This window comes from Streptomyces sp. NPDC006872, from assembly GCF_040635845.1.
Classification (GTDB): Bacteria; Actinomycetota; Actinomycetes; order Streptomycetales; family Streptomycetaceae; genus Streptomyces.
In genome coordinates, this window is record NZ_JBEYIL010000013.1 from 67,577 (window position 1) to 123,175 (window position 55,599).

General features: G+C 72.0%; 53 protein-coding genes and 1 pseudogene (1 of these 54 running past the window's edge). 28 read left to right on the forward strand and 26 right to left on the reverse strand.

Annotation, left to right across the window (positions count from 1 at the left end):
- Window positions 1-260, reverse strand: a pseudogene (locus ABZ725_RS33655) (hypothetical protein); the annotation flags it as partial.
- 92 nt (window positions 261-352) lie between these two features.
- On the opposite strand from ABZ725_RS33655, the gene ABZ725_RS33660 reads away from it, so the two are divergent.
- A complete protein-coding gene (locus ABZ725_RS33660) occupies window positions 353-1,396 on the forward strand; it encodes a hypothetical protein (protein ID WP_358806271.1) in 1,044 nt (347 codons plus the stop codon).
- A gap of 40 nt (window positions 1,397-1,436) precedes the next feature.
- Here the strand turns inward: ABZ725_RS33660 and ABZ725_RS33665 are convergent, their stop codons facing one another.
- Complete coding sequence (locus ABZ725_RS33665; protein WP_358806272.1) at window positions 1,437-1,811, reverse strand: cupin domain-containing protein; 375 nt, start codon at window positions 1,809-1,811, stop codon at window positions 1,437-1,439.
- A 123-nt stretch (window positions 1,812-1,934) separates the two neighbouring features.
- Between ABZ725_RS33665 and ABZ725_RS33670 the strand changes: the two genes are divergently transcribed.
- The 3 genes from ABZ725_RS33670 (at window position 1,935) to ABZ725_RS33680 (ending at window position 4,105) form a co-directional block, all read left to right on the forward strand.
- Complete coding sequence (locus ABZ725_RS33670; RefSeq protein ID WP_358806273.1) at window positions 1,935-2,381, forward strand: MarR family winged helix-turn-helix transcriptional regulator; 447 nt, start codon at window positions 1,935-1,937, stop codon at window positions 2,379-2,381.
- A gap of 200 nt (window positions 2,382-2,581) precedes the next feature.
- Window positions 2,582-3,469 (forward strand): alpha/beta fold hydrolase, encoded by an 888-nt coding sequence (locus ABZ725_RS33675; RefSeq protein ID WP_358806274.1) that lies wholly within the window; start codon window positions 2,582-2,584, stop codon window positions 3,467-3,469.
- A gap of 186 nt (window positions 3,470-3,655) precedes the next feature.
- Window positions 3,656-4,105 (forward strand): GNAT family N-acetyltransferase, encoded by a 450-nt coding sequence (locus ABZ725_RS33680; RefSeq protein WP_358806275.1) that lies wholly within the window; start codon window positions 3,656-3,658, stop codon window positions 4,103-4,105.
- Window positions 4,106-4,132: 27 nt separating this feature from the next.
- Here ABZ725_RS33680 and ABZ725_RS33685 read toward each other — a convergent pair whose 3' ends face one another.
- Window positions 4,133-4,267 carry a hypothetical protein gene (locus ABZ725_RS33685; protein WP_133913577.1) on the reverse strand — a complete coding sequence of 45 codons (135 nt, stop codon included), beginning with the start codon at window positions 4,265-4,267 and terminating at the stop codon, window positions 4,133-4,135.
- A 140-nt stretch (window positions 4,268-4,407) separates the two neighbouring features.
- Here ABZ725_RS33685 and ABZ725_RS33690 point away from each other — a divergent pair, with 140 nt between their 5' ends.
- Window positions 4,408-5,022: a class I SAM-dependent methyltransferase gene (locus ABZ725_RS33690; protein WP_358806276.1), complete on the forward strand. Its 615-nt coding sequence runs from the start codon at window positions 4,408-4,410 to the stop codon at window positions 5,020-5,022.
- Window positions 5,023-5,042: 20 nt separating this feature from the next.
- On the opposite strand, the gene ABZ725_RS33695 is transcribed toward ABZ725_RS33690, so the two are convergent.
- The gene (locus ABZ725_RS33695) at window positions 5,043-5,561 is read right to left on the reverse strand and encodes a DUF402 domain-containing protein (RefSeq protein WP_358806277.1); all 519 of its coding nucleotides are present in this window, start codon (window positions 5,559-5,561) and stop codon (window positions 5,043-5,045) included.
- Complete coding sequence (locus tag ABZ725_RS33700) at window positions 5,542-6,471, reverse strand: GNAT family N-acetyltransferase (protein WP_358806278.1); 930 nt, start codon at window positions 6,469-6,471, stop codon at window positions 5,542-5,544. The genes ABZ725_RS33695 and ABZ725_RS33700 overlap by 20 nt, the downstream gene beginning before the upstream one ends.
- 87 nt (window positions 6,472-6,558) lie before the next feature.
- On the opposite strand from ABZ725_RS33700, the gene ABZ725_RS33705 reads away from it, so the two are divergent.
- The gene (locus tag ABZ725_RS33705) at window positions 6,559-6,933 is read left to right on the forward strand and encodes a GntR family transcriptional regulator (protein ID WP_351914297.1); all 375 of its coding nucleotides are present in this window, start codon (window positions 6,559-6,561) and stop codon (window positions 6,931-6,933) included.
- 56 nt (window positions 6,934-6,989) lie between these two features.
- Here ABZ725_RS33705 and ABZ725_RS33710 read toward each other — a convergent pair whose 3' ends face one another.
- From ABZ725_RS33710 to ABZ725_RS33735, 6 genes are all read right to left on the reverse strand, one after another.
- Window positions 6,990-7,763, reverse strand: coding sequence for a DUF72 domain-containing protein (locus tag ABZ725_RS33710; protein ID WP_358806279.1), 774 nt, complete (start codon window positions 7,761-7,763; stop codon window positions 6,990-6,992).
- A gap of 37 nt (window positions 7,764-7,800) precedes the next feature.
- Complete coding sequence (locus ABZ725_RS33715) at window positions 7,801-8,895, reverse strand: DUF5925 domain-containing protein (protein WP_351914293.1); 1,095 nt, start codon at window positions 8,893-8,895, stop codon at window positions 7,801-7,803.
- 144 nt (window positions 8,896-9,039) lie between these two features.
- Entirely contained in the window at window positions 9,040-9,825 is a 786-nt protein-coding gene (locus ABZ725_RS33720; RefSeq protein ID WP_358806280.1) for a polysaccharide deacetylase family protein, read from the reverse strand.
- A complete protein-coding gene (locus ABZ725_RS33725; protein ID WP_358806281.1) occupies window positions 9,822-10,820 on the reverse strand; it encodes a glycosyltransferase family 2 protein in 999 nt (332 codons plus the stop codon). Before ABZ725_RS33725 ends, ABZ725_RS33720 begins: the two co-directional genes overlap by 4 nt.
- Window positions 10,817-11,647 carry a glycosyltransferase family 2 protein gene (locus ABZ725_RS33730; RefSeq protein WP_358806282.1) on the reverse strand — a complete coding sequence of 277 codons (831 nt, stop codon included), beginning with the start codon at window positions 11,645-11,647 and terminating at the stop codon, window positions 10,817-10,819. The genes ABZ725_RS33725 and ABZ725_RS33730 overlap by 4 nt, the downstream gene beginning before the upstream one ends.
- A gap of 519 nt (window positions 11,648-12,166) precedes the next feature.
- Window positions 12,167-13,375, reverse strand: a complete 1,209-nt coding sequence (locus tag ABZ725_RS33735; protein ID WP_358806283.1) for a S8 family peptidase — start codon at window positions 13,373-13,375, stop codon at window positions 12,167-12,169.
- 312 nt (window positions 13,376-13,687) lie between these two features.
- Here ABZ725_RS33735 and ABZ725_RS33740 point away from each other — a divergent pair, with 312 nt between their 5' ends.
- Window positions 13,688-14,494, forward strand: a complete 807-nt coding sequence (locus ABZ725_RS33740; protein ID WP_358806284.1) for an SGNH/GDSL hydrolase family protein — start codon at window positions 13,688-13,690, stop codon at window positions 14,492-14,494.
- Window positions 14,495-14,498: 4 nt separating this feature from the next.
- On the opposite strand, the gene ABZ725_RS33745 is transcribed toward ABZ725_RS33740, so the two are convergent.
- From ABZ725_RS33745 to ABZ725_RS33760, 4 genes are all read right to left on the reverse strand, one after another.
- Complete coding sequence (locus tag ABZ725_RS33745; protein ID WP_358806285.1) at window positions 14,499-16,136, reverse strand: serine/threonine-protein kinase; 1,638 nt, start codon at window positions 16,134-16,136, stop codon at window positions 14,499-14,501.
- Window positions 16,137-16,196: 60 nt separating this feature from the next.
- A complete protein-coding gene (locus ABZ725_RS33750) occupies window positions 16,197-17,882 on the reverse strand; it encodes a nickel transporter (protein WP_358806286.1) in 1,686 nt (561 codons plus the stop codon).
- Window positions 17,879-19,579, reverse strand: a complete 1,701-nt coding sequence (locus ABZ725_RS33755) for a tetratricopeptide repeat protein (RefSeq protein WP_358806287.1) — start codon at window positions 19,577-19,579, stop codon at window positions 17,879-17,881. The genes ABZ725_RS33750 and ABZ725_RS33755 overlap by 4 nt, the downstream gene beginning before the upstream one ends.
- Before the next feature lie 148 nt (window positions 19,580-19,727).
- Window positions 19,728-21,233 carry a DUF4331 domain-containing protein gene (locus ABZ725_RS33760; protein ID WP_351914278.1) on the reverse strand — a complete coding sequence of 502 codons (1,506 nt, stop codon included), beginning with the start codon at window positions 21,231-21,233 and terminating at the stop codon, window positions 19,728-19,730.
- Between the two features lie 210 nt (window positions 21,234-21,443).
- Here ABZ725_RS33760 and ABZ725_RS33765 point away from each other — a divergent pair, with 210 nt between their 5' ends.
- The 3 genes from ABZ725_RS33765 (at window position 21,444) to ABZ725_RS33775 (ending at window position 23,200) form a co-directional block, all read left to right on the forward strand.
- Complete coding sequence (locus tag ABZ725_RS33765) at window positions 21,444-21,986, forward strand: sigma-70 family RNA polymerase sigma factor (protein ID WP_351914277.1); 543 nt, start codon at window positions 21,444-21,446, stop codon at window positions 21,984-21,986.
- Window positions 21,983-22,801 carry an anti-sigma factor gene (locus ABZ725_RS33770; protein WP_358806288.1) on the forward strand — a complete coding sequence of 273 codons (819 nt, stop codon included), beginning with the start codon at window positions 21,983-21,985 and terminating at the stop codon, window positions 22,799-22,801. The genes ABZ725_RS33765 and ABZ725_RS33770 overlap by 4 nt, the downstream gene beginning before the upstream one ends.
- Before the next feature lie 126 nt (window positions 22,802-22,927).
- Entirely contained in the window at window positions 22,928-23,200 is a 273-nt protein-coding gene (locus ABZ725_RS33775; protein ID WP_351914273.1) for a hypothetical protein, read from the forward strand.
- Window positions 23,201-23,474: 274 nt separating this feature from the next.
- Here the strand turns inward: ABZ725_RS33775 and ABZ725_RS33780 are convergent, their stop codons facing one another.
- Genes ABZ725_RS33780 through hmgA form a run of 3 tightly spaced genes read right to left on the reverse strand, consistent with a single transcriptional unit; the run spans window position 23,475 to window position 26,784 of the window.
- Window positions 23,475-24,635: a type ISP restriction/modification enzyme gene (locus ABZ725_RS33780; RefSeq protein ID WP_358806289.1), complete on the reverse strand. Its 1,161-nt coding sequence runs from the start codon at window positions 24,633-24,635 to the stop codon at window positions 23,475-23,477.
- A 25-nt stretch (window positions 24,636-24,660) separates the two neighbouring features.
- Complete coding sequence (locus ABZ725_RS33785; RefSeq protein ID WP_358806290.1) at window positions 24,661-25,410, reverse strand: GntR family transcriptional regulator; 750 nt, start codon at window positions 25,408-25,410, stop codon at window positions 24,661-24,663.
- Between the two features lie 27 nt (window positions 25,411-25,437).
- Window positions 25,438-26,784 carry a homogentisate 1,2-dioxygenase gene (gene hmgA / locus ABZ725_RS33790; protein ID WP_358806291.1) on the reverse strand — a complete coding sequence of 449 codons (1,347 nt, stop codon included), beginning with the start codon at window positions 26,782-26,784 and terminating at the stop codon, window positions 25,438-25,440.
- Window positions 26,785-26,988: 204 nt separating this feature from the next.
- Between hmgA and ABZ725_RS33795 the strand changes: the two genes are divergently transcribed.
- From ABZ725_RS33795 to ABZ725_RS33840, 10 genes are all read left to right on the forward strand, one after another.
- Complete coding sequence (locus ABZ725_RS33795; protein ID WP_358806292.1) at window positions 26,989-27,513, forward strand: hypothetical protein; 525 nt, start codon at window positions 26,989-26,991, stop codon at window positions 27,511-27,513.
- A gap of 94 nt (window positions 27,514-27,607) precedes the next feature.
- Window positions 27,608-28,225 (forward strand): TetR/AcrR family transcriptional regulator, encoded by a 618-nt coding sequence (locus ABZ725_RS33800; protein WP_358806293.1) that lies wholly within the window; start codon window positions 27,608-27,610, stop codon window positions 28,223-28,225.
- Window positions 28,226-28,319: 94 nt separating this feature from the next.
- Entirely contained in the window at window positions 28,320-30,557 is a 2,238-nt protein-coding gene (locus ABZ725_RS33805) for a molybdopterin oxidoreductase family protein (protein WP_358806294.1), read from the forward strand.
- Between the two features lie 141 nt (window positions 30,558-30,698).
- Window positions 30,699-32,138 carry a citrate:proton symporter gene (locus tag ABZ725_RS33810; protein ID WP_358806295.1) on the forward strand — a complete coding sequence of 480 codons (1,440 nt, stop codon included), beginning with the start codon at window positions 30,699-30,701 and terminating at the stop codon, window positions 32,136-32,138.
- Between the two features lie 19 nt (window positions 32,139-32,157).
- Window positions 32,158-33,405, forward strand: a complete 1,248-nt coding sequence (locus tag ABZ725_RS33815) for an MFS transporter (protein ID WP_358806296.1) — start codon at window positions 32,158-32,160, stop codon at window positions 33,403-33,405.
- A 103-nt stretch (window positions 33,406-33,508) separates the two neighbouring features.
- Window positions 33,509-34,474, forward strand: a complete 966-nt coding sequence (locus ABZ725_RS33820; protein WP_358806297.1) for a hypothetical protein — start codon at window positions 33,509-33,511, stop codon at window positions 34,472-34,474.
- Complete coding sequence (locus tag ABZ725_RS33825) at window positions 34,464-35,162, forward strand: class F sortase (RefSeq protein ID WP_358806298.1); 699 nt, start codon at window positions 34,464-34,466, stop codon at window positions 35,160-35,162. Before ABZ725_RS33820 ends, ABZ725_RS33825 begins: the two co-directional genes overlap by 11 nt.
- A gap of 177 nt (window positions 35,163-35,339) precedes the next feature.
- A complete protein-coding gene (locus tag ABZ725_RS33830; RefSeq protein WP_358806299.1) occupies window positions 35,340-36,728 on the forward strand; it encodes an ABC transporter ATP-binding protein in 1,389 nt (462 codons plus the stop codon).
- A 98-nt stretch (window positions 36,729-36,826) separates the two neighbouring features.
- Window positions 36,827-38,215, forward strand: a complete 1,389-nt coding sequence (locus tag ABZ725_RS33835) for an aldehyde dehydrogenase family protein (protein ID WP_358806300.1) — start codon at window positions 36,827-36,829, stop codon at window positions 38,213-38,215.
- A gap of 15 nt (window positions 38,216-38,230) precedes the next feature.
- Window positions 38,231-39,337, forward strand: a complete 1,107-nt coding sequence (locus ABZ725_RS33840) for a Zn-dependent alcohol dehydrogenase (protein WP_358806301.1) — start codon at window positions 38,231-38,233, stop codon at window positions 39,335-39,337.
- 27 nt (window positions 39,338-39,364) lie between these two features.
- Here ABZ725_RS33840 and ABZ725_RS33845 read toward each other — a convergent pair whose 3' ends face one another.
- From ABZ725_RS33845 to ABZ725_RS33855, 3 genes are all read right to left on the reverse strand, one after another.
- Window positions 39,365-40,318 (reverse strand): DMT family transporter, encoded by a 954-nt coding sequence (locus ABZ725_RS33845; protein ID WP_358806420.1) that lies wholly within the window; start codon window positions 40,316-40,318, stop codon window positions 39,365-39,367.
- 104 nt (window positions 40,319-40,422) lie between these two features.
- On the reverse strand, window positions 40,423-41,163 hold the full coding sequence (locus ABZ725_RS33850) for a winged helix-turn-helix domain-containing protein (RefSeq protein WP_358806302.1): 741 nt from the start codon (window positions 41,161-41,163) through the stop codon (window positions 40,423-40,425).
- Between the two features lie 48 nt (window positions 41,164-41,211).
- Entirely contained in the window at window positions 41,212-41,844 is a 633-nt protein-coding gene (locus tag ABZ725_RS33855; RefSeq protein WP_358806303.1) for a TetR/AcrR family transcriptional regulator, read from the reverse strand.
- Between the two features lie 93 nt (window positions 41,845-41,937).
- Between ABZ725_RS33855 and ABZ725_RS33860 the strand changes: the two genes are divergently transcribed.
- The 3 genes from ABZ725_RS33860 (at window position 41,938) to ABZ725_RS33870 (ending at window position 44,143) form a co-directional block, all read left to right on the forward strand.
- Window positions 41,938-43,089, forward strand: a complete 1,152-nt coding sequence (locus ABZ725_RS33860) for an acyl-CoA dehydrogenase family protein (protein WP_358806304.1) — start codon at window positions 41,938-41,940, stop codon at window positions 43,087-43,089.
- 59 nt (window positions 43,090-43,148) lie between these two features.
- Window positions 43,149-43,391, forward strand: a complete 243-nt coding sequence (locus ABZ725_RS33865) for a YiaA/YiaB family inner membrane protein (RefSeq protein WP_351914245.1) — start codon at window positions 43,149-43,151, stop codon at window positions 43,389-43,391.
- Window positions 43,392-43,516: 125 nt separating this feature from the next.
- Window positions 43,517-44,143: a TetR/AcrR family transcriptional regulator gene (locus tag ABZ725_RS33870; protein ID WP_358806305.1), complete on the forward strand. Its 627-nt coding sequence runs from the start codon at window positions 43,517-43,519 to the stop codon at window positions 44,141-44,143.
- 31 nt (window positions 44,144-44,174) lie between these two features.
- Here the strand turns inward: ABZ725_RS33870 and ABZ725_RS33875 are convergent, their stop codons facing one another.
- Window positions 44,175-44,636: a MaoC family dehydratase gene (locus ABZ725_RS33875; RefSeq protein ID WP_351914242.1), complete on the reverse strand. Its 462-nt coding sequence runs from the start codon at window positions 44,634-44,636 to the stop codon at window positions 44,175-44,177.
- Between the two features lie 132 nt (window positions 44,637-44,768).
- On the opposite strand from ABZ725_RS33875, the gene soxR reads away from it, so the two are divergent.
- On the forward strand, window positions 44,769-45,236 hold the full coding sequence (gene soxR, locus ABZ725_RS33880) for a redox-sensitive transcriptional activator SoxR (RefSeq protein ID WP_358806306.1): 468 nt from the start codon (window positions 44,769-44,771) through the stop codon (window positions 45,234-45,236).
- A 66-nt stretch (window positions 45,237-45,302) separates the two neighbouring features.
- Here soxR and ABZ725_RS33885 read toward each other — a convergent pair whose 3' ends face one another.
- The gene (locus ABZ725_RS33885) at window positions 45,303-46,370 is read right to left on the reverse strand and encodes an RNA ligase (ATP) (RefSeq protein WP_358806307.1); all 1,068 of its coding nucleotides are present in this window, start codon (window positions 46,368-46,370) and stop codon (window positions 45,303-45,305) included.
- Window positions 46,371-46,724: 354 nt separating this feature from the next.
- Window positions 46,725-47,327 (reverse strand): hypothetical protein, encoded by a 603-nt coding sequence (locus tag ABZ725_RS33890; protein WP_351914237.1) that lies wholly within the window; start codon window positions 47,325-47,327, stop codon window positions 46,725-46,727.
- Between the two features lie 211 nt (window positions 47,328-47,538).
- On the opposite strand from ABZ725_RS33890, the gene ABZ725_RS33895 reads away from it, so the two are divergent.
- Window positions 47,539-50,325, forward strand: a complete 2,787-nt coding sequence (locus tag ABZ725_RS33895; protein WP_358806308.1) for a penicillin acylase family protein — start codon at window positions 47,539-47,541, stop codon at window positions 50,323-50,325.
- 30 nt (window positions 50,326-50,355) lie between these two features.
- Here ABZ725_RS33895 and ABZ725_RS33900 read toward each other — a convergent pair whose 3' ends face one another.
- A complete protein-coding gene (locus ABZ725_RS33900; RefSeq protein ID WP_358806309.1) occupies window positions 50,356-51,675 on the reverse strand; it encodes a serine-threonine protein kinase in 1,320 nt (439 codons plus the stop codon).
- Between the two features lie 255 nt (window positions 51,676-51,930).
- Here ABZ725_RS33900 and ABZ725_RS33905 point away from each other — a divergent pair, with 255 nt between their 5' ends.
- The 3 genes from ABZ725_RS33905 to ABZ725_RS33915 are packed head-to-tail and all read left to right on the forward strand — an operon-like array spanning window position 51,931 to window position 55,006.
- On the forward strand, window positions 51,931-52,695 hold the full coding sequence (locus ABZ725_RS33905; RefSeq protein ID WP_351914232.1) for an SDR family oxidoreductase: 765 nt from the start codon (window positions 51,931-51,933) through the stop codon (window positions 52,693-52,695).
- Complete coding sequence (locus ABZ725_RS33910; protein WP_358806310.1) at window positions 52,692-54,389, forward strand: AMP-binding protein; 1,698 nt, start codon at window positions 52,692-52,694, stop codon at window positions 54,387-54,389. Before ABZ725_RS33905 ends, ABZ725_RS33910 begins: the two co-directional genes overlap by 4 nt.
- 23 nt (window positions 54,390-54,412) lie before the next feature.
- Complete coding sequence (locus ABZ725_RS33915; protein ID WP_351914229.1) at window positions 54,413-55,006, forward strand: TetR/AcrR family transcriptional regulator; 594 nt, start codon at window positions 54,413-54,415, stop codon at window positions 55,004-55,006.
- Window positions 55,007-55,074: 68 nt separating this feature from the next.
- On the opposite strand, the gene ABZ725_RS33920 is transcribed toward ABZ725_RS33915, so the two are convergent.
- On the reverse strand, window positions 55,075-55,599 hold the final stretch of the coding sequence (locus ABZ725_RS33920) for an acyl-CoA dehydrogenase family protein (RefSeq protein ID WP_358806311.1). Its footprint extends 690 nt past the window's final position; the window shows 525 of its 1,215 coding nt (coding positions 691-1,215); its start codon lies beyond the right edge, outside the window; the stop codon is at window positions 55,075-55,077.

The window sequence follows — 55,599 nt, forward strand, 5'->3', positions numbered from 1 at the left end:
GCGGCGAGCCGTCGGAGAGCGGTGATCGGGTGGGCGACGGTGAGCGGGCGGGGAACGGTGAGCAGCGGGTCGGGGACCGTGGTCGGGCCGGGGGCGGCGAGCCGTCGGAGAGCGGTGATCGGGTGGGCGACGGTGAGCGGGCGGGGAACGGTGAGCAGCGGGTCGGGGACCGTGGTCGGGCCGGGGGCGGTGAGCGGGCAGGGGGCGGTGATTCGGTCGGGGGCAGGCGGATTCGGTTGCCCACCGGATATGAGCTGCATCCATGGGCCGATCTGCGGCCCGCGGGGCAGGACGCCTCACAAGGCCCTTCGAACGTACGGAAGTTGTGGCACCAGAGTCCGGGGAGTGCGGGATGACCATCCTCTGTGTACGTTTCCAGTTGCCTCCGATGTCCGGGACGGCAGAGACCGGGGCCGGGATCGAGGCCGGGACCGAGGCCGCCCTGCCGGCGCTGCTCGGGTTGCTGGAGGAGTTCACACCGGTCGTCGAGGCGTTGCCGCCGGACGGGGCGCTGGCCGATCTCCGGGGCGCCGAACGGTACTTCGGGCGCAGTGCGGTGGAGCTGGCGTCGGTGATCCGGGTGCGGGCGCTCGCGCTGCACGGCGTCGACTGTGTGATCGGCGCCGGCGCCGGCCCGCTGTCGGCCCGTATGGCGCTGCGGGCCGCCCGGCCCGGGGTGACCTGCGCGGTCCCCGAGGGCGAGGTGCGGGAGTTCCTCGCCGGGCAGCCCGTCGCCGCGCTGCCCGGCGTCGGGACGGCGACCGCCCGCACCCTGGGCGAGTACGGACTCGACACCCTCGGCCGGGTCGCCGCCGCGCCCCTGTCCACGCTCCAGCGCCTGATCGGCGTCAAGGCGGGCCGGGAACTGCACGAGAAGGCGAACGGCGTCGACCGCGGCCGGGTCGTGCCGAACGCCGTGTCACGGTCGTTGGCCACCGAACGCCCCTTCGGACGCGACGAGGTGGACCCGGACCGGCATCGCCGCGCTCTGCTCTCGGCCGCCGAGGAACTGGGCGCTCGGCTGCGCGCCCTGGAGAAGGTCTGCGGCGCCCTGACCCTCACCGTGCGCTACGCCGGCCTCCCCCACTCCCGAACAGGCTCGAGCGGGGGAACCTCCACGGCCACCACCCGCAGCCGCACCCTCAAGGAGCCGACCGCGCATTCGGCGGCCCTGACGAGGACGGCGTACGGCCTGTACGAGGCGCTCGGTCTGCAGCGCGCCCGGGTCCGCGCGATCGCGCTGCGCGCGGAGGCCCTCGGCCCCGCCGAACAGGCCTCGTACCAGCTCACCTTCGACCCCGTCGACGAGAAGGTCCGGCGTGTGGAGGAGGTCGCCGACCGGGTGCGGGCGAAGTTCGGGCCGGGGGCGGTGAAGCCGGGAACGCTGGCGGCGTGAGTGGGACCTGCCGGTCGGACGGGTCCTGGGTGCACCAGGGTCAGTTGGCCCACGGGGGAGCGATCCGGGTTCCGTCGGCCAGTTCCGCCTCCAGGCCGATGGACGTGGTGACCCAGGAGAGCGCGGTGTGATCGGTCGGGTTCTCGACGGCCAGGGTCGTGCCCGGATTGACGATCACCGTGTCGCCGGCGGTGATCCGCTCGGCGATGCCGTCGAGCGTGAGGATCAGCTCGCCGACGAGCAGATGGAAGATCTCCTCCCGGTTGACGGTGTGCGCGGGACCCTTCGTCCCCGCGGGAATCTCGCCCCGCCAGGCGCACAGCTCCTTGCTGCCGGTGCGGGGGTTGGCGTACAGGACGAAGCGGGCGCCGTGGATCTCATGGGTGACGGCCTCCGACGAGCGGACGACGGGCATGGGGCCTCCTGTTGGACGGTTGCGACCGGTGGACGGACGGTTCCGGGAATGGTCAAGCAGCTTGACTATATGGCTCTATGGTCAAGCCGCTTGACCGTTCCGTCAAGGTGTTTCAATGCGGACGTGCAGAACTCCGAGGCCCTGGCCCTGTCCGCCGCCCTGCTCGCCGCCGCGGGTGAGCTCACCCGGCGCATCCACGACGGGGTCGTCGCCCGTGGGTTCGTCGAGCTGCGGCCCGCCCATGGCTTCGCCTTCGCCCGGCTCGCCCCGGGCGGTGCGACGGTCGGCGAGCTCGGCGTCCATCTCGGGGTGACCAAGCAGGCGGCGAGTCAGCTCGTCGAGGAGCTCGTGCGCAAGGGGTACGTCGAGCGCCGTCCGCATCCCGAGGATGCGCGGGCCCGGCTGATCGTGCTCACCGAGCGGGGCTGGGAGTGCACGCGGGCGGCGGAGGAGGCGGCCGCCGAGGCGGTGCAGGCGTGGGCCGATGTGCTGGGCGAGGGTGAAGTGCGCGTGTTGTGCAACCAATTGGTGCGCATTGCGCCCTACGGTCCCATCAGGCCCACCTGGTGACGGAATGTCAGTGACCTCGATCGCCGTCCACTATCACTGACACCACTGATGTCGCTGACTATCACCGGAAGTTTTTACTGACGCGTAACTTCACACTTCACCTACTCATCCGTAACTTGACGAGTGAACAGCATCCTCGTGATCCGGATCACAGGGCGTAAGGCCATCGCACCTCCCTTGAGCCGCAAGGAGATCACACGATGCTGCCCTGGAAGCGCGTGCTCGGACCACTCGCCGCACTGCTGCTGGCCGCCACGGCCGCCACCGTCCCCGCCACCGCCGCCCACGCCGAATCCACCGCCACGGCCGCCGCTACCGCCACCGCCTCGTCGAGCGGCTGGAACGACTACAACTGCAAGCCCTCCGCCGCCCGCCCCCGCCCCGTCGTGCTCGTGCACGGCACCTTCGGGAACTCGATCGACAACTGGCTGGCCTTCGCCCCCTACCTGACGGTCCGCGGATACTGCGTCTTCTCCGTCGACTACGGCCAGCTGCCGGGCGTCCCGCTCTTCAACGGCCTCGGCCCCATCGACAAGTCGGCCGAGCAGCTCTCCGCCTTCGTCGACAAGGTGCTCGCCGCGACCGGCGCCGCCGAGGCCGACCTCGTCGGCCACTCGCAGGGCGGCATGATGCCGCGCTACTACCTGAAGTTCCTCGGCGGAGCCGCCAAGGTCAACGCGCTGGTCGGCATCGCCCCCGACAACCACGGCACCACGCTCAACGGCCTCGCCAACCTGCTGCCGTACTTCCCCGGCGCCGAGGACCTGCTCTCGACGGCCACCCCCGGCCTCGCCGACCAGATCGCCGGGTCTGCCTTCCTCGCCAAGCTCAACGCGGGCGGCGACACCGTCCCCGGCGTCCGCTACACGGTCATCGCCACCAAGTACGACGAGGTGGTCACCCCCTGGCGCAGCCAGTACCTCAGCGGCTCCGACGTGCACAACGTCCTGCTCCAGGACCTGTGCCCGCTGGACCTCTCCGAACACGTGGCGATCGGGCTGTTCGACCGGATCGCCTTCCACGAGGCGGCCAACGCGCTCGACCCGGCCCACGCCTCCGCCACCACCTGCGCCTCCGCCCTCAGCTGACCCGCCGCGGTCGTCCCGCCGGGGCCTGTCCGACCTGAGCCGCCGGTCAGGCCCCGGAGTCCTGCCACGCGGAGGTGTGCCGGAACCAAGAAACCGCGGAATCGCCTGCTGGGGGAGGTCGTCGGCGATCTTTAGGGTCGCCTTAAGGAAGCGCTGAGCCTGGCATGAGGTAGCTAACCTCCAGGCATGACCAGCGAGAAGATCCGGCCCGCCACCGCGGCCGACGTGCCGGCCGTGAAGGCCGTCACGGATGCGGCCTACACGCCCTACATCGAGCGCATCGGGCTCGTGCCGCAGCCCATGGAGGCGGACCACGCGGCGAACGTGGCCGCGGGGAAGGTGTTCGTGACCGGTGACCCGGTCGACGGGCTGGTCGTCGTCGGGGAGTACGCCGACCACCTGTTCCTCGACAGCATCGCCGTCCACCCCGACGCCCACGGCAGGGGCGTCGGGCGGCGGCTGCTGCACTTCGTGGACGCACACGCGCGTGCGCTCGGCCTGACCGAGGTCAGGCTCCACACGCACGCGATGATGTGGGAGAACCAGAAGATCTACCCGAGGTACGGCTACGAGCTCGTGGAGCGTCGCATGGACGGGCCCTACGACCGGATCCACTACCGCAAGCGGCTGGGCTGAGCGGGGCGGGGCCGGGCGGGGCCGTCCTCAGCCGTCCGGCCACCAGGTGCGGGCGATGTCCTTGCGCACCTCGGGGCGCCCGGCGGGCCGTTCGTCGGCCTCCTCGCGGATGCGGCGGGAGTCCGTCTTCTTCAGGGGCTTCTGCACGGTCGTGCGGCGCATGGCTGCCTCCTTCAGGAACTACCTGGTTCCGCGATCTCACGGAGGTAGACCCTTTGGGGGAGAGTTCCTCATCGCCCCCCTGTCTGTCAGTGGCGGCTGTCACGATTCGAGTGTCAGTGGTGGGTGTCACTCTTGGGCACATGACGAAAAAGGGTGACGAACCGACTTCGCCGAGTGTCGACTGGGACGCGGCGGCGGCCGCCTTCGACGAGGAGCCGGACCACGGCCTGCGCGACCCCGAAGTGCGCGCGGCCTGGGCCGGGCGGCTACGGACCTGGCTCCCGGAGCGCGGCTGTGACGTCCTCGACCTGGGCTGCGGCACCGGCAGCCTGTCGCTCCTCGCGGCCGAACAGGGACACCGGGTGACGGGCGTCGATCTGTCCCCGGCCATGATCGACCTGGCCCGCGCCAAACTCGCCGGACGCGACGCGGTCTTCCTCCTCGGTGACGCGGCGGCGCCCCCGGTGGGGGAGGAGCGCTTCGACGCCCTGCTCGTACGGCATGTGCTGTGGACCCTGCCCGACCCCGCCCGCGTCCTGCGGCACTGGCGGGGCCTGCTGCGCCCGGGAGGGCGGCTCGTGCTGGTCGAGGGCGTGTGGGGGACCGTCGCCCCGGTCGGCATACCGGCGGACCGGCTCACCGCCCTGCTGGCCCCGGTGACCGTGCACACGCGCGTGGAGCCGCTGTCACAGGACGCCGGGCTGTGGGGCGGGGCGGTGGACGACGAGCGGTACGCCGTGGTGGCCACGGTGTGAGCGCCCCTCACCCGGGCCCCTCACGCCAGCAGCGACTCCAGGCCGCCCTCGGCGGTGGCGAGCGCCTCCAGCTCGTCGAGGGCGGTCAGCGCGGCGGCCGCGGCCGCCGGGTCCCGCCGCGCCAGCCCGCTCTCCTCGAACTCGTCCTCGTCCAGCCGCCGTACGTCCGTCCCGTCGGCGGAGCGCCACAGGTCCAGGTCGAGATCCTCGACGACCAGCTCGGCGCCGGACAGCGTGGCCGGGCGGGTGACGTCGCAGTACCAGCCCTTCAGCGCGCCCGTCGCGTCGCGGACCTCCTTCACGGCGTACCAGCGGTCCCGCCAGTAGTACTCGGTGAAGACGTCGCCGGCCTCGAACCGCACAAAGCCGAAGTCGCGCACGTCGTCACCGGCCCAGGGGGCGCGCACCGCGATCCGGTTGCCGTCGTCGGACAGCAGCTCGGCCGCGTAACGGATCTTCGTCCGGCCGCCCTTGACCAGGACGACCTCCACCGAACGCGCCTCCACCGAACGGGCCGACTCAGCCGATTTCGCGGACATGCCGTACCTCCGTCGCACAGATCTCGTATCCGAACCAGCGATTGATCGCGAGCATCGGCCCGTTGTCCGCGTCGTTGCCCGTGTACGCCTGCGTGTACCCCGCGGCGCGGGCGCGGTGCAGGGAGTCGTTCTTGACCAGCTTGGCCAGACCCCGGCCGCGGTGGGTCCGGGCGGTGCCGGTCATGCCCGTGGCGTACCGGCCGGCGTCGCCGGTGTGGGCCACGCTGAAGGCGACGGGGCGGCCGTCGGCCATGGCGACCGAGGTCAGTTCCAGGTCCAGGTGGGGGTACTTCCAGTACTCGTCGACCCAGGCCTCGTAGTCCGTGAACTCGGTGTCGATGTCGCCCGGTTCGTCCGAGCCCGCCTCCGCGTCCAGGGCGAACAGCGGGCGTGGGTCGTCGGCGAAGTCGGCGGCCGTCCGCAGCTCGACGCCGGGCGGCGGGTCCTGGAGCGGCGGCAGCGAGGTCCGGGCCAGGTCCAGGCGGAGGAAGTGCGCGGAGCGGCTCGGCCGGTAGCCGTGGCGCTCGGCGAAGGCGCGGTTGCCCGGCTCGTCCAGCACCCAGGAGAACAGCTTCGTCGCCCCGTGCGCCGCCAGATGCTCCTCGCCGGCGCGGACCAGCGCGGCGCCCGCGCCGCGTCCGGTGCGCGCCGGGTCCACGTACACGTTCAGGGAGCCCTGGCCGGGCTCCGGGCTGTCATGGGCGAGGCTCACCTGGGCCGTGCCGACGATCTCGCCGTCCTCGACGGCCACCAGCTTGCGGGCGTGGGCGTCGGGGTGGGACAGGGAGAGGCTGTGCAGCACGGACGCCGGGCTGAAGAAGACATAGGGCAGGGCGAGGTGCCGGACCCGGATGAAGCCCTCGACGTCGGCAGGCGCACCGGGGCGCAGATCGCGCACGATGACGGTCATGTGAGCGCACGCTACGGGCGGGCGACCCCCGGCTGCCTCCCATTTTCCGGTGCCGCCGTTTTCCGGTGGGTGCGGGAGAATCGGGCCGTGACCTTGAAGATCCACATCGATATCGATGAGAGCGCCGCGCCGTACGAACAGGTGCGGGCGCAGATCGCCGGGCAGGCGCGGTCGGGCGCGCTGCCGGTCGGGTACCGGCTGCCGACGGTGCGGGGGCTGGCCGAGTCGCTCGGCCTCGCCGCGAACACCGTCGCCAAGGCGTACCGGGCGCTGGAGGCGGACGGGGTGATCGAGACCCGGGGGCGCAACGGCACGTTCGTCGCCGCGGCGGGCTCGGCGGCCGAGCGGGAGGCCGCGGCCGCCGCGCAGGCCTACGCCGAGCGGGTGCGGCGGCTGGGGCTCACCGAGGAGCAGGCGTCGGCCGCCGCGCGGGACGCACTGCGGGCGGCCTACGAGGAGTGATCAGCCGCGGGCGGAGAGCGCGCGAGGGGTGCGTGCCACCGTCAGCCCGCGAGTGATCAGCCGCGGGCGGCGAGCGAGTGCGGGGTGCGTGTCACCGCCAGCCCTGCCCGTTCGGCCGTTCTGCCGAACAGCGCCGCGTCGCCCACCGCTGCGCCGCCCGGGTCGTTGTTGAAGTACGCGTACACGTCACCGCCGTCGGCCCAGGTCGTGGCGATGCGGTCGATCCAGGTCCTCAGGGAGCGGTGGCCGTAGCGCGGCCAGGGCTCGGCGCGGCCCTCGTGGAAGCGGAGGTATCCCCAGTCGGCGGTCCGCCACAGCGGCGTGAGCGGGCGGGCCTGTGCGTCGGCCCAGCACAGGGCCGCGTCCCGGGAGCGGAGGACCTGCCGCACCTCGGGGATCCACCACGAGTCGTGCCGTGGCTCCACCGCGACGCGGGTACCCGCCGGGAAGCAGGACAGACAGGCGTCCAGGAGTCCGGGATCGGCGTGCAGGGTCGGCGGCAGCTGGAGGAGGACCGGGCCGAGACGGCTCCCGAGGCCGGCGGCGTGGGTCATCAGCCGGTGCACCGGCTCCTCGGGGTCGTGCAGCCGCTTGACGTGGGTCAGATAGCGGCTCGCCTTCACGGCGACCACGAAGTCCGGCGGGACGCGCTCGGCCCAGGACGCGAAGTTCTCCCGCGACGGCAGCCGGTAGAAGGCGTTGTTGACCTCGACGGTGGCGAACTGCGCCGCGTACTCCTCCAGCCACCGCCGCACGGGCACGTCGGCCGGGTACAGGACGCCCTTCCAGTCCTTGTACTGCCAGCCGGACGTACCGACGTACAGCGTCATGCCTCCATCAAAACACCCGGAATGCCCGGGAGCCGACTCAGAGGTACAGCCCCGCGTCCGACCCGCCCCGCGGCTCCGGCAGCGAGGTGGGGGAGACGCCCCGGCGCAGCGCGTACAGCTCGGCCAGGGTGGCGCCCTCGCGGCCGACGCCCTCCTCGGTGCCCAGCCAGTCCACCGCCTCCCGCCGGGTCAGCGGGCCGACCTCGATACGCGCCAGACAGCGGCCGGGGCGCACGACGGCGGGGTGGAGGCGCTCCAGGTCCTCGTTGGTGGTGACCCCGACCAGCACGTTGCGGCCCTGGCCGAGGAGACCGTCGGTGAGGTTCAGCAGCCGGGACAGGGCCTGGCCCGCGGTGTGCTTGGCCTCGCCGCGGATCAGTTCGTCGCAGTCCTCCAGGAGCAGCAGCCGCCAGCGGCCCTTGCCCGTGCCGTCCTCCTCGCCGATCGCGATGTCCATCAGATAGCCGACGTCGGAGAAGAGCCGCTCGGGGTCCAGGACGCAGTCCACCTGGCACCACTCCCGCCAGGAACGGGCCAGCGTGCGCAGTGCGGAGGTCTTGCCGGTGCCGGGCGGGCCGTGCAGCAGGAGCAGCCGGCCCGCGATGTCCTCCGGGGTCGTCCCCATCAGATGGTCCATCGCGTCGGCGACGGGGGCGGTGTAGTTGGTGCGCACCTCGTCCCAGGTGCCCGCGGAGATCTGGCGGGTGGTGCGGTGCGGGCCGCGCCGCGGGGAGACGTACCAGAAGCCCATGGTCACGTTCTCCGGCTGGGGTTCGGGCTCGTCCGCCGCGCCGTCCGTGGCCTCGTCTAGCACCTGTGCGGCCAGTTCGGCGGTGGTCGCCGTGACCGTGACGTCGGCGCCGCGGTTCCAGCGGGAGATCAGCAGCGTCCAGCCGTCGCCCTCGGCCAGGGTGGCGCTGCGGTCCTCGTCGCGGGCGACGCGCAGGACGCGGGCGTGCGCCGGCAGCAGGGTCGCGCCGGAGCGCACGCGGTCGATGTTCGCCGCGTGCGAGTACGGCTGCTCGCCCGTCGCGAAGCGGCCGAGGAACAGCGCGTCGACGACATCGGACGGGGAGTCGGAGTCGTCCACGGTGAGCCGGATCGGCAGAGCGTCGTGTGGCTGTACGGACATGCCGCCATGATCCGGCACGAGGACGCCCTCTGCACCCGGTTTCCGTAGTGCGCGTGGTGTGTCGGGAGTGTCGCGTGTGTCGGGTGTATCTGGTCGGTCCGGCCTGGCGTGAGTGGCCCCGACGGGCTCCGCCGGGGCCACCCCTCAGACCAGCCGCGGGAGTTGCCGGGTCCTGCGCACCATCGCGTACCCCTTGGTGAGAGCCCGGTCCCGGGCGAACGCGCGGGCGATCGCCCGACCGTCGAGCAGCCGTTCGAACTCCGCGGCGTCCGTGGTCCGCCGTACCGTCACCCGGCGCAGGGCGAACGGTCCCTGGGCGCGGCGGGCGAGGGAGTTGCCCACGGCGAGTGCCTGGGCGAACCCGTGTTCGCGCACCGCGGTCCGCACCCGGCGGCTGGAGTAGCCGTACGGGTAGGCGAACGACAGGGGCAGGGCCCCCAGCTCGTCGGCGACGATGTCCCGGCAGCGGGTCAGCTCGGCGCACAGCCGGGCGTCGTCGAGCCGGTCGAGCTGCGGGTGGCTGTGGCTGTGGCCGCCGATCTCCACGCCCACGTCCGCCAGTTCGCGCACCTGCCGCCAGTCCAGCATGGTGTCCAGGCCGCCGCCGGTGTCATGGGCGCCCCGGAGCCAGCCGGTGGAGACGAACAGGGTGGCCGGGAAGCCGTGTCCCGCCAGCGCCGGGAGGGCGTGCCGGTGCACGCCCTCGTAGCCGTCGTCGAAGGTGATCAGGACCGGGCGGCCCGGCAGCGGCCGGCCGGCCCGCCAGCGCGCCGCCAGGTCGGCGGTGGTCAGCGGGGTCAGGCCCCGCTCCGCGATCGCCGCCAGCTGTTCGGCGAACGCCTCGGGCGTGACCGAGAGCGTGCGGGTGGCGTCGTTCGGTTCGGCGGCCACCGAGTGGTACATGAGGATCGGCACGCGCGCCTCGCTCATGCGGCCCGCTCCACTTCGTCCAGGGTGATCGGCACCACGGCGAACGTCGTCCCCGCCCGCCGCGCCCGCATGCTGCCGACCACGTATCCGCCGGCCGCCGTCAGCACCCCGGCGACGATCGCGCCCGCCCGCCGGGCCCCGCCGCGTCGGGCGAGCAGTTGGTCGCGCAGTCCGCGCAGGACTCCGGCCGGCAACACCCGGGTGGCGTACCGGCGTTCGGACTCCAGGCCCTTGTCGACGCCGACGCTGCGGGCGACGAGTGCCTTGGACAGGCCTTCCGCGTAGGTGCGCGTGCGGAAGTACCCGAAGTGCTCGCGTGCCTCGGGGACCTTGTGGTGGATCACCGCGCGGTCGTCCATCAGCAGGATGGCCTCGGGTCTCGCGTGCGTGAGCCGGATGCACAGATCCGTCTCCTCGCCGCCCATCGGGCGTTTGTTGCCGTCGCGTCCGATGCCGGTGGCGAAGCCGCCCACGGAGTCGAACGCGGTGCGCCGGAACGAGGCGTTGCCGCCGAGGATGTTGCGCACCCGGACCCGGCCGGGCGGCAGCCCCCGGTAGGAGCAGCCCACCACCCAGTCGAACTCCTCGGGGAACCAGTCGGGCCGCCGTCCGGAGGACCAGACGGGCACGGCACGGCCGCCCACGGCGAGGACGCGGGGGTCGGAGTACGGGTCGGCGAACCGGCGCAGCCAGTCCCGTTCGGCGACGGCGTCGTCGTCGAGGAAGGCGATGACCTCGCCGTGCGAGGCGGCGATGCCGGTGTTGCGGCCGGCCGACAGTCCGCGCGGGCCCGCGTTGGGCAGCACCCGCACCTCGTCGGTCTCCTTGTACTCGCTGCGCAGCCGGTCCAGGAGGGTCGGGTTGTGGTCGACGACGACCAGGGTCTCCCGGGCCGGGTGGGTCTGGGCCTGCACCGAGGCGACCGCCGCGAGGATGTCCTCCCAGCGGTCCTCGGTGTACACACAGATGACGACGGAGACGTCGATCGTGCTCAAGACAGCTCTCCCCGGACCGAGTCGAGCATCGGCGAGCGGCGGGTCAGCCGGCGCAGCGCACGCCGGTTGGACCGCTCCCGGAGGATGACCCGCAGCACGCGCAGCCCGTCGCGGACGGCGCGCAGGTTGCTGACGCCGTGGATGCGCAGGTACTCGTGGCTCGGTATCTCCTGCACCTTCAGACCGGCCTTGACGACCCGGATGTTGATCAGGGTCTCGATCTCGAAGCCGGTGCAGTCCAGCTCGATCTTGTCCAGGCAGTGCCGCCAGAACGCGTTGTAGCCGTAGCACAGGTCGGTGTAGCGGGCGCCGAACTTGCGGTTGACGATGGCGCACAGGACCGCGTTGCCGAGCCGGCGGATGAAGGTCATGTCGTCGGTGCCGCCGCCGTTGGCGAAGCGGGAGCCCTTGGCGAAGTCCGCGCCCGAGACGAGGGCGGAGACATAGCTGACGATCTCGTTGCCGTCGGCCGAGCCGTCCGCGTCGACCATCACGATGATGTCGCCGGTGCACGCCTCGAAGCCGGTGATCAGGGCGTCGCCCTTGCCCCGGCCCTGCTGGCCGACGACCTTGACGCCGGGCCACAGTTCGCGGGCGACCTCGACGGTGTCGTCGGTGGAGTTGCCGTCGACCAGGACCACTTCGTGGATCCAGTCCGGCAGGGTCTTGAACACGTACGGAAGGTTCTCGGCCTCGTTCATCGCGGGGATGACCACGCTCACCGGTGGCGCGATGGCCAGGTGAGAGGAGATGGGCCGGTACTTGCCGACGGTCGACGGGCTGTCGAGATCCTGGCCCGAGGTCGCCGGCTGCAGAACGGAACTCATGAGTCTGTCCCTCTCGTCCGGTGGGCCGCCCGCCCCCTGGGGGGCGGCCCGAATCCACGTCCGGTTCGAAAGGGGGGTTGGTTTCTCACCCATGGCGGACTGGTTCTCCGCCGCATGCCGGAGTGATCTCCGCGCACACCGGTGAGCTGGCAAAGCTGACCGGCTACCGGCGAAAAGACGGCAGCCGACCGCGCGGCACGGCCCGGTCGCCTACGTGGCCACCGAGCACGGCACCCCCCTACCGCGCTCTCGCCCCGGATGCCGTCGCGGTCCCTGAGCCCTCCCCTGGAGCCGTTGCCGACGGTCCGCTGCGAGTGAGATGTATGACGGTATTGATGATTACGCCCGGATGGCAAGCCCTTGGTGTTCCTCTCACCATTTTGTTCGTTTGACCGTTACACAATGGTGCGTCCCGTTGGGGGCATGGGAAAAAAATGTTCCCCGGAGGTGTGGGGCCCTCCGGGGAACAGGTGTTTCAGTGCCGCGTCAGCGTGGGAATCGGCGTCGGCGGCGACGGCGTCACGGCACGATCTTCAGCAGCCGGTTGGGCGAGCCGGTGCCCGCGCTGGTGACCACGCCGGTGGTCGCGCCGCCGGTCAGGGCCGTGGCGACCTGGGCCGGGGTGGCCGAGGTGTGGCCCGCCAGATAGACCGCCGCCGCGCCCGCGACGTGCGGGGTGGCCATCGACGTCCCCGAGATGGTGTTCGTCGCGGTGTCGCTGGTGTACCAGCCGGCCGTGATGGAGGAGCCGGGGGCGAAGATGTCCAGGATCGAGCCGTAGTTGGAGTAGCTGGCCTTGGCGTCGGTGCTGGTGGTCGCGCCGACCGTGATCGCGCTGGCGACGCGGGCCGGGGAGTACGAGGAGGCGTTGGCCGCGCTGTTGCCCGCCGCGACCGCGTAGGTCACGCCGCTGGCGATCGAGTTGGCGACCGCCGTGTCCAGCGTGGTGGAGGCGCCGCCGCCGAGCGACATGTTGGCGACCGAGGGACCGGAGTGGTTCGCGGTCACCCAGTTGATGCCGGCGATGACGCCCGCGGTGGTGCCGGAGCCCGAGTTGTCGAGCACCCGGACCGCCACGATGTTCGCCTTCTTGGCGATGCCGTAGGTGGAGCCCGCGATCGTGGTGGCCACGTGGGTGCCGTGGCCGTTGCCGTCGGAGGCGGTGGTGTCGCCGTCCACGGCGTCGTAGCCGTAGGAGGCGCGGCCGCTGATCTGGGAGTGGGTGATGCGCACGCCGGTGTCGATGACGTACGCCGTGACGCCGCTGCCCGCGGTGTCCGGGTAGGTGTACGTGCCGGACAGCGGGAGCGACGTCTGGTCGACGCGGTCCAGGCCCCAGGGGGCGCTCGACTGCGTGGTGTCGGTCACCTTGACGGTCTGGTTCTGCTCGACGACGGCCACCGCCGGGTCCGCGGCGAGTCTCCTCGCCTCGGCGGCGGAGAGGGTGGCGGTGTAGCCGTTCAACGCGGCGCCGAACGTCTTGTCGACCGTGCCGCCGTACTCCTTGATGAGGTCCTTGCCGGTCGCCGAGGACGCCTTGAAGCCCGCCTGCGACTTCAGGGTGACGATGTAGCTGTCCTTGACGGCGGTGGGGGAGCCGGCCGCGAGCACCTTGCCCTCGGCCGGGGCGGCCTGGGCGGGGAGCGCGGTGAGCCCGCCGACGAGGGCGGCGGCCGCCACGGTGGCGGCGGCGGTCATCCGGACCTTGTTGCTACGCAGTTGCGCCATAACGAGGGAGTCCTCCTCAGGGCCGCGTGCGCCTGGGTGGGGCGCACGCTGTGGGGGAGTGCGCGCGGTTGCGCACACGGCCTCGAACGTCGCGTTCCGTTCTCGGCCGAGGTAAAGCTTCCGCCATCCGCGGGCAAAGACAAGGGAGTTGAAAGGTTGTCAACAATATTGACATGTGCACGTAACGAGGCGAGCGGAAACGGGCGCTGAACGATCCCGCCAGGCGTCGAAAAGTCTTGGCATGAACACTTCCCGTCAACACGCGTAGTTGCTACCACGGTTATGGCAGAGATCCTGCTAAAGGGAGGTTCCATGAGACGTTCCCGACTTGTCGTATTCGTCAGCTCACTCCTCCTCGCCGCCGGCGCAGCCCTCACCGGGGCGACCGCGGCACAGGCGTCCCCACTCGCCGCGACCGGCGGCTATGTGGCGCTCGGCGACTCCTACTCCTCCGGCGTCGGCGCGGGCAGCTACATCAGCTCCAGCGGCGACTGCAAGCGCAGCACCAAGGCGTTCCCGTACCTCTGGAACGCCGCCCACGCACCGGCCTCGTTCACCTTCGCGGCCTGCTCGGGCGCCCGGACGGGTGACGTTCTGGCGAACCAGCTCGGCGGTCTGAACTCCTCCACCGGCCTTGTCTCCATCACCGTCGGCGGCAACGACGCGGGCTTCGCCGACGTCATGACGACCTGTGTCACCGGCTCCGACAGCACGTGTCTGTCCCGCATCAACACCGCCCGGGCCTACGTCGACTCGACACTCCCCGGGAAACTCGACACCGTCTACTCGGCCATCGACGCCAAGGCGCCCAACGCGCAGGTGGTCGTCATCGGCTACCCCCGCTTCTACAAGCTCGGCACGGTCTGCCTGGGCCTGTCCGAGACCAAGCGCTCCGCCATCAACAGCGCGGCCGACTACCTCGACGCCGCCGTCGCCAAGCGCGCGGCGGCCCACGGGTTCGCCTTCGGCGACGTCCGCACCCCGTTCAGCGGCCATGAGATCTGCTCCGGCAGCTCCTGGCTGCACAGCCTCAACTGGCTGAACATCGGCGAGTCCTACCACCCGACCGCATCCGGTCAGTCGGGTGGCTACCTGCCGGTCCTGAACAGCGCGGCCTGAGCCGTCACTCCGACGGTGAGGAGGAGGGGGAGGCCTCGCCCGACGGGGCCTCCGTCTCACAGGTGACCGAGAACGGCACCGAGTTGGACGTCACCTTCACCGGATCGCGCACCTCGACGGCGATCGCGTTCTGGTACGTCCCGCTCTCCGCGTACGTCGACAGGATCACCTTGTCCGTCTTGGACTTGCCCCCGCCCGACGGGAACTCGAGCGTCTTCCAGGTCTGCCCGGAGAGCTCGCCGTCCTTCGACACCCAGCGGTAGGACACCGTCGCGGGCAGCTGCCCCACCTTGATCGTCGCGGTGAACGCGGGCGCGTCCTCGTCGGCCGGCGGACAGTCGCCGGAGTAGTCCGTATGGGCGCCGCTGACGGTGACCGCGACGGTCTGTTCCGGGGCCTTCGAGCTCTCGCTCTCACTCGGCTCGGGGCTCGACGGCTCGCCGGTGTCCTCGTTCGTCGACGGCTGCGTCGCAGGCGAACTCACGACGTCCGTAGCGCTGTTGGTGACCCCGCCGGTACCGCCTCCGCCGCCGTTGTCGCGGTTCAGCAGCCCGTACGTCAGCCCGGCGACCGCCAGCGCCACCGCCGCCACACCCGCGAGGAGGACCACGCCGGCGCGCCGACTGCGATCCGGCCGCGAGGCCGTCGTCGACGCCGTCGTCGGGGAGCCCGGCGGAGCACCCGTGGGGGTGGTCGCCCACGGCTGCGGCTGGGGCGGGGTCTGCGGCCCCGGGCGCAGCGGCTCGGCGGGGGTCGCGACCGTCGGCGGATACGGCGTGTACGGCGCCGCGCGCGTCGAGTCCGCCCGGGGGTCGCCGCCCGCGGCGATCAGCCGCAGATCCTGCTCGGCCCGGTCGGCGGGCAGCCGCTCGGCCGGGTCCTTGCGCAGCAGGCCCTCGATGACGGGCGCGAGCGGCCCGGCCCGGTGCGGCGGCGGCAACTCCTCGTCCACGATCGCGCGCAGGGTGCTCAACGGAGTGTCGTACCGGAAAGGGGAGTTGCCCTCGACCGCCGCGTACAGCAGCACGCCCAGCGACCACAGGTCCGACTCGGGCCCCGGCGTACGCCCCAGCGCGCGCTCCGGCGCGAGGAACTCGGGGGAGCCGATGACCTCGCCGGTCATGGTCAGCGCCGAGGTGCCCTCGACGGTCGCGATGCCGAAGTCGGTGAGCACCACCCGGCCGTCGTTCGACATCAGCACGTTCGCCGGCTTGACGTCCCGGTGCAGCACCCCGGCCTCGTGCGCGGCCCGCAGCGCGGACAGCACCTCGGCCCCGATGTGCGCGACCCGCGCCGGTTCGAGCGGCCCTTCCGAGTCCAGCAGCTCGGCGAGGGAGATCCCGCGCACGATCTCCATGACGATCCACGGCCGGCCGTCCTGCTGGGCCACGTCGAACACCGTCACGACGTTCCGGTTCGCGACCCGGGCCGCGGCCCAGGCCTCGCGCTCCAGCCGGGCGTACATCCGCTCGACGTCCGAGGCCGGCAGCCCGGCCGGGGCGCGCACCTCCTTGACGGCGACCTCGCGCTGCAGCACCTCGTCACGGGCCCGCCAGACCACGCCCATGCCGCCCTCACCGAGGGGGGTCAACAGCCGGTACCGGCCCGCGATCAGACGTTCACTGCCCGGTTCTTCGGACACCGCGCCCCCATTTCGCTCTTCGTATCCGGGCGAAAACCTCCGCAACCCCACAAACGTAGCTCAGCCGAGTACGGATGCGGCCCCCTTGAGCACGAGTCCCGCGCCGAGGGCGACGACGAGGAACGCCGACCACAGGGGCACATTGCGCCGGACGAGCGTCACGACCGGGTGGGTCGTCCAGCGCGGCTGACGGTCCAGCAGGCGGGTCGCGCCCGCGCCCAGCCTGACGACGGCGAACCCGGCGGCGGTGAGGGTCAGCGCGAGCCCGACGCCGTACGCGACGACGAGCAGCAGCCCGAACCAGGCCTGCCCGAGCGCGGCGGCGCCGACCAGTACGACCACGGCGGACGGACTGGGGACCATGCCTCCGGCGAACCCGAGCAGGATCGTGCCGCGCAGCGTGGGGGCGACGGCGTGGGTGTGGGTGCGGCCGCCGTGGGTGTGGGTGTGGGTACGGCCGTGGTCGTGCGAGTGGTCGTGATCATGGTGTTGGTCGTGATCGTGGTCGTGAGTGTGCCCATGGTCATGGCCGTGATCGTGGTCATGGCTGGGCTCGTGGTCGTGATGGGAATGGGTGTGCGGGGTGGGGGCGCCGACGAGAGCGAGTTGACGATCGGGGGTTTTCGCCGGCTCGTGGGTGTGGGCGTGCGGGTGGTCGTCGTGGGGGTCGGGATGGGGGTGCGGATGGGGGTGGCCGTGTGCGGTGTCCGGGCCGCGGCCGCGCCAGGCCCGCAGGGCGAGGGTCGCGCCCGCGACGAGCACCAGCGCACCGCTCGCCAGCCCCAGCCAGGCGATCACCGAGGGCGCGGCGGCCGAACCGGCGGTGACGAGAAGCCCGAGGGCGACGACGCCCAGGGTGTGCGTGATGGTCACGGAGGCGGCGAGCGGGAGGACGTCCTTCATCCGGGCCTTGCCGCCCCGGGCGGCCGCCGTCGCGGCCATGATGGTCTTGCCGTGGCCGGGCGCGACCGCGTGCATCGCGCCGAGGAAGACGGCGATCAGCAGCGCCAGCGCGGCGAAGCCGACGGTGAGGTCCTGCCGGGCGACCAGATGGTCCAGGGCCCGGGTCCAGCGGTCGGCGCCGCGCGGCAGCACGGAGGCGGCCGGTGCGTCCCGGTCCTCCTCGACGAGGGCCGCACCGCCGGGCCGCACCCGCACGGACGCGGTCGCGGTGTCCGCGGGGGAGGAGAGCAACTCCTGCGGATAGCTGGTCAGTTCGCCGGAGGCCGACTTCTCCGGCACATCGGAGTCGGTGAGCGTCATCCGGTCGCCGCGTGCGGTGATCTCCCGCCAGCCCGGGCCGCTGGAGGCCCCCTCGCTGTGGAAGCCGAGGGTGATCGACTCCTCGTCGGGGAGCGGCGCGGTCAGCCGGCACTCCACGCGCAGGGTGTCGAGCCCGGCCTGACCCGGACGCACCGTGGCCTTGCTCGTGCCCGCCGTGAGGGTGACGGCACGGCCGTCGACGGTGAGTTTGCTGCCGCTCGCGGCCGTCGCGCACCGCTGCCGGGCCCACTCGGTCATCCCGAGCCGTTCGAGGTCCGGCTTGGCCTGGGTCGCCGGGATCTCGGCGAGGTCCTCGACGTGGTCCACGCGGAGCTGTCCGGGAGCGGCGACGAGACCGTCGTAGCGGTTGACGGTGAAGTTGCCGAGGGGGTGCGCGCTCGCGCTGGTGGAAGGAACCAGCACGAGCGCGCAGCCGGCCGTGAGCACGGCCGCGCAGGAGGCGAGCAGACGACGGGAAATCACTTGCTCGCCTCCAGCGTCTTGAGTGCCGTACGGGCCGCGCCGGCGCCCAGCGGAGAGAAGCCGGGGTTCAGCTTCAGGGCGGCGGCGAGGTGGGTACGGGCGTCGGCGGGGTGACCGGTGGCCTTCTCGATCACCCCGCGGTGGTAGAGGAAGGACGCGTTGCGGTAGCCGGTGGCGGTGGCCTGCCGGGCGTAGGCGAGGGCCTCGGCGTCCTTGCCGTTGACGTGCAGGGCCCAGGCGAGGGCGTCCGCCGTGTGCACGGTGTGCCGGCGGGACCAGTCGTCGCGGGCCGCGCGCAGCGCCGTCGCCTTGTCGCCGTGGTCGGCGGCGGCGAGCGCGGTGTCGAGGTCGGCGTTGACGCCGTTGGCCCGGGCGATGGCCGTCCACGCGTCGACGAGGGCGTACTGGTCCGCGGCCTTCGCCCGGTCGCCCTCGCCGCCCCGGGCCTCGTACAGCTCGCCGAGCTCGACGAGCGGGCCGGGGAGCGGATAGCGGGCGACGATGAGCTCCAGCCCCTTGATCGCCTCGGCCCGCTGACCGCTCGCGGCCTGGGCGCGGGCGCGGCCCTCCAGCGCGGGGAGGTAGTTCTCGTCGGCGGCGAGCGCGCGGGCGTAGTGGGTGAGCGCGGTGGCGTAGTCGCCCTGGTTCCAGGCGAGTTGGCCGAGCTCACTGGCGACGTAGGCGATGTCGCCGGGGGAGGTGGACGAGGCGAGCGCCTTGTCCAGGACCCGGCGGGCGGTGTCGACGTCGCCGCGCAGTTCGTGCACGTACGCGTAGCGGGTGAACACCGGAATGCCCGGTCGCCGGTCGTCGGCCGTGTTCACGGCTGCCTCGGCGTCGTCGTAGCGGCCGAGTTCGACGAGGGCGTCGATGCGGGAGCACAGGGCGCGTTCGTTGTACGGGTTCAGCTTCAGCGCCCGGTCGGCGAGCTCGAGGGCGTTCGCGAAGTCATGGCGTGCGGCGGCGAGCGCGGCCTGGCCGGCGAGGGCCTGGTCGTTGTCGGAGCGCACGGAGAGGGAGCGCTTCAGGGCCTGCTCGGCCTGCGGGTAGCGGGAGGGGTCGCCCTTGGTGCGGGCCTGCTCGACGTAGGCGAGTCCGAGCGTGGCCCAGCCGCCGAAGTCCCTCGGCTGGGCGCGGAGATGGGCCTGCAGCGCGGTGATGCCGGAGTCGAGGTCACCGCTGGCGAGCAGTCCGGGGGAGACCGCCGCGGCTGTCACCACCGGCACGTTCTGTCCGTCCCGCACCGCTCCGAACGCGATCGCCCCGGCGGTGAGCGCAACGGCCAACATGGCGGCACACGCCCCGAGTTGAACCCCGCGCCAGCGACGCCCGGCGGCGCCCATCCGGCGGACGGCGGCGACCCGCTCGTCGTCAGCGCCAGCGTCAATGTCAATGTCAGCGTCAATGTCAACGGCAGCGTCGGCGCCTGCGTCAGCCGCAGCGGCTGCGGCGTCGTCGGCGGCAGTTGCTGCGGTGTCCGGGTCGGTGTCGGCTTCCGTGGGCCCGGTGTCCGTCGTGGCCTCGGCGCTCGTCGGCTCCGGGCGGGCGGTCTCTGCGGCCCCCGCGCCCGCGGCCTGAACGGTCGCTGCGCCCGCGGCCTGCGCGGTCTGCGCCGAATCGGCCTGTGCCTCGGTCGCGTTCTTCGTGACGGAGTCGTCCTCGTGCTCCGGCCGGCCGTCGTTCGTCCGCGCGGACATGCCCTCTCCTAGGTCGCCTGGGGTTGATCAGCCTGCTGATGTGAGGGTGGCGCGGCCCGCGCCGTGGGGGATGAGTACGCGGGCCGCGCCAGTCGGTGGGGCAGGGCCGGGGAGCGCAGGATTCTCCCCGGCCCGCTCAGGGGAGGGCCTAGTAGGCCCGCCGCCGCCCGCGCCACCACATCAGGCCGCCGCCGATGAGGAGGATGCCCGCGGCGCCGGCGCCGGCGGACGAGGCGATGAGGGTGGTGTTGCTGGTCGAGCCGAGGCCGTCACCGAGCGCGCTGCGGGTGGCCGCGTCGGTCTTGGCGGTCGCGCCGCGCGAACCCTCGGTGGGCAGGGCGACGTAGGGGAAGGCCTTCTCGAAGTTCTTGTCGTTCTTGTCGACCGCGTCGCCCAGGTCGTTCTTGGTGCCGAGCAGCTCGCCCTCGACGACCTGCAGCGAGGCGTCGATCACGTCGTCGGTGAGGCGGCGCCCGTTCGGGAAGCCCGCGTTGTCACCGTCGAGGACACCGAGCCGCTTGGGGCTGGCGGCCGGCTTGATGGAGGTGTTGAGGCGCAGTTCCTCGGACGGCGTCACGTACGGCGGCTGGTTGAGGCCCTTGACGCCCTTGAGGAACACGTCGACGAGGTCGTTGCGCGGCTCGGCCGGCGCCTTGATCTTGTAGATCGCCTCGATGAGCTTCGGCAGCTCGGGGTTGGTCACGTTCTTCAGGAACTGGGCGTCGTCCTTGGGCTCGGACGCGTTGAACTTGTCCTTGTCCTTGATCGGGTTGACGACCTCGTTGACCAGCGGCATGCCCAGGCGCGAGACCTGCTCGTACTTGCCCTTGGCGTTCTCGCGCTGGGTGGTCGACCAGATGCCGACGATCGGCTGGTGCTTCGACTCGGCGATCATGTCGTTCGGGACCTGAAGCGCGATCGAGTTGACGTTGTAGCCCTTGAGCGTGTCGTTGCCGACCTCGGAGAGGTCGCCGCCGTACAGCAGGTCGAAGACGCGCAGGTCGAGGAAGAACGGGTCGTCGGCCTGGCCCGCGAAGGTCTTGGCGCCGCTGGAGAGCTTGTAGATCGCCTCGTCGCGCAGCTTCGAGTAGTGCGGCATCGAGGCCTTGCCCACGTTCGACGGCGCCACCGGCACATCGTCCGCGATCTTGGTCTCGTGCTCGACCTTCCCCTTCTTCAACTTGATGAGTTCGAGGTCGTAGGTCTGCGTGACGTTCAGGTCGGGGTCGTCCAGGCTCTCGACAACGCCCGTGTTGTAGAGGAACGTCTTCTTGTTCTTCGTGTGCGTGTTGAAGGTGTAACGGAAGGTCAGGTCCTCCTTCGCGTCACCGTTGTTGTCGATGTTGAGGTCGTACTGGGCGTCCTCGGCGAAGGGGAAGAAGTTGGGGCCGCCCGCCGGCTCCTCGAAGGGGATCCAGTTCGCGACGATCGTCGTCGTGTCCGGGTGGTCCGGGCTGACGAACGCGTACACGTCCGTGTTGTCGTACTGCGGGGTGCCGGAGATGAGAGGGGCCTCACGGTGGCTGGAGGCGTAGGCCGCCCCCGGCCCCAGCGTGGCGACGCCGGCGGCTGCGAGCCCTCCGGCGGCCAGTGCGCCGCATATAAGGGTCGCGACGCTCTTGCGTCGGTTGCCGCTCCTGGAGATAGCTGTCATGCCGTCCGTCCTCTGTGCCAACTTGCCTGACGGACAGTGATACGGAGCGAAGGGCGGGTTCGGATTGGTCGAAACCAAAAAACTTTTTCTTTCCTGCTCACCCGCGTTTTCGGCCTTCGTATCCGTACCCCCCATCCGGAGGTGTGTTCGTTGCGAATGCCTGGTGTGACGGGGCGGCCCGGCTGTGGCGGCCGCAGAGAGGGGGACCGCATGGAGGCGGACGAGCTGCTGGTGCTCGTGGCGGGAGGCGACCAGCAGGCATTCGAACAGCTCTACGGACTGGTGTCCGGGCCGGTGTTCGGGCTCGTGCGCCGGGTCGTCAGGGATCCCGCACAGTCGGAGGAGGTCGCCCAGGAGGTGCTCCTGGAGGCCTGGCGCTCCGCCGGCCGCTTCGACCCGAGCCGGGGCAGCGCCCTCTCCTGGATCCTCACCCTCGCGCACCGGCGGGCCGTCGACCGGGTGCGCAGCGCCCGTGCGGCCGTCGACCGTGAGCAGCGCGAGGCCCGGCGCTACCACGACCCCGCCTTCGACCAGGTGACGGAGGAGGTCGAGGCCGGCCTGGAACGCGAGTGGGTCCGCCGCTGCCTCGACCGGCTGACGGCGCTTCAGCGCCAGTCCGTCACCCTCGCCTACTACGACGGCTACACCTACCGTGAGGTGGCCGATCGGCTCAAGCTGCCGCTGGGTACGGTGAAGACACGGATGCGTGACGGCCTCACCCGGCTGCGCGACTGCCTGGGAGGTGCCGCATGAGTGTGCTCGGTCTGTTCCGTCGCGAGGACCTGCACTCGCTGGCCGCCCCCTATGCGCTCGACGCGCTCGAGGGCGACGAACGCCGGCGCTTCGAGAAGCACCTGAAGGGCTGCGACCGTTGCTCCGCCGAGGTGCGGGCGATGGCCGAGGACGCCGTCCGGCTCGCCTGGTCCGCGGCCGCCCCGCCGCCGGCCGCGATGCGCGACCGGGTGCTGGCCGCCGTGCAGAGAACTCCGCAGGAGCACTCGCGTGCGCCGGTGCGGGAGCACGAGCCGCAACTGCCGCCGCATGTCTGGGGCACGCAGCCGCCGCCGGGACGCTCCCGTGCGCCCCGCGCGCGCCGTCCGTTCTTCGTGCCGTTCGCGACGGCCACCGCGGCGGCGGCCCTCGTCGTCGCCGGGCTCTTCGCGGTCCAGGCCAATCGGACTCAGGACCAGCTGACCGCCGAGCGCGCCCAGGCGCGTGAGATCGCCCACGTTCTCGCAGCGCCGGACGCACGGGCGAGCGGCGGCAAGGACGCTCAGGGCAGAAATATCGGAGTGATCGCTTCCGCATCGGAGGGGGAGGCGATCGTGACCTTGAGCGGATACGGCGACCTGCCCACCGGACAGGTGCATCAGCTGTGGCTCATGCGCCCCAACGCGCAACCACGCTCCCTCGGGCTCTTCGACGGCGACACGCCCCTGGTCGCGACGGGCCTCGACAAGGCCGCGACATCACTCGCTGTCACCGTCGAGCCCGATGGCGGCTCGCCGCAGCCCACCACGCAGCCGGTTGTCCAACTCACCCTGAAATCGGTTGGATTCGGAGAGTGATCGGAGAGGAGTCGTCAACCCCCTTATGGGGAAGGTGAATCCTGTGAGCTCGATACACGTGTGCCGCGACGGGGCGATAGGGTTACCCTGCCCGGGCCGGGTGGACTCGTACGGGTGGGGAGTGACATGGAACAGATAACGATGCACAGCAGGGCGAGGGTCCCTGCGATCACTTGCGGGAGCAGCGCGACCAGTTCGCGCCTGGACCGCCATCTCTCGGTGCTGGCGGGTCCCGCCATACCGCAGCGGGAGACGGTCGAGGCGACTTCGCTCATGCGGGAGCTGACCGCGCGTGAGCCCGTGCGCGACCACAGCTCGAGGACGGCGCGGATGAGCCGCGTCTCGCTCTTCGCCCCCCTGCGCCGACTGCGCCGCACGCTGTTCGGCGGCAAGCACTGACCGGCCGGCACGTTCTCGCGTACTGAGTCCCGCGCTCAGGCGGTCACACCGTCCCGGCGCAGTGCCGCGATCTCGTCGTCCGTCATCCCCACGGCACGCGGCAATGCTTCGGTGTGCTCCCCGAGCGCGGGAACGTCTCCCCTTTGTGTCTCCGCTCCGCCCGGCAGCGGCGGGGGCACCCCCGATCCGAGCGTGGCAGCGCTCGCGGCGTCCCGACCGGCGTCCCCACCGGCCTCCCGCCGTCGCTGACGGGCCGTCGCTCCGCTCGTGGACGCTAGAGCAGGGCGAACTGGCCCTCCGGTCCCTCCTCGTGGTGGTCCAGGACCGTCGCCGGTCGGCGGGCCGCGTCCGGGACCGGGAGGACGCCCGCCGCGCGCAGCTCCGCCGCCGTGACCGGGTCCGTCACCTTCAACTCCGCCTGCCGCTCGCCGACTTCCGCCAGCAGCGCCAACACCGTGATGAGCTCCAGGAGTTCGGAGGTCCACGGCTGCTGCCAGGCCGTCGGGCGGATCGCGGCCAGGGTGCCCGGCTCGGCGAGCTCGGCCGTCCGCGCCGCGAACCACTGCTCCAGCACCCGGCCGCCCGGTCCCGTCCCGAAGTCCCAGGCCTCGGGCGGGACGGGGGAGACGCGGCCCTCGTCCAGGTGCAGGGTCTCCTCGTCCCGGTCGTACAGCAGGGTGAGCGGGCGGGCCGGGAGCGGGGCGCGGACGTACGGGCGGCGGCCGCCGGGGAGTTTGGGGCGCTCGCCGTGCCGGCGCAGCAGCCACAGCGCGCGGTGGCCCGTCTCGACGCCGCGCGCCCAGAGTTCGGGATCCCGGGTGAGCGGGACGGTGAGATCGGCGCGGACGGCCGTCAGGGTCCAGGCCAGGAAGTCCACCGGATCGGGGGAGTGGCCCAGGCTGTCGAGAAAGGCCGGCAGGCCCGGCGCGAGGTTCGGCTCCCGGCCGCCCGGCCGCCGGTACAGCGGGCGGATCCGGCCAGGGCGCAGCAGCGGGAGCAGGGAGGTCGCCAGGAGTGGCCGGTCCGGCGTGTCCGGGGTCTCGACCACGAACACCTGTGCGTCGTCCGCCACCCGCCACAGCTCCGGGCGGGCCGCGTCGATGAGGCGGTGGTCGGGGATGAGCCACTGCTCGTCGAAGGGCGCCGCCAGCACCCGTACCGGCTCCGGGCAGGGGCCCGAGGCGCGGAGCAGCTTCTGCGTGCCGCCGGACCGGCCGGGCAGCTGCCCCACCGCCGTGTGCAGGGTGCGGGAGCGCGTCGGCTCGAACAGGGCCTCGCGGTCCGGTCCCTCGGCCTTCATGAGGGTGTCCCAGCGGGCTTTCAGGGAAGCCGGGTCGGGGTCCGTCGGCCACCCCCGGCCGAGCCGCGGCGGTGCGACGGACCACGGCATGAGGTCCGCCAGCGGCGGAGCGTCGTCGGGCGTCACGCTGGGCATGGTACGACGGCTCGCGCCCGGCCGGTCAGGTCGCGTCGAGCGTGACGGTGAACGAGAAACGGTCGCCCCGGTAGTGGATGACGGCCGCGTCGAGGACCCGGCCGCCCGCGTCATAGGTGACGCCCGTGTAGTGCAGGATCGGGCTCAGCAGCGGGACCCGGAGCAGCCGGGCCGTCTCCGGGTCCGCCAGCCGCGCCTCGACCGTGTCCGTGATCCGGCTGATGTCCGCGCCCACGACGTCCCGCAGCACCTTCGTCATGGGCCAGCGCACCAGGTCGTCGGGGTCGATCCGGGCGGCGAGTTCCGGACGGACGTAGTTGCGGGCGTGGTTGGTCGGCTCGCCCGTCTTCTCGTCGCTCCTGAGGCGGTGGTACGTGGCCACCTCGGCCAGATCCGGGAAGTGCTCGGCGACTTCGGCGGGGGCGGGCGCCCGGCCGTGGTCGAGGAGCTGCGTCGCCATGCCGGACTGCTGGGCCACGATCGCGTCGACCGAGCCGAGCAGCCGGACCGGGGCGCCGCGCCTCGCGGTCGGCTCGATGAACGTGCCGCGGCGGCGGTGCCGGGTGATCAGCCCCTCGTCCTCCAGCTCCTTCAGCGCCTGTCGCATGGTCAGCACGCTCACCCCGTAGTGCCCCGCCAACTGCTCCTCGGTGGGCAGCCGGAGGGGGTCCCGGGGCGAGCGGCCGAGTATCGAGGCGCGCAGCGACTGCGACACCTGGTACCAGAGCGGCAGCTTGCGGGTGAGGACGATCGAGTCCGGCGCGAAGGAGGTCACGGGGCTATCCGTACCGGTCGGGAACGTTCAGTGCAATGTGCCGTCGGACGGCGGGAAGTCGGCCGGGCGGAAGTGGCGTTCGAGGCCCTGCCACACGTCGTCGTAGCGCTGTTGCAGACAGTCCGCCTCGGCCGCGTGCGGGGTGAGGGCGATGGGCCAGCGCGTCTCGAACATGAACGCCAGCCCGTCGTCGATCCGCTGCGGTTTCAGCTCGGCGGCGCTCGCCCGGTCGAACGTCTCCCGGTCCGGGCCGTGCGCGGACATCATGTTGTGCAGCGAGCCGCCGCCCGGCACGAAGCCCTCCGCCTTCGCGTCGTACGCGCCCTCGATCAGGCCCATGTACTCGCTCATCACGTTCCGGTGGAAGTACGGCGGCCGGAAGGTGTCCTCGCCGACCAGCCAGCGCGGGGCGAAGACCACGAAGTCGACGCCGGCGAGGCCCGGGGTGTCCGACGGCGACGTCAGCACCGTGAAGATCGACGGGTCCGGGTGGTCGTAGGAGATGGTCCCGATGACGTTGAAGCGGCGCAGGTCGTAGACGTACGGCACATGGGTGCCGTGCCAGGCGACGACGTCCAGCGGGGAGTGGTCGTACGTCGCGCCCCAGAGGTGGCCGCAGAACTTGTTGACCACCTCCACCGGGCCCTCGACGTCCTCGTACGCGGCCAGGGGCGCCCGGAAGTCACGGGGGTTGGCGAGGCCGTTGGCGCCGATCGGGCCGAGGTCGGGGAGGCGGAAGGGGGCGCCGTAGTTCTCGCAGACGTAGCCGCGCGCGGAGCCGTCCAGCAGGTCGACGCGGAAGCGGACCCCGCGCGGGATCAGCGCGACCTCGCCGGGCTCGGCGTGCAGCAGCCCGAACTCCGTGCGCAGCAGCAGCCCGCCCCGCTCGGGGACGATCAGCAGCTCGCCGTCGGCGTCGCTGAGGACGCGCTCCATGGACGTGTTCGCGTGGTACAGGTGCACGGCCATGCCGCTGCGCTGCGCGGCGTCGCCGTTGCCGCCGAGGGTCCACAGCCCGGCCAGGAAGTCCGTGCCCGCGGGCGGCTCGGGCAGCGGGTTCCAGCGCAGCCGGTTGGGGTCGGGGACGGTCTGGGCGAAGGGGCCGGTGCCGATCGCGCCGTCCTCGACGCGGGTGAACGCCGGGTGCGCGGCCGACGGGCGGATCCGGTACAGCCACGAGCGGCGGTTGTGGGCGCGCGGCTCGGTGAACGCGGCGCCGCTGAGCTGCTCCGCGTACAGGCCGAGGGGCGCGCGCTGGGGCGAGTTGCGGCCGTCGGGCAGAGCGCCCGGGACGGCCTCGGAAGCGTGCTCGTTCCCGAACCCCGAGAGGTAGCTCAACCCCTCGGCCGTCTTGCGTGCGTCCCCGCTGCTCATGCTCGCCCCACTCTCCGACTCCTGGATCGCCGATCCCTGCTCGCCGATCCTGATCCCTGACCCTGATTCCTATGTATCACCGTAGGATTGCGTTTTCCCGGGTGCAAGAGGTGCGGCGGTCCTCCTCCTGGAGGACGATCAAGACGGCCGGAACCCGACCCCAGGGGGATCCGCGTGTCGGTCCGTTGTTCTACGCTCCCCCGCATGTCGTGGACGCGCGGAAGCCTTGCCGTGGCCGCGGTCTGTGTCCTGCTGCTGACCGGATCCGCGGGCTGTGGCACCAGTGATGCCCATGAGGGGCAGGAGGCGACGACCGCGGCGTCGGTCTCCCCGTCGCCCGTGGGCAAGGTCCTCAAGGACACGGACGGCGAAGGCCGGCACTACCGGGAGGTGGAGAAGAAGGGGGCTCCCGAGGTCGGCGTCGAGGTGGAGCCCGAGGCCGACGGCAGCTGGGACGTCCGCCTGAAGGTGGAGAACTTCCGGTTCACGCCCGCCGCCGGGGCGAAGCCGCGGGCGGTCCACGGCCAGGGCGTCGCCCGGCTCTTCGTGGACGACGCGCCGGTCGCCGACCTGCGCACCCCGGCCTACCGCATCCCGGCCGGCTACCTCCCGCACGGCACGCACGAGGTCACCGCCCGGCTGTACGCGGACGACGGCACGGTGTGGGCGGTGGACGGCAAGCCGGTGCAGAGCACGGCGGACGTCACGGCGTCCGAGCCCGCGTCCTGAGTGCCCTGCCCGCGCCCGCCCTCCCTGTGAGTGCATCAGGCATCTTTCTCCGTATCGAGGGGCGAGGTTCACCTGGCCGCGGCGGAAAGGCATCATGAAGTCCGTGCCCCAAGCGACATCCCTCCGTCGTGCGCCCGTGCAGCGGCGCAGTGCCGAACGGCTGACCAGGATTCTCGACGCCTGCGCCGACCTGCTGGACGAGGTCGGCTACGACGACCTGAGCACCCGCGCCGTCGCCGAGCGCGCCGGCGTCCCCATCGGCTCCGTCTACCGCTTCTTCGGCAACAAGCGGCAGATGGCCGACGCGCTCGCGCAGCGCAACCTCGAGCGCTACTCCGAGCGCGTCACGGAGCGGCTCAAGGGGGCCCGCCGGGGGGACTGGCGGGCCGCCATGGACGCCGTGCTCGACGAGTACCTGGCCATGAAGCGCACCGCGCCCGGGTTCTCCCTCGTCGACTTCGGCAACCAGATCCCGGTCGGCGCCCGGCACGCCGAGCCCAACCACCGCGTCGCCGACCGCCTCACCGCCCTGCTCTCCGACTATCTCGTCCGGGAGCCCGACGACGACCTGCGCCGCACCTTCCTGATCGCCGTGGAGACCGCCGACACCCTCGTCCACCTGGCCTTCCGGGTGGATCCGGAGGGCGACGCCAAGGTGATCGACGAGACGCGCGTGCTGCTGCGGTCGTATCTGGCGCGGGTGCTGGACTGAGCGGTCGCCCGAAGACCCCTCCCCTCCCTGCGTACCGGTCGGTATGCTCGGTGGCAGTCCGTGCGTCATCGTTGCCGCCGCTCCAGGAGGACCCGTGTCCCGCACCGCCCTGCGAATCTGCCCCCTGTGCGAGGCCACCTGCGGGCTGACGCTCACCATCGAGGGGACGAAGGTCACCGGCGCCCGCGGGGACCGGGAGGACGTCTTCAGCAAGGGGTTCATCTGCCCCAAGGGCGCCTCCTTCGGCGCGGTCGACGGCGACCCCGACCGGCTCCGGACACCCCTCGTGCGCCGGGACGGCGAACTGCGGGAGGCCACCTGGCAGGAGGCCTTCGACGCCGTGGCCGCCGGGATCCGGCCGGTCGTCGAGCGGTACGGGGCGAACTCCGTCGGTGTCGTCCTCGGCAACCCCAACGTGCACACCATGGCCGGCGCGCTCTACCCGACCGTCCTGATCGCCGGCCTCGGCACCCGCAGCCTCTTCACCGCCTCCACCGTCGACCAGATGCCCAAGCACGTCTCCAGCGGACTGCTCTTCGGCGACGCAAACGCGATCCCGGTGCCGGACCTCGACCACACCGACCATCTCCTGCTGATCGGCGCCAACCCCCTGGAATCCAACGGGAGTCTGTGCACCGCCCCCGACTTCCCCGGCAAGCTCAAGGCGCTCAAGGCCCGCGGCGGCGCCCTCACGGTCATCGACCCGCGCCGCACCCGCACCGCGAAGCTCGCCGACCGGCACATCGCGATCCGGCCGGGCACGGACGCGCTGCTCCTCGCGGCGATGGCGTACACGCTGTTCGAGGAACGCCTGGTGGACCTGGGGGAGTTGGCCCCGCACATCGAGGGCCTCGACGAACTCGCCGAGTCCGTAACGGACTTCACCCCCGAGGCCGTCAGCGCCGCCTGTGACGTGGACGCCGCGCTCATCCGCACCCTGGCCCGCGAACTCGCCGCCGCCCCCACCGCCGCCGTCTACGGCCGCATCGGCAGCTGCACGGTCCCCTACGGCACCCTCGCCAGCTGGCTCGTCGACGTCCTCAACATCCTCACCGGCAACCTGGACCGGCCCGGCGGCGCGCTCTTCCCACAGGCCGCCACCGACCGGAACCCCCGTCCGGCCGGCCCCGGCCACGGCTTCCAGCTCGCCCGCTGGCGCTCCCGGGTGAGCGGGCACCCCGAGGCCAAGGGCGAGCTGCCGCTGTCCGCGCTCGCCGAGGAGATCGACACCGCGACGCCGGAGGGCGAGCCGATCCGCGCGCTCGTCGCCGTCGCCGCCAACCCCGTGCTGTCCGCCCCGGACGGCGACCGGCTCGACAAGGCGCTCGGCTCACTCGACTTCATGGTCAGCGTCGACCCCTACCTCAACGAGACCTCCCGCCACGCCGACGTCGTACTGCCCCCGCCGCCGCCCTCGCAGAGCCCGCACCACGACTTCGCCTTCAACACCCTCGCCGTCCGCAACCAGGTCCGCTACAACCGCGCCCCCGTCCCGCTGGAGCCGGGCCGGATGGCCGAGACCGAGATCCTCGCCCGGCTGACCCTCGCCGCGACCGGCATGCACGGCGCGGACCCGTCGGCCGTCGACGACCTGGTCATCGGCCAGACCCTCGGCAAGGCCGTCCGGGAAGCGCACTCGCCCGTGCACGGCCGCGACCCCCAGGAGCTCGCCTCGCAGCTCACCGGCGAGAGCGGCCCCGAGCGCCGCCTCGACATGATGCTGCGCCTCGGCCCCTACGGCGACGGCTTCGGCGCCCGCCCGGACGGACTGGGCCTGGCCCGGCTGCTCGCCGCCCCGCACGGCATCGACCTCGGGCCGCTGCGCCCCCGTCTGCCCCAGCCGCTGAAGACCCGCAGCGGACGGATCGAACTGCTCCCGCAGCCGATCGTCGACGATCTCCCGCGCCTGCGCGAGGGCCTGCGGCGAGAGCCCGACGGCCTCGTCCTCGTCGGGCGGCGGCATCTGCGGTCCAACAACAGCTGGATGCACAACGTCCCCGCCCTCACCGGCGGCACCAACCGCTGCACCCTGCACATCCACCCCGAGGACGCCGAACGGCTCGGTGTGCGCGACGGGGCGCCGGTGCGGGTGAAGGGCGCCGGGGGAGAGGTCACCGCGCCGGCCGAGGTCACCGACGGCGTGCGCCGGGGCGTCGTCAGCCTGCCGCACGGCTGGGGCCACGACCGACCCGGCACCCGACTCAGCCACGCCGCCGTCGACCCCGGCGTCAACGTCAACCAGCTCCTCGACGGCAGCCTGCTCGACCCCCTGTCCGGCAACGCGGTCCTCAACGGAGTGCCGGTGGAATGCGCCGCGGTACTGACCCTGTGAGCTGAGCAAAGCCGTGACCTGGAGTTTTGCGCTTATTGCTCGCACGTCAACGTCTTGTTAACACCGTTTGAACGGACCTAACGTCAACCCACCGCCGACCCCCAGGTGGGATGTTCAAGGGCGAACGTTAGGTATCCATTCATGTTGACCATCCTCGGCTTCGCCATGATCGCGACCTTCCTGGTCCTGATCATGCTGAAGAAGATGTCGCCGATCGCGGCGCTCGTACTGATCCCGGCATTGTTCTGCGTCTTCGTCGGGAAGGGCGCCAAGCTCGGTGACTACGTCATCGACGGCGTCACCGGCCTCGCCCCCACGGCGGCGATGCTCATGTTCGCGATCGTCTACTTCGGTGTGATGATCGACGTCGGCCTCTTCGACCCGATCGTTCGGGGCATCCTGAAGTTCTGCAAGGCCGACCCGCTGCGCATCGTCGTCGGCACGGCGCTGCTCGCCGCGATCGTCTCCCTGGACGGCGACGGCTCCACCACCTTCATGATCACCGTCTCGGCGATGTACCCGCTGTACAAGCGCCTGAAGATGAGCCTGGTCGTGATGACCGGCGTCGCGGCCATGGCCAACGGCGTCATGAACACGCTGCCCTGGGGCGGGCCGACCGCCCGTGCCGCCACCGCGCTGAAGCTCGACGCCAGCGACATCTTCGTGCCGATGATCCCGGCGCTGGCCGTGGGCCTGCTCTTCGTCATCGCCCTCTCCTACGTCCTCGGCCGCCGCGAGCGCGCCCGGCTCGGCGTGCTGACGCTGGACGAGGCGCTGGTGGACGAGAAGACGCTGGTGGAGGAGAAGGTCGAGCAGACGGAGTCCGTGCTCGTGGGCGCCGGCGGCGGCTCCGGCGCCGACAAGGTCGCTGCCCCGGTCGGAGGTTCCGGCGGCGCCGTCGCGCTCGGCGACGAGGCCGAGGACGAGGACGAGGACGACTTCAAGGGCCTCGACCCGCACCGGGCCACCCTGCGCCCCAAGCTGTACTGGTTCAACGCGCTGCTCACGGTCTCCCTGCTGACCGCCATGATCATGGAGTGGCTGCCGATCCCGGTGCTGTTCCTGCTCGGCGCCGCGCTCGCCCTCACCGTCAACTTCCCGCACATCCCGTCCCAGCGGGAGCGGCTCGCCGCCCACGCCGACAACGTCCTCAACGTCTCCGGCATGGTCTTCGCCGCCGCCGTCTTCACCGGTGTGCTCAAGGGCACCGGAATGGTCGACCACATGGCCAAGTGGATGGTGGACAACATCCCGGACGGCATGGGCCCGCACATGGCGCTCGTCACCGGCGTCCTGAGCCTCCCGCTCACCTACTTCATGTCGAACGACGGCTTCTACTTCGGCGTCCTGCCCGTCCTCGCCGAGGCCGGTGCGGCACACGGTGTCTCCCCGCTGGAGATGGCCCGCGCCTCGCTCGTCGGCCAGCCCCTGCACATGTCCAGCCCGCTGGTCCCGGCCGTCTACGTCCTCGTCGGCATGGCGAAGGTCGAGTTCGGCGACCACACCAGGTTCGTCGTCAAGTGGGCCGCCCTCACCTGCCTGGTGATCCTCGGTGCGGGCATGCTGTTCGGGATCATCTGACCCACCCATGGAGGAACTTGTGAGGCCCGGTAGGAACCGCGGCTGGCTGCTCCGTCTCGTCATCGCCTTCGGCTTCGCGCAGGGGGCGGTGTCGATGGCCCGGCCCGCCGTCTCCTACCGGGCCCTCGCGCTCGGCGCCGACGAGCGGGCGGTCGGCGTCATCGCCGGCGTGTACGCGCTGCTGCCCCTCTTCGCGGCCGTGCCGCTCGGCCGACGCACCGACCACGGCCGCTGCGCGCCCCTGCTGCCCGTCGGCGTGGTCCTCATATCCGGCGGCTGCGTGCTGAGCGGCCTCGCCGGTTCGCTGTGGACGATGGCCCTGTGGAGCGGGGTGATGGGCCTCGGTCACCTCTGCTTCGTCATCGGCTCCCAGTCGCTGGTCGCCCGCCAGTCCGCGCCGCACGAACAGGACCGCAACTTCGGCCACTTCACCATCGGCGCCTCCCTCGGCCAGCTGATCGGCCCCATAGCGGCCGGAGCGCTGATCGGCGGTCCCGACATGGTGGGCAGCAGCGCGCTGGCCCTGCTCGTCGCGGGGGCGGGCTGTGCCGTCGCGTTCACCTCGCTGTGGCGCATCGAACACCGCGACACGCGGCCCAAGTCCCGTACGGGCAACGGCGATCGCGTCCCCGTCGGCCGGATCCTGCACGCCCGGGGCGTCCCCGCCGGCATCCTCATCAGCCTCTCCGTGCTGTCCGCGACCGACATCCTCACCGCCTACCTGCCGGTGGTCGGCGAACACCGGGGCATCGCGCCGTCCGTGATCGGCATCCTGCTCAGCGTCCGCGCGGCGGCCTCCATCGCCTGTCGGCTCGTCCTCACCCCGCTGCTGCGGCTGCTCGGCCGGACCGCGCTGCTCACCGTGACCTGTCTGCTGGCGGCCGTGCTGTGCGCCGGGATCGCGCTTCCGGTGCCGGTCTGGGGGCTGGGCGTGATCCTCGCACTGCTGGGCTTCTGCCTCGGCGTAGGGCAGCCGCTGTCCATGACGACGGTCGTCCAGGCCGCACCCGACGGCGCCCGGTCCACCGCCCTCGCGCTGCGCCTCACCGGCAACCGGCTCGGCCAGGTCGCCGCGCCCGCCGCGGCAGGTCTGGTGGCCGGGGTCGCGGGCGTGGCCGCGCCGTTCGTGATGCTGGGGGTGCTGCTGCTGATGTCGTCCGGGGTCGCGGTGCGGTCGCCGGGAGAGCCGCGCGGGGGAGGGGACTCGGGGGCAACCCCGGCCGGACGGCGCTCCAGATCGGGATTGCGCCGGTCGAGCGATGTCTGACGGCGCGTCGGGCGGCGCTCCCACAGTCGGGGGCGTCGATGTGAAAGAGAGTCAGGTGCAAGAACGATTTGTATGAAAATCGTCCTGACTCGGAGGAATGCGCATGTCCACCTCGACGCTCCCGTCCGCCCGCGGCTCCCGCCTCGGCGCCACGGCCCTCACGGTGCTGGCCGCGGCGGGATTCACCTGCCTCGCCGCGCCGTCCGCCACGGCCGTAGGGGAAGCCGGCGACATCAGGATCCACCGCGAGCAGGTACCCCCAGGCGTCTCCAAGGACGACCCGGTGGCCTGCCGCTTCTACCTCGACGCCGCGAACTTCGCCGACCTCAGGTCCGTCTCCTACACCATCCAGGCGAAGCCCCCCACGGAAGGCACCGCCACCGTGACCGGCACCATCAACCTGACCCAGGGCGCCGGGCACACCGACACGCTGGGGCTGGCCGAGGGCTCGTACACGCTCAGCTGGGACCTTCCCTCCGCCTCGGGCGGGGTCGTCGCCTCGACCAGGGTGAAGGTCTTCAGGATCAACTGCCGTGAGGAGGGGCGCGGCGGGAGCCGGGGTCCGAACCGGCCGATCACGGACGACGGCCGGGAGGCCGCGGCCCCGGGCGGCCGGGGCGGCGGCCGGGCCGACGGCGACGAGACTCCCACCGGCCAGACCGCTGCAGGCCAGACCGGCACCGGCCAGACCGCGGCCGGCGAGACCGCCGCCGGCCAGTCGGCTGCCGATCAGACCACGACGGGTCAGGCTGCGACAGGTCAGGCTGCGACAGGTCAGACCACCACGGGTCAGGCCGCGACGGGTGGGGCCGCGACGGGTGGGGCCGCAACGGGTCAGACCGCCCCGGGTCAGACCGCCACGGGGCAGGGCGCCGGCCAGAGCGGCAGCGCCTGGAGCGGTGAGAAGAGCGGCGGTCCGGAGGGCGGCGTCCACGCGGGCGGCGGCGGCCTCGCCGACACCACGCAGGCCTTCACCCCGCTGGCCGGAGCCGCGGCCGTCGGTCTGGTGGCCGTGGGCGGCGTCGCGTACTTCCGACTGACCCGCCGGCGCACGCACGGTGCCGCGTAGGCGCGCACGCAGGCCCTGGTACCGGACTCGTGCGTTTCGCCTCACCAGGACGGCCGCGCTCGCGGTCGTCCTGGTGACGGCGGGAGTCCGGTGCGGGGGGCACGACGTTCCGGTCGCACCGGCACAGGCCGGGGCCCCGGCCGCCTCGGCCGCCGGGGGCGGCGCCGACGAGGACGAGCGGACGGCGGGCAACAAGGCGTCCGAGCCCCGCAAGCCCCCTCCCCGCCCGCTGCCCAGGTCCCCGGCGACGACCCTGCGCGTGCCCTCGCTGGGCATTGTCGCGCCGATCGTCCCGCTGCGGCTCGGCTCCGACCGGCACCTCGGGACCTCGCCGCTCGACAGGCCCAAGCTCGTCGGCTGGTACGCGGGCGGCCCCACTCCGGGAGAGCGGGGCACGGCCGTCGCCGTCGGACACCGCGACACCAAGACCGGCCCCGCGGTTTTCGCCGGCCTCGCGCGGGTGGCCCGGGGCGCCAGGATCGAGGCCCGGCGCGCGGACGGGCGCACCGCCGTCTACACCGTGGACCGGGTACGGGTCTTCGACAAGGCCACCTTCCCCGACAAGGAGGTCTACGGCCCGACCCGCCGCCCCGAGCTCCGCGTCCTCACCTGTGGCGGCCTCTTCCGCCATGCGACGGGCTACACCAGCAACGTCGTGGTCTTCGCCCATCTGACAGCGACCCGTTGACCCACCGCCCCGCGACCGGCGGCCCCGCCCGGCCGGGACCGCGCCCGCCCGCCGAATCAGGCAGTCCGGTTTCTCGGGTATCGGACGGGGGTGTCCGATTCGGTCCCCTCTCTTCCGCGGGTGCGTACAGTCCGTTAGCTTCCGTGACTCACAAGCCGAGTCTCCGGGACGCTTCTCATGACACGCGCCATCTCTCTGCACGACGTCAGCAAGGTCCATGTCCGAGGCAGCCGGGTCGTGGACCGGCTGTCGTTGGACATCGCGCCCGGCGAGTTCCTCGTGCTGCTGGGCCCCTCCGGGTGCGGGAAGTCCACCGTGCTCAGGATGATCGCGGGGCTGGAGCACATCACCGAGGGCGAGCTGCGGCTCGACGGCGCGTACGCGAACGACCTGGAGCCCTCGGGTCGGGACATCGCGATGGTCTTCCAGAACTTCGCCCTCTATCCGAACATGACCGGCCGCGACAACATCGGCTTCCCGCTGCGCATCGAGACGCCCGGCGCCGACCCGGCCCCGCGCGTGGACGCCACCGCCCGGATGCTCGGCATCGAGGACCTCCTCGACCTCCCCCACTCTCGGCTTCGCTCGAGCGGGGGGACCCCCATCCCCCCCCAGCTCTCCGGCGGCGAGCGGCAGCGGGTCGCCATGGGGCGGGCCATCGCCCGGCACCCCTCCGCCTTTCTGATGGACGAGCCGCTGTCCAACCTCGACGCCAAGCTCCGCAACCATCTGCGGGCCGAGATCTCCAAGCTGACCCGGGAGTTGGGCGTCACGACGGTCTACGTCACACACGACCAGGCCGAGGCCATGTCGCTCGGCGACCGGGTCGCCGTACTGCGCGGCGGAGTCCTCCAGCAGGTGGGCACCCCGCGTGCGGTCTACGCGCTGCCGCGCAACGTCTTCGTCGCCGCCTTCATCGGCACCCCGCGCATCAACCTGCTGCGCGGGGTGGTGCGTGCCCCGCTCGACGGGGCGATGACGATCAGTCTCGGCAAGCAGGCCCTCCGGCTGCCCGAACCCCTCTCCCCGGACCACAAGTTGCTGCGTGTGCAGCAGGGGCGTGAGGTGATCGTCGGACTGCGCTCGGAGGCCGTCCGCATCGCCACGCCCGCCGACGCCCGGCCCGGCGAGACGCACATCACCGGCCTCGTGGAGCACGTCGAGTTCCAGGGACATGAGGTGCTCGTCCACTTCAACACCGGCTCCCGGCCCGCTCTCGTCGAGGATCTGGAGGCCCCGCGGCCCGTCCCGCAGCCGTTGTCGCGGCGGCGTCGCCGCGAGCGCGGCGGGGTGCTCGGCCGGCTGCGGGAGCGCGCGGGCGGCCTGCGCGCCGGGCCGGTCGTGGTCCTGGACGAGCCGTCGGGGAAGGGCCCGTCGCCCGGCGTCCCCGAGAGCCGAGCGCTCGGCGACCTCGTCGTGCGCACCACCCCCGACTACGACCTCCGCCACGGCATGCAGATCCCGCTCCTCGTCGACATCGCCCATCTCTTCGTCTTCGACCAGCACGGCGAGCGCATCAGCCCGGCCCCGGACCGGTTACCGGACCTGGACGACCTGGACGGGTGACGAGGCGTACTCCAGCGCCCCCCGGTGTCCTCTGGTGCCTCAAAACTATCGACGCTAGTTTAGGTCGCGGACGACGAGCACCGCCCGGAGGGAACGCGATGAAGGCACACGACGGCATCTACCTGGACGGCGCATGGCGCCCGGCCGCGGGCCAGGACGTGATCGAGGTCGTCAACCCGGTGGACGAGCAGGTGATCGGCCGGGTCCCGGCGGGCGACGCCGTCGACGTCGACGCCGCCGTACGGGCCGCCCGCGCCGCCCTGCCGGGCTGGGCCGCGACCCCGCCCGCCGAGCGCGCGGCCCGGCTGACCGCACTCCGGGACGTCCTGGTCGCCCGCAAGGAAGAGATCGCCGAGACCGTCACCGCCGAACTCGGCTCGCCCCTGGCCTTCTCCCAGGCGGTCCACGCGGCCGTGCCGATCGCGGTCGCGGGCTCCTACGCCGAACTGGCCGCGACCCACTCCTTCGAGGAGCGGGTCGGCAACTCGACCGTCTTCCACGAGCCGATCGGCGTGGTCGGCGCGATCACCCCCTGGAACTACCCGCTCCACCAGATCGTCGCCAAGGTCGCCCCGGCGCTCGCCGCGGGCTGCACCGTGGTCCTGAAGCCCGCCGAGGACACCCCGCTCACCGCCCAGCTCTTCGCCGAGGCGGTCCATGAGGCGGGCGTCCCGGCCGGCGTCTTCAACCTCGTCACCGGCCTCGGCCCGGTCGCCGGCCAGGCGCTCGCCGAACACCCCGACGTCGACCTGGTCTCCTTCACCGGCTCCACGGCCGTGGGCAAGCGGATCGCCGCGACGGCGGGCGCGGCCGTCAAGAAGGCCGCCCTCGAACTCGGCGGCAAGTCCGCCAACGTCATCCTGCCCGGCGCGGACCTCGCCAAGGCGGTCAACGTCGGCGTCGCCAACGTGATGTCCAACTCGGGCCAGACGTGCAGCGCCTGGACCCGGATGCTCGTCCACCGCGACCAGTACGAGGCGGCGGTCGAGCTCGCCGCGGCGGCGGCCGCCAAGTACGGCGAGCGCATCGGCCCGGTCGTGAGCGCCGCGCAGCAGGCGCGGGTGCGCGGTTACATCGAGAAGGGCGTGGCCGAGGGGGCGCGGCTGGTCGCGGGTGGCCCCGAAGCCCCGCGCGAACAGGGCTACTTCGTCAGCCCCACGGTCTTCCGCGATGTGACCCCCGACATGACCGTCGCCCAGGAGGAGATCTTCGGCCCGGTCCTGACCGTCCTGCGCTACGAGGACGAGGACGACGCCCTGCGGATCGCCAACGGCACGGTGTACGGGCTCGCGGGCTCCGTCTGGGCCGGCGACGAGGCGGCGGCGGTGGCCTTCGCCCGTCGGATGGACACCGGCCAGGTCGACATCAACGGCGGCCGCTTCAACCCCCTCGCCCCCTTCGGCGGCTACAAGCAGTCGGGCGTCGGCCGCGAACTCGGCGCGCACGGTCTCGCCGAGTACCTCCAGACCAAGTCCCTCCAGTTCTAAGGGAGTCAGCCCGCCATGGCCGTCCGAGCCGCCGCCCGACCCCTCGTCCGTGCCGCCGTACTGCCCGCCGTCGGCGCTCCGTTGGAGATCACGGAGATCGACCTTCCGGAGCCCGGCCCCGGCCGGGTCCGCGTCCGGCTCGCCGCCGTCGGCGTCTGTCACTCCGACCTGTCCCTGTCCGACGGCACCATGCGGGTGCCGGTCCCCGCGGTCCTGGGACACGAGGGCGCCGGCACGGTCGTCTCCGTCGGCGAGGGAGTCGAACATTTCGCGCCCGGCGATGGCGTCGTCCTCAACTGGGCTCCGTCCTGCGGACGTTGCCATGCCTGCTCGCTCGGCGAGGTCTGGCTGTGCGCCAACGCCCTCAACGGCGCCGCCGAGGTCTACGCCCGCACGGCGGACGGCGCCGACCTCCACCCGGGCCTGAACGTCGCCGCCTTCGCCGAGGAGACGGTCGTCCCGGCCTCCTGTCTGCTGCCCCTGCCCGACGGCATCCCGCTCACCGACGCGGCCCTCCTCGGCTGCGCGGTGCTCACCGGCTACGGCGCGATCCACCACTCCGCGCGGGTCCGGCCCGGCGAGACGGTCGCCGTCTTCGGCGTCGGCGGGGTCGGCCTGGCCACCCTCCAGGCGGCCCGCATCGCCGGCGCCTCGACGATCGTCGCCGTCGACGTCTCCCCGGAGAAGGAGGAGCTGGCGCGGGCGGCGGGCGCCACCGAGTACGTCGTCGCCTCCGCGCAGACCGCCCGTGAGGTCCGCGCCCTCACCGGGAAGCAGGGCGTCGACGTGGCCGTCGAGTGCGTGGGCCGCGCGGTCACCATCCGCACCGCCTGGGAGTCCACCCGACGCGGCGGCCGCACCACGGTCGTCGGCATCGGCGGCAAGGACCAGCAGGTCACCTTCAACGCGCTGGAACTCTTCCACTGGGGCAGGACCCTGTCCGGCTGCGTGTACGGCAACTCCAACCCGGCCGAGGACCTCCTCGTCCTGGCCGAGCACGTACGGGCCGGCCGCCTGGACCTCTCCGCCCTGGTGACCGAGCGGATCGCCCTGGACGGCATCCCGGCGGCCTTCGACAACATGCTGGCCGGCAAGGGCGGCCGGGCGCTGGTGGTCTTCTAGAAGCCGCCGGGAAGCTTCCGGGAGCCGCTAGGAAGCCTCGCGATCGAGGTCCCGCTCGGGCCGCGGCCCCGGAGCCCGCTCCGGCGCCGCGGCCGGCAGCGCACCTGCCTTCGACCGCGACCGGGACACGGCCACCCCCGCGAGACACAGCGCCCCGCCCGCCAGCGTGAGCGCCCCCGGCACCTCGCCCAGCGCCAGCCACGACATCAGCACGACCAGCGCGGGCACCGCGTACGTCGTCGCTCCCATACGGCTCGCCGTCGTCCGGGCCAGGGCGTACGCCCAGGTGGTGAAGGCGAGCGCGGTCGGGAAGACGCCCAGGTAGACCATGTTGAGCGTCGCCGACAGTGGCGCGTCGGCCGCCTCGTGCGCCAACTGCCCGGCGAACGGCAGACACACCACCGCCCCGACGAGACACCCGAACGTCGTCACCTGCAGCGCGCTCGCCCGGGCCAGCGCCGGCTTCTGTGCGACCACCCCGCCCGCGTAGCCGACGGCGGCGAGCAGACACAGGACCACCCCGAGCACCGACGCGCCGCCCTCGCCCGACATCGACAGCCCCACGGCCACCGCGCCGGTGAACGACACCGCCATCCCGGCCAGCAGCCGCGGCGGCATCGGGTCCCCGAGCAGCCGTGCGCCGAGCAGGGCTATGAGGATCGGCCCGATGTTGACGACCAGGGCCGCCGTCCCCGCGTCCACCTGCTGCTCGCCCCAGTTGAGCACCACCATGTAGAAGCCGAACCACAGCACGCCCGACACGGCGATCCCGCGCCAGGCCGACCTCGGCGGCCACCCCGCACGCCGTACGGCGCAGATGACCCCCAGCACCACGGCCCCGCAGACCAGCCGTCCGAGCGCCAGCGCCCCGGGCGAGTACGCGTCGCCCGCACTGCGGATCGACACGAAGGCGGAGGCCCACAGGACCACGGTCACGGTGGCCGCGGCGCCTGCGAGCAGAGGGGTGTGGCGGGGAGTCATCATTCTCCTGAGACTACGAAGGCGAGGGTCGAAGAGCTCGCGGATTTCGGTCGGCTGCGTCTGCCGGTGCGTGGTCGCCGGTCGTGGCCACGCGGTGGGTCGCCTCAGCGGAGCGAGACGGCCTCGATGCCGAGCAGCTCATGCAGCGCCCGCTCTCCCGACGGAGTCACCTTCACCGCACGCTCCGTGCCGATGCGTACGCACCAGCCCGCGTCGAGGGCGTGCCGGCACAGGGCCGCGCCTGCGGCGCCCGCCAGGTGGGGGCGGCGCTCGGTCCAGTCGAGGCAGGCGCGGGCGAGCGGGCGTCGGGTGGTGAGGTCGAGCGCGATGCCGTTGCCCGCGAACCACCGCAGCCCCGCTTCGGTCAGCCCGACCCGGCCCTCGATGTCCAGCAGTCCCTGGGCCGTGAGGGCGTCGGTGACGGTGATGCCGAGGCGGCCGGCGAGGTGGTCGTAGCAGGTGCGGGCTCGGGCCATCGCCGAGCCGGCGGTCGAGGCGCGCAGGCCGCGCGGACGGTGGGCGGGGTCCGGGGCGACCTCGGCGGCCAGGTCCTCCAGCAGCTGGGCGATCCGGGTGTCGACGAGCCGTACGTACCGGTGCCGCCCCTGTCGTTCCTCGGCCAGCAGACCGCCCGCGACCAGCTTGCCGAGGTGCTCGCTCAGCGTCGACGCGGCCACTCCCGCGTGCCGGGCCAGCTCGCCCGCGGTCCACGCCCGCCCGTCGAGCAGGGCCAGCAGACAGGCGGCCCGGGTCTCGTCGGCGACGAGACCGGCGAGGGCGGCCAGCCCCGGGGCCCGTGCGTCCCGGCGGTTCCCGGTGTCCTTGATGCTCACGTGTTCCAGCATGAGCGACGGACACTTCGGCGTCCGCCGAACGGTGCCCGCCGAACCGTGTCAGCCGAGTTGTTCGAACTGTTGGGCCAGCCCGTCCAGCAGGGCCGTCAGGCCGGTTTCGAACGCGCGCTCGTCGATCTTCTCCTGCTGCTCGGCCAGGAGGTGGGCCTGGCCGAGGTGCGGGTAGTCGGCGGGGTCGTACGCGCTCACGTCGTCGACGAAGCCGCCGGCGAAGGAGCCGAGCGCGGAGCCCATGATGAAGTAGCGCATCAGCGCGCCGATGGAGGTGGCCTGCGAGGGCGGCCAGCCGGCGCGGACCATCGCCCCGTACACCGCGTCGGCGAGGCGCAGTCCGGCGGGGCGGCGGCCGGGGCCCTGGGCGAGTACCGGGACGATGTTCGGGTGGTCGCGCAGGGCGGCCCGGTAGGAGGCGGCCCAGTCGTGCAGCGCGGTCCGCCACTCCCGGCCGTCCTCGAACATCGACAGATCGACCTGGGCGCTCACCGAGTCGGCGACGGCCTCCAGGATCTCGTCCTTGGTGCGGAAGTGGTTGTAGAGCGAGGGCCCGCTCACCCCGAGCTCGGCGGCGAGCCGGCGCGTGGAGACGGCTGCCAGGCCTTCCGCGTCCACGAGCGCCCGTGCGGTCTCGACGATCCGGTCGGTGCTCAGGAGGGGCTTGCGCGGTCGGGCCATGGCGCACATAGTAGGGCTGCGGAACAGAAACTAGCAGTGCTAATTTATGGCGTCGATCCAGCTGATCCGGCTGATCCGAGGGTGCGGGCATTCATGAATCTGGGGCTCAGTGAGGAGCAGGCGGCCGTCCAGCGGCTCGCCAGGGACTTCGTGGAGCGCGAGATCGCCCCGCACGTCGTCGCCTGGGACCGGGCCGAGGAGGTGGACCGGTCCATCGTCAAGAAGCTCGGCGAGGTCGGCTTCCTCGGGCTGACCGTCGACGAGGAGTACGGCGGCTCGGGCGGCGACCATCTCGCCTACTGCCTGGTCACGGAGGAACTCGGCCGCGGGGACTCCTCCGTGCGCGGGATCGTGTCCGTCTCGCTCGGGCTGGTCGCCAAGACGATCGCCGCCTGGGGGAGCGAGGAGCAGAAGCGGCGCTGGCTGCCGGGGCTGACGTCCGGCGAGGCCGTCGGCTGCTTCGGCCTGACCGAACCCGGCACCGGCTCGGACGCGGGCAACCTGACGACCCGCGCGGTCCGCGACGGCGACTCGTATGTCGTCAACGGCGCCAAGACGTTCATCACGAACGGCGCCTGGGCCGACGTCGTCCTGCTCTTCGCCCGCTCGACCGACGCCCCCGGCCACAAGGGCGTCTCCGCCTTCCTCGTGCCGACCGACACACCCGGCCTGACCCGCCGCACCATCCACGGCAAGCTCGGCCTGCGCGGCCAGACGACCGCGGAACTGGTCCTGGACGACGTCCGGGTGCCCGCCTCCGCGCTGCTCGCCCCGGAGGGCAAGGGCTTCTCGGTCGCGATGTCGGCGCTGGCCAAGGGGCGGATGTCGGTCGCGGCGGGGTGCGTCGGCATCGCGCAGGCCGCCCTGGACGCGGCGGTGCGGTACGCGGGCGAGCGCGAGCAGTTCGGCCGGAGCATCGCCCACCACCAGCTCGTCCAGGAGCTGATCAGCGACATCGCGGTCGACGTCGACGCGGCGAGGCTGCTGACCTGGCGGGTGGCCGACCTGATCGACCGGGGTCTGCCCTTCGCCATCGAGTCCTCCAAGGCCAAGCTCTTCGCCTCGGAGGCCGCCGTCCGCGCCGCCAACAACGCCCTCCAGGTCTTCGGCGGCTACGGCTACATCGACGAGTACCCGGCGGGCAAACTCCTGCGCGACGCCCGTGTGATGACCCTCTACGAGGGCACGAGCCAGATCCAGAAGCTGGTCATCGGGCGGGCGCTGACCGGGGTTTCGGCGTTCTGAGTACCTTCTGAGTAGCTCGACGGATGTGACGGGGGGCCTCGTCCGGCGAGGCTTCTCCCATGAGTGACACACCGGTCAAGCAGAACACCGCCGCCTTCTACGGCCAGGCGGTCGCGTCCTTCGCCGTGGCGATGGCGGCGACCGCCATCGGCATCTTCAAGCTGAACGCCGACGCCTGGGTGCGCGGCTTCCTCGCGATCGCCGTCCTCTACCTCGTGACGTCCGCCTTCACCCTCGCCAAGGTGATCAGGGACAAGCAGGACGCGGCGGCCCGGACCTACAGCCCCTTCGAGAAGCTCTGAGCGGACGGAAGCTCTGAGTGGACGGAAGCTCTGAGCAGACGGAAAAGCTCTGAGCGGGCACTCTAAGCGGGCGCTCAGCTTCGGCGGTATGGTGGAGCTCCTGTACCGAGAGGGGCGAACGAGCGATGACTACGGCGGCGGAGACGACCGGCGGCGAGACCGAGCCGTGGGAAGAGGTCACCCCTGACGCGGCCCGGCGGCTGCTCGTCGCCGCCGTGGAGGCCTTCGCCGAGCGCGGCTACCACGCGACGACGACCCGGGACATCGCGGGCCGCGCGGGGATGAGTCCGGCCGCCCTCTACATCCACTACAAGACCAAGGAAGAGCTGCTCCACCGCATCAGCCGGATCGGCCACGACCGCGCGCTGGACATCCTGCGCACGGCGGCCGCCGGCGACGGCGACGCCACCCGGCGTCTCGCGGAGGCGGTGAGCTCCTTCGTGCGCTGGCACGCCGGGCGGCGCACCACCGCGCGGGTGGTCCAGTACGAGCTGGACGCGCTCGGCCCCGAGGCCCGCGCCGAGATCCTCGACCTGCGCCGGCAGGTCGACGCCGAGGTGCGCGGGATCATCGAGGAGGGCGTGGCGAGCGGCGAGTTCGACGTGCCGGACGTACGCGGCACGACCCTCGCCGTGCTGTCCCTCTGCATCGACGTGGCCCGCTGGTTCAACGTCGAAGGCCCCCGCACGCCCGACGAGGTCGGCGCGCTGTACGCCGACCTCGTGCTGCGGATGGTGGGCGCGGCGAAGTAGCGCCTACAGGTAGTACAGGTGGTCCCGGTACTTACAGGTAGTACCGGGACACCGACTCCGCCACGCACACCGGCTTGTCCCCGCCCTCGCGCTCCACCGTGAAGGCGACGCTGACCTGGACGCCGCCGGTGACGTCCTCGACGCCGGTGATCTTCGCGGTGGCGCGCAGCCGCGAGCCGACGGGCACGGGGGAGGGGAAGCGGACCTTGTTCGTCCCGTAGTTGACGCCCATCTTGACGTTCTCGACCTTGATCAGCTGGGGGCCGAAGAGCGGCAGCAGGGACAGGGTGAGGTAGCCGTGCGCGATGGTCGTGCCGAAGGGGCCGGCGGCGGCCTTCTCCGGGTCGACGTGGATCCACTGGTGGTCGCCGGTGGCCTCCGCGAAGAGATCGATCCGCTTCTGGTCGACGTCCAGCCAGTCGGTGTACCCCAACTGCTCGCCCACCGCCGCCTTCAGGTCGTCGGCGGACGTGAAGATCCTCGGCTCTGCCATGTCTGTCGGCCCTCTCGCGTCACTCACTGCCCGGGTCACCAGGTCTTAGGTCTAAGCAACTGCTTAGCATGGTCGGCCGTCGGGTCGATGTCAACGGACTCGGGGTCCGCGGCGGTGGGTAGGGTTCGAGGGGTGCCGCAGATTCCCGAGAAGATCCACGAGCTCACGGTCGGCCAGCTCGCCGCGCGCAGCGGCGCCGCCGTCTCCGCCCTGCACTTCTACGAGTCCAAGGGCCTGATCAGCAGCCGTCGCACGGCGGGCAACCAGCGCCGCTACCACCGCGACGCACTGCGCCGCGTCGCCTTCGTCCGGGCGGCACAACGGGTCGGCATCCCCCTGGCCACCATCCGGGAGGCGCTCGCCGAGCTCCCCGAGGAGCGGACCCCGACCCGCGAGGACTGGGCCCGCCTCTCGGAGGCGTGGCGTGCGGAGCTGGACGAACGCATCAAGCAGCTCAACCGGCTCCGCGACCACCTCACCGACTGCATTGGCTGCGGCTGTCTGTCCCTCGCCACCTGCGTCCTCTCCAACCCGGACGACGTCTTCGGCGAACGGGCCTCGGGCTCACGACTGCTGGTGGAGCGCAAGCGGGGACGGTGAGGGGCTGCTCGAAGGCGGTGAAGGACTGCTCGGGGGTGGCGAGGGCTGCTCGGGGGCGGTGACGGACTACTCGTACTCCGTGCCGCCCTTCCGGGTCAGATACGCCCCGCTCACCGCCTTGGCGATCGCCCGTCCTCCCGTCACCGGGCTGTACCGCTCGACGGCCGGCCGGATCACCACGCCCTCGCGCAGATGCAGCTCACGTCCGGACACCGTCTCGCGGCCGGTCGCGATCTCCAGGACCCGGCCGCTGTCGTACGGCCCCTCGAACAGGCGGGGGACGAGGGGCAGTCGGCCCTCCAGCAGCTCCGCCGCATCCAGCCAGCGCAGCGTCCCGTCGATCTCCGCGGACACGTCGAACACCGCGTATCCAAGGGTGTCGCGTCGCCCGTCCGCGCCGTACGTCAGGTCCTGCACGCCCGCTCCGTACACCTCGCCGAAGATCCCGATCCGACGGGCGCCCAGTCGCTCGGCGAGCCCGGCCGCCGCCTCGGCGACCCGGTGGCCCCGCACGGCACGCCAGTACAGGTTGCGAGGGTCCTCCGCCAGGGCGAGGGACTTCGCGCCGAAGCCCTTCGAGGAGACGTACACCCGCTCCTCGTCCGCGACGTACGTCAGCAGGCACGCCGTGCCGTGCAGTTTCTCGGTCAGGACCACCGGCTCGCCGGGTTCGAAGATGTCGGGGTAGCGCTGGATGTTCTCGATGTCGACCCACGGCAGCAGATCCAGGGCCGCCTCGACCTCGCCGCTCATGGTCGGCGGGATCGGCGGCACCCACTTGACGATGCCGAGCCGCTCCGCGAAGTCGGCGCCCTCGGCCGCGGCGAGCGCCAGGTCGACGTCCGCCAGTGCCTTCGGGCGGCACACGATCCCCTGTGACAGCTCGCCCCGCAGCCGCACCGCCTTCACCCGGTCCGACCTGCTGCCCGCCAGCCGCCCGGTCAGCCCCAGCTCCTCGACCAGCCCGGTGGGGAGCACCGACTGCTCGGGGATGTAGAGGGCGGCCTCGCCGGTTCGGTAGGCGCCCTTCGCGACGACGGCCCGATACAGGCCGACCTGGGCCAGTTCGAGGGCGTCCGCGTTGGGGTGTTCGTGGATGGTCAGCACTTCGGCGGTGACGCGCAGCGTCGACATCAGGGGCTCCTTCAGGACCGGGTACGGCTTCCTCGGCCGGGTTTCATCCCCCCGACTGTGCCCGCCGGGAAACGGATGGAGCGACCCGATTAACCCCTGCTACCGTCCCCGTCCACGCCAACCGACCGTCGGACACGGCCTGTTCCGGACCTGCCGGGTCGGCGCCCGTCGGGTCCGCACCCGTCGGATCGGCACCGTCGGCTCAGCACCCGCCGGGTCGGCTGAGCGGCTCGGTGCACGTCAGGGTGAACGTCTCGGTGGAACAGGGGGTGCGGCATCCCCGGCGCACCCCCGTCGTACTCTCAGGCCGGCCGTGGGCCGACCTTGGGCAGAGACAGGGCCGGTGTCAGGGCCTCAGGCCGACACCAGCAGCCGCCCGCGCCTGGCGTAGGCCAGGGCTTCGGGGGTGAGTACGGGGCGCGGTACGAGGATTCCGCAGTCCGCGCAGACCGGACCCGCCGACGGTTCGTGATCCAGCTCGTACTTCCACGGGAGCCGCTCGCCGCCGCACACCGGGCAGCCCGAGCCCGGTTCCCGCTTCAGCGCGGAGATCAGCCTGCGCAGTACCTCGGCCAGCGACTCACGGGGGTGAAGTCGCGGGTCGTCGCACCAGGCGACGCCGAAGCCGCCCCAGGTCAGCCGGTGCCAGTCGTCCACACTGCCGGGCCTGCGCAACCCGCCGTGCTTCTCCTTCCTGCGGCGCTCGGCGAACTCGACCTCATAGGCCAGCCACACCGCCCGCGCCTCCTCCAGCTCGTCCAGCGCGGCCACGAGCCGCGCTGGGTCGGGGGAGCGGTCCTCCGGACCGAACCCGGCGCGTGAGCAGAGGTGGTCCCAGGTCGCCCTGTGCCCGTAGGGGGCGAACCGCTCGAGGCACTTACGCAGCGAATACCGCCGCAGCGCCAGATCGCACCGAGGGTCTCGCACCTGTCTTGCCAGACTTCGGAAACCCGCCATCGCCTTGCACCTCCGTCACATCTGCACCTGTACTTCGGTCACTTCGGCGTCGTCGTACGGACGTCGTCGAATAGACGTATCGACATGCGATTCGGCTCCATCCGATTTTCCGATGACCTCCCCCTGCCGAAAACTTGACGCATGTTCATCTTCAAACCCGGGGATACCGCCGGTAACCTTCCGCCGACCCCCCTGTCGCTAGGAGCAGCCGATGCCACGGCGAACCCCCCGAACAACTCTCGACAGACTGAGAACTCCCGGCAGATTCCCCGGGTTCCTGAAGACCGCCTCCGTATGCGCGCTGATTGCCGGACTTTTGTCGCCGCTTTCCCAAGCGGCGGTCGCCGCCGAGGTCACGGCCGCGAACGACTACTGCGGCGGACAGTGCTCCGACATCCTGCCGCCCGGCGAGAACGGCAACGCGACCCTCGCCCAGATCCTCCTCAACCAGGCTTTCGGCACCCAGCCCGAGCACGCCGAGGACCAGCTGGGCCCCTACGCCAACCTGGCCAAGGGCTACTCCACGCTCACCAACGCCACGATCAACACGTTCTTCAACGACGCGTCGTTCGGAGTCTCCGCCGATCAAGTCGCCTCCACTCTCAGTCCCGCCGGCCGTACGGACGTGACGATCGTCCGGGACAAGAAGACGGGCGTCCCGCACATCACCGGTACCACCAGATACGGCACGGAGTTCGGCGCCGGATATGCGGCCGCCCAGGACCGGCTGTGGCTGATGGACGTCTTCCGCCATGTCGGCCGCGGCCAGGTCACCACGTTCGCCGGCGGCGACCCGTCCAACCAGGGTCTTGAACAGCAGTTCTGGCGCAACGCTCCGTACACCGAGGCAGACCTCCAGGCCCAGATCGACAACGCCGTCGCGAACAACGGCACCCGCGGCCAACAGGCACTCGCCGACGCCAACGCCTATCTGGCCGGCGTCAACGCCTATATCGACGCCTCCGACAGCGGCCGCTACTTCCCCGGTGAATACGTCCTGACCGGACACAAGGACTCAATCACCAACGCCGGCACCATCGACCACTTCAAGATCACCGACCTGGTGGCGCTGGCCTCGGTCATCGGCGCGCTCTTCGGCTCCGGCGGCGGAGGCGAGGTCAACAACGCCGTCTCACTGCTCGCCGCACAGGAGAAATACGGCGTCACGCAGGGCACCCAGGTCTGGGAGGCGTTCCGCGAACGCAACGACCCCGAGGCCGTCCTCACCGTCCACGACGGCGAGAGCTTCCCGTACGCCGCCAAGCCCGCGAGCCCGCAGGGCGCGGCGCTGCCCGACGCCGGCTCGGTGACCACGGAGCCGCTGATCTACGACGCGACGGGCACCGGCGGCGACGCGAGCGCGAGCGCCGCCTCCGCCACGGCGACCGCGACCGCCCTGAGCTCGGCCAAGCGCGGCATGTCCAACGCCCTTGTGGTGAGCGGCAGTGCCACGGCCAGCGGACATCCGATCGCCGTCTTCGGACCGCAGACCGGCTACTTCGCCCCGCAGCTGCTCATGCTCCAGGAGATCCAGGGCCCGGGCATCAGCGCCCGCGGCGCCTCCTTCGCGGGGCTGAGCATGTACGTCGAACTCGGCCGCGGCCAGGACTACTCGTGGAGCGCCACGACCTCCGGCCAGGACATCATCGACACCTACGCGGTCGAGCTGTGCCAGGACGACTTCCACTACCTGTACCGCGGCGTCTGCACGGCCATGGACGTGGTGGAGCAGAAGAACGCCTGGAAGCCGACCACCGCGGACGACACGGCCGTGGGCTCGTACACGATGCGCGTCTACCGCACCAAGTACGGTCCCGTGGAGTACCGGGCGACCGTGGGCGGCAAGAAGGTCGCCTACACCACCCTGCGCTCCTCGTTCATGCACGAGGCCGACTCGATCATCGGCTTCCAGATGCTGAACGACCCGGACTACGTCAAGAGCCCGCAGACCTTCCAGAGCGCGGTGCAGCACATCAACTACACCTTCAACTGGTTCTACGCCGACTCCACCCACACCGCGTACTACAACAGCGGCGACAACCCGGTGCGCGCGAGCGGCGTCGACGCCGAGTTCCCGGTGTGGGCGCAGGCGGCGTACGAGTGGAAGAACTGGGTGCCGGCCACCAACACGGCCGAGTACACGCCGGCCTCGGCGCACCCCAACTCCATCGACCAGGACTACTACATCTCCTGGAACAACAAACAGGCCCTGGACTACTCGACGGCCTCCTGGGGCGACGGGTCGGTGCACCGCGGCAACCTGCTCGAGGACCGGGTGAAGAAGCTGGTCGCGGCCGGCGGCGTCACACGCGCGTCCTTGACGAAGGCGATGGCGGACGCGGCGCTCGCGGACCTGCGCGCCGAGGACGTCCTGCCGGACCTGCTGAAGGTGATCAACAGCTCCACGGTCACGGACACCACCGCGGCCGCGGCCGTGACCAAACTCCAGACCTGGCTCACGGCGGGCGGCAAGCGCACGGAGACCACGGCGGGCTCGAAGACCTACGCCAACGCCGACGCGATCCGCATCCTGGACGCCTGGTGGCCGCTGCTGGTCAAGGCCGAGTTCGAACCCGGCCTCGGCACCGCCCTGTACACCGCGTTCACCGCCAACCTGCCCATCGACGAGGCCCCGTCCGCGGCCCACGGTCCGACCGGGGCGCACGCCGGAAGCTCCTTCCAGTACGGCTGGTGGAGCTACGTCGACAAGGACATCCGGGCCGTGCTCGGCGAGTCGGTACAGGGCGGGCTGCCGCAGAAGTACTGCGGCGGCGGCACCGTCACCGGCTGCCGGGACGTCCTCATCAGCACCCTGAAGACGGCGGCCGGCCTGACCGCGGCCCAGGTCTACCCGGGCGACGACCTGTGCGCGGCCGGCAACCAGTGGTGCGCCGACTCGATCGTCCAGCGCACTCTGGGCGGCATCAAGCACGGCAACATCAGCTGGCAGAACCGGCCCACCTTCCAGCAGGTGGTGGAGTTCACCTCGCACCGGTGAGCCCGTGAAGGACGGCGGCGGGCCGTGTCCTCAGCGGATGCGGCCCGCCGCCAGCACCACCCGCGCCAGCTCGGGGTGCACGATGTCACTGTGCGCCCCGGCCGGCGCCCCACCGCGGCGGACCACCGCGGACGCGTCGACGTTCACACAGCCCGCGGCCGGCAGCCGTCCGGCCAGCGCCTCGGCGAGCGTGCACGCTCGCGTACCCGGCACCGCCTGCACCCCGTCGTGCCCCATCGCACCCCACTTGGCGCCCAGCACGCTCCCGACGCCGAACTCCTCGGCCATCCCCTGTGCGTCGCCCGCCATCCGGGAGGCCAGTGGGTACATCGTGGTCAGCGCCTGGTCGAAGGAGGAGTAGCAGCACACCAGAGGGCCGTCGATACGGTTCTGCTGCCCCTGCAGCACGCCCCCCGCGCGCGTGTCGTGCGGCAGCCGCGCGGAGAACGCGTAGTGCGAGAAGGCCCCTTGGAGCAGCGTCACCGACTTCACGGTGCGCACGCCCTCGGGCAGTCCGCGCAGCGCGAACGACACCAGCCGCCCGCCGAAGCTGTGCCCCACCAGATGCACCCGGACGCCGGGCGCCACCGCCGCCAGCCGGCCGATGAACGGGCCGAGTCCCCGTTCGCCGACCGTCCCCGCGCGCCGCTTCATCGCGTAGTAGGTCGCCTGCCGCAGCAACTCGTGTGCCCCGTCCCACGGATTGGGAAGGCTGAACTCCTGGACGCCCGAAGGGGATTCGAGTCCGGCCAGGGCGCGTGCGAACTCCTCGCAGGCCGCCGCCGTCGAGCCGGTGAACATCTCCGGCTCGTCCTGCGGCACCCCTTCCGCCAGCGTGTCCGCCGCGAACAGCGCCTGCGGCCCCGGCGGCACCACGTCCACGAGCAGCCGCACCAGCCGCCCGAACTCCTCCAGCTCGGCCTCCTCGGGCGGCCGCTGCTCCAGCATCCGCCCGATCTGGTCGACCACCGTGGCCCGGCCCGGGAACGTCTCCAGGAGGGCGTGCCGAGTGTCCTCGTCCAGTGCCGGGCGGTGCGCCAGGTCGGCCGCCACGGACCGCGGGAAGTCGGGGATCGGCTCGTCCGAGAACCGCATCGACGGCCACACGACGCCGACGTAACCGATCTTCGCCGCCGGGACCAGACCGGGGATCGGGGCGAAGAAGCGGCTGTAGAGGCGGGTCGCGCCGGAGCGGTCGCTGTTCCAGCCGTGCGAGAAGACGATCAGATCCTGGACGCCGCGCCGCTTCACCTCGGTCAGCAGCCGGTTCCGCCGCGCGCCGTCGACGTCCCCGTCGGCGTCGAAGGTCAGTTCCCAGTAGGGAGTCACACTCATCGCCGGATCCGCCATGACAGGCCCCCTCGTCCCCCGAAGCGGTGCGCCAAGTGCGCGCATCGTCCTGCCAACGGGCGTAATTGGCCATACGTCACGGCTCATCCGTACAAAAGACAATCCTGCAGCGCACGCGGGAACGCGGTCGACTCCGCGCGTGCGGTGCGCCGCCTTAAGGTGTCGCCGTGGCTCCATCTCCCTTTCGTCAGACATACCGACCGGTTAGTCTGGCGTCGGAGCCGATTCGTGCCGCAGTCGCGTCGAAGGAGACCGATGGTGGAAGCCGTGCAGGATGCCGGAGTGGTCGTGACCGGAGCGGGGGGCGGCATCGGGGCCGCGCTGGCCCGCCGCTTCGCCGCCGAGGGGGCCCGGGTCGTCGTCAACGACCTGGACGCGGACCGGGCGCGGGCGGTCGCCGACGAGATCGGCGGCATCGCGGTTCCGGGCGACGCCTCGGCGATCGTCGAGGCGGCCCGGGAGGCGCTCGGCGGCGCGGTCGACGTGTACTGCGCCAACGCCGGAGTCGCCTCGGGCGGCTCGGAGGCGGCCGGGGAGGCCGTCTGGGCGCAGGCCTGGGACGTCAACGTCATGGCCCATGTCCGCGCGGCGCACGCGCTGCTGCCGGACTGGCTGGAGCGCGGCCGGGGCCGGTTCGTCTCCACGGTCTCCGCGGCCGGGCTGCTGACGATGATCGGCGCCGCGCCCTACAGCGTCACCAAGCACGGCGCGTACGCCTTCGCCGAGTGGCTGTCGCTGACCTACCGGCACCGGGGGATCAAGGTCCACGCGATCTGTCCCCAGGGCGTGCGCACCGACATGCTGGACGCCACCGGCAGCGCGGGCGACCTGGTGCTCAAGCCGACCGCGATCGACCCGCAGGACGTGGCGGACGCCCTGTTCAAGGGCATCGCCGAGGACCGCTTCCTGATCCTGCCGCACCCCGAGGTCGCCGGGTACTACCAGGTGCGCGCGGGCGACCCCGACCGCTGGCTGACCAACATGAACCACCTCCAGCAGAAGTGGGAGGCCGCCGAATGAGCACGCCCGACCTCACGCCCGACCCCGCGCCTGCCTCCCGCTACGCGGCCAAGCCCTGGCTGGACCTTCTCGACGACGCCCAGCGCGCCCCGATCGACCCGGCCGACTCCCTCGTGCACGCCTTCCGCAGGTCCGTCGCCGAGGCCCCCGACCGCACCTGTCTCGCCTACTTCGACGGGCGGCTCGGCTACCGCGAGGTGGACGAGCTGAGCGACTCCGTCGCCGGCCACCTCGCCGCCCGCGGCCTGGAGCCCGGCGACCGGGTCGCCGTGCTGCTGCAGAACTCCCCGCTCTTCGTGGTCGCCCTGCTCGGCGCCTGGAAGGCGGGCGCGACGGTCGTCCCCGTCAACCCGATGTACAAGTCGGGGGAGGTCGCCCATGTGCTGCGGGACGGCGAGGTCGCGGCGCTGATCTGCTCCGACCGGGCCTGGGAGTCGTATCTGCGCGACACGGCCGCCGACTCTCCGGTGCGGATCGTGCTCACCGGCTGCGAGCTGGACTTCCAGACCCGGGGCGACGCGCGCGTGCTGGGCTTCGAACGGCTTGAGCAGGCGTCCGACGCCGACGACCTCACCGCCGTCGCCCGGGCCGGGCACAAGGCGCCCGAGGGCCGCGAGTCCGCCCCCGACGACATCGCCCTGATCAGCTACACCTCGGGCACGAGCGGAGCCCCCAAGGGGGCCACCAACACGCACGGCAACATCATGTTCAACGCCGAGCGGCAGCGCACCGGGCTGCATCTGCCCGAGGCGCCCGTCTACTACGCCCTCGCGCCCCTGTTCCACATCACCGGCATGGTCTGCCAGCTCGGCGCCTGTCTGAACAGCGCGGGCACGCTCGTGCTGACGTACCGCTTCGAGGCGGGCGTCGTGCTGGAGGCGTTCGCCGAACACCGGCCGCACTACACGGTCGGCCCGTCCACCGCCTTCATGGCGCTGGCCGCCCACCCGGACGTCACCCCCGACCACTTCTCCTCCTTCGTGAACATCTCCTCCGGCGGCGCACCGGTGCCGCCAGCCCTGGTGGAGAAGTTCCGGGCCGGCTTCGGGCCGTACATCCGCAACGGCTACGGGCTCACCGAGTGCACCGCCCCCTGCGCCTCCGTCCCGCCGCAGCTCGAGGCGCCGGTCGACCCGGCCTCCGGGACCCTCGCGGTCGGCGTGCCCGGCCCCGACACGGTCGTGCGGATCGTCGACGACCAGGGCGCGGAGGTGCCCTTCGGCGAGCAGGGCGAGATCGTCGTCCGGGGGCCGCAGGTCGTGCCCGGGTACTGGCGGCGGCCCGAGGCCACCGCCGAGACCTTCCCCGGCGGGGAGCTGCGCACCGGCGACATCGGGTTCATGGACGAGCGCGGCTGGCTGTACGTCGTCGACCGCAAGAAGGACATGATCAACGCGTCCGGGTTCAAGGTGTGGCCGCGCGAGGTCGAGGACGTGCTGTACACCCACCCGGCGGTGCGCGAGGCGGCCGTGGTCGGGGTGCCGGACGGCTATCGCGGGGAGACCGTCAAGGCGTACATCAGCCTGCGCCCCGGCGCCGACGCGGATGCCGATACGCTCGCCGCCTACTGCAAGGACAGACTGGCGGCCTACAAGTATCCGCGTCAGGTGGAGATCCTGCCCGACCTGCCCAAGACGGCGAGTGGGAAGATCCTCCGTCGGGAACTGCGTTCCCACGCGCACGACAGCCGGTAGAGACGATGCGAGAGGTGGCGGCAGTGCCCAGGACGACGGACGGCGACGGGACCCCCGTGCCGCAGCGGCTGCTGGCCGCGGCCACCCGGCTCTTCGCCGAGCAGGGCTACGACCGCACCTCGGTGCAGGAGATCGTGGAGGCGGCCGGCGTCACCAAGGGGGCGCTCTACCACTACTTCGGCTCCAAGGACGACCTGCTGCACGAGGTGTACGCGCGCGTGCTGCGCGTCCAGCAGGAGCGCCTGGACGCCTTCGCGAACGCCGACGAGCCGATCGAGAAGCGGCTGCGGGCCGCGGCGGCGGACGTCGTCGTCACCACGATCGAGAACCTCGACGACGCGATGATCTTCTTCCGGTCGATGCACCATCTGAGCCCGGAGAAGAACAAGCAGGTGCGAGCCGAGCGGCGGCGCTACCACGAACGGTTCCGCGCGCTCGTCGAGGAGGGCCAGGAGGCCGGTGTGTTCTCCACGGCGACCCCGGCCGACCTGGTCGTGGACTACCACTTCGGGTCCGTGCACCATCTGTCGACCTGGTACCGGCCGGGCGGGCCGATGAGCCCCCAGGAGGTCGCCGACCACCTGGCCGACCTGCTGCTGCGGGCGCTGCGTCCGTAGCCGCGTGCGTCCACGCGTCCAGCGGTAAGGGGCGGTCGCCCATGGCGACCGCCCCTTACCGCATGCCCTTACAGGTACTTCTTCAGCTCCCGCCGCGCCAGCGACCGCTGGTGCACCTCGTCCGGGCCGTCGGCGATCATCAGGGTGCGCGCGCTCGCGTACAGCTCGGCCAGCGGGAAGTCCTGGCTGACGCCGCCCGCGCCGTGCAGCTGGATCGCACGGTCGATGATGTCGACGACCGCGCGGGGCGTCGCGATCTTGATGGCCTGGATCTCGGTGTGGGCGCCCCGGTTGCCGACGGTGTCCATCATCCAGGCGGTCTTCAGCACCAGCAGCCGCAGCTGTTCGACCGTCACGCGCGCGTCCGCGATCCAGTTGTGGATCACGCCCTGCTGGGCCAGCGACTTGCCGAAGGCGTCGCGGGAGACGGCCCGCCGGCACATCAGCTCGATCGCCCGCTCCGCCATGCCGATCAGCCGCATGCAGTGGTGGATGCGGCCGGGGCCGAGCCGGGCCTGGGCGATGGCGAAGCCGCCGCCCTCCTCGCCGACCAGGTTCGTCACCGGCACACGCACGTGGTCGAAGAGCACCTC

Coding starts and splice junctions, on each gene's coding strand:
- ABZ725_RS33660 (WP_358806271.1), top strand. CDS start 353: ATGACCATCCTCTGTGTACGTTTCCAGTTGCCTCCGATGTCCGGGACG.
- ABZ725_RS33665 (WP_358806272.1), bottom strand. CDS start 1,811: ATGCCCGTCGTCCGCTCGTCGGAGGCCGTCACCCATGAGATCCACGGC.
- ABZ725_RS33675 (WP_358806274.1), top strand. CDS start 2,582: ATGCTGCCCTGGAAGCGCGTGCTCGGACCACTCGCCGCACTGCTGCTG.
- ABZ725_RS33680 (WP_358806275.1), top strand. CDS start 3,656: ATGACCAGCGAGAAGATCCGGCCCGCCACCGCGGCCGACGTGCCGGCC.
- ABZ725_RS33685 (WP_133913577.1), bottom strand. CDS start 4,267: ATGCGCCGCACGACCGTGCAGAAGCCCCTGAAGAAGACGGACTCCCGC.
- ABZ725_RS33690 (WP_358806276.1), top strand. CDS start 4,408: ATGACGAAAAAGGGTGACGAACCGACTTCGCCGAGTGTCGACTGGGAC.
- ABZ725_RS33695 (WP_358806277.1), bottom strand. CDS start 5,561: ATGTCCGCGAAATCGGCTGAGTCGGCCCGTTCGGTGGAGGCGCGTTCG.
- ABZ725_RS33700 (WP_358806278.1), bottom strand. CDS start 6,471: ATGACCGTCATCGTGCGCGATCTGCGCCCCGGTGCGCCTGCCGACGTC.
- ABZ725_RS33710 (WP_358806279.1), bottom strand. CDS start 7,763: ATGACGCTGTACGTCGGTACGTCCGGCTGGCAGTACAAGGACTGGAAG.
- ABZ725_RS33715 (WP_351914293.1), bottom strand. CDS start 8,895: ATGTCCGTACAGCCACACGACGCTCTGCCGATCCGGCTCACCGTGGAC.
- ABZ725_RS33720 (WP_358806280.1), bottom strand. CDS start 9,825: ATGAGCGAGGCGCGCGTGCCGATCCTCATGTACCACTCGGTGGCCGCC.
- ABZ725_RS33730 (WP_358806282.1), bottom strand. CDS start 11,647: ATGAGTTCCGTTCTGCAGCCGGCGACCTCGGGCCAGGATCTCGACAGC.
- ABZ725_RS33735 (WP_358806283.1), bottom strand. CDS start 13,375: ATGGCGCAACTGCGTAGCAACAAGGTCCGGATGACCGCCGCCGCCACC.
- ABZ725_RS33740 (WP_358806284.1), top strand. CDS start 13,688: ATGAGACGTTCCCGACTTGTCGTATTCGTCAGCTCACTCCTCCTCGCC.
- ABZ725_RS33755 (WP_358806287.1), bottom strand. CDS start 19,579: ATGTCCGCGCGGACGAACGACGGCCGGCCGGAGCACGAGGACGACTCC.
- ABZ725_RS33760 (WP_351914278.1), bottom strand. CDS start 21,233: ATGACAGCTATCTCCAGGAGCGGCAACCGACGCAAGAGCGTCGCGACC.
- ABZ725_RS33765 (WP_351914277.1), top strand. CDS start 21,444: ATGGAGGCGGACGAGCTGCTGGTGCTCGTGGCGGGAGGCGACCAGCAG.
- ABZ725_RS33770 (WP_358806288.1), top strand. CDS start 21,983: ATGAGTGTGCTCGGTCTGTTCCGTCGCGAGGACCTGCACTCGCTGGCC.
- ABZ725_RS33775 (WP_351914273.1), top strand. CDS start 22,928: ATGGAACAGATAACGATGCACAGCAGGGCGAGGGTCCCTGCGATCACT.
- ABZ725_RS33780 (WP_358806289.1), bottom strand. CDS start 24,635: ATGCCCAGCGTGACGCCCGACGACGCTCCGCCGCTGGCGGACCTCATG.
- hmgA (WP_358806291.1), bottom strand. CDS start 26,784: ATGAGCAGCGGGGACGCACGCAAGACGGCCGAGGGGTTGAGCTACCTC.
- ABZ725_RS33795 (WP_358806292.1), top strand. CDS start 26,989: ATGTCGTGGACGCGCGGAAGCCTTGCCGTGGCCGCGGTCTGTGTCCTG.
- ABZ725_RS33800 (WP_358806293.1), top strand. CDS start 27,608: ATGAAGTCCGTGCCCCAAGCGACATCCCTCCGTCGTGCGCCCGTGCAG.
- ABZ725_RS33810 (WP_358806295.1), top strand. CDS start 30,699: ATGTTGACCATCCTCGGCTTCGCCATGATCGCGACCTTCCTGGTCCTG.
- ABZ725_RS33820 (WP_358806297.1), top strand. CDS start 33,509: ATGTCCACCTCGACGCTCCCGTCCGCCCGCGGCTCCCGCCTCGGCGCC.
- ABZ725_RS33830 (WP_358806299.1), top strand. CDS start 35,340: ATGACACGCGCCATCTCTCTGCACGACGTCAGCAAGGTCCATGTCCGA.
- ABZ725_RS33835 (WP_358806300.1), top strand. CDS start 36,827: ATGAAGGCACACGACGGCATCTACCTGGACGGCGCATGGCGCCCGGCC.
- ABZ725_RS33840 (WP_358806301.1), top strand. CDS start 38,231: ATGGCCGTCCGAGCCGCCGCCCGACCCCTCGTCCGTGCCGCCGTACTG.
- ABZ725_RS33845 (WP_358806420.1), bottom strand. CDS start 40,318: ATGACTCCCCGCCACACCCCTCTGCTCGCAGGCGCCGCGGCCACCGTG.
- ABZ725_RS33850 (WP_358806302.1), bottom strand. CDS start 41,163: ATGCTGGAACACGTGAGCATCAAGGACACCGGGAACCGCCGGGACGCA.
- ABZ725_RS33855 (WP_358806303.1), bottom strand. CDS start 41,844: ATGGCCCGACCGCGCAAGCCCCTCCTGAGCACCGACCGGATCGTCGAG.
- ABZ725_RS33860 (WP_358806304.1), top strand. CDS start 41,938: ATGAATCTGGGGCTCAGTGAGGAGCAGGCGGCCGTCCAGCGGCTCGCC.
- ABZ725_RS33865 (WP_351914245.1), top strand. CDS start 43,149: ATGAGTGACACACCGGTCAAGCAGAACACCGCCGCCTTCTACGGCCAG.
- ABZ725_RS33870 (WP_358806305.1), top strand. CDS start 43,517: ATGACTACGGCGGCGGAGACGACCGGCGGCGAGACCGAGCCGTGGGAA.
- ABZ725_RS33875 (WP_351914242.1), bottom strand. CDS start 44,636: ATGGCAGAGCCGAGGATCTTCACGTCCGCCGACGACCTGAAGGCGGCG.
- ABZ725_RS33885 (WP_358806307.1), bottom strand. CDS start 46,370: ATGTCGACGCTGCGCGTCACCGCCGAAGTGCTGACCATCCACGAACAC.
- ABZ725_RS33890 (WP_351914237.1), bottom strand. CDS start 47,327: ATGGCGGGTTTCCGAAGTCTGGCAAGACAGGTGCGAGACCCTCGGTGC.
- ABZ725_RS33895 (WP_358806308.1), top strand. CDS start 47,539: ATGCCACGGCGAACCCCCCGAACAACTCTCGACAGACTGAGAACTCCC.
- ABZ725_RS33900 (WP_358806309.1), bottom strand. CDS start 51,675: ATGGCGGATCCGGCGATGAGTGTGACTCCCTACTGGGAACTGACCTTC.
- ABZ725_RS33905 (WP_351914232.1), top strand. CDS start 51,931: ATGGTGGAAGCCGTGCAGGATGCCGGAGTGGTCGTGACCGGAGCGGGG.
- ABZ725_RS33910 (WP_358806310.1), top strand. CDS start 52,692: ATGAGCACGCCCGACCTCACGCCCGACCCCGCGCCTGCCTCCCGCTAC.